The organism is Streptomyces parvulus, from assembly GCF_014648855.1.
Lineage (GTDB): Bacteria > Actinomycetota > Actinomycetes > Streptomycetales > Streptomycetaceae > Streptomyces > Streptomyces parvulus.
Genome location: NZ_BMRX01000016.1, coordinates 171,799 through 224,506 on the forward strand (window position 1 = coordinate 171,799; position 52,708 = coordinate 224,506).

Here is a 52,708-nt window from a genome sequence, read left to right on the forward strand (position 1 = left end):
GGCCCGCAACGCCCTTACCGCATCGGCCAGTTCCTCGGGGTCGGGCGCGGGGCGCCGTACCCGCCAGACGCGGTCGGCGAAGAACTCCTCCGGCCAGTCGAAGGCCTCCGCCTGCACGTCCTGCGGCAGCGCGAGCGTGACCGCGCCGGTCTCGGCCGGGTCCGCCAGCACCCGCATCGCCCGCGGCGCGGAGGCGAGCAGGGCCTCGGGGCGGCTGATCCGGTCGAAGTACCGGGATACGGGGCGCAGGGCGTCGTTGACCGACACGTCGGCCTCCGACGGGTGCTCCAGCTGCTGGAGCAGGGGATCGGCGGCGTGCGAGGCGAAGTAGTCGCCGGGCAGCAGCAGGACCGGCAGGCGGTTGACCGTCGCCAGGGCCGCGCCGGTGACCAGATTGGTGGCGCCGGGGCCGATGGACGTCGTCACGGCCTGCGCGGAGAGGCGGTTGAGGTGGCGGGCGTGGCCCACGGCCGCGTGCACCATGGCCTGTTCGCTGCGGCCCTGGTGGAAGGGCATGACGTCGCCGTACTCCACGAGGGCCTGGCCGACGCCGGCCACGTTGCCGTGGCCGAAGATGCCCCAGGTCCCGGCGACCAGCCGGTGGCGCACGCCGTCGCGCTCGGTGTACTGCGCGGCCAGGAAGCGCACCAGGGCCTGGGCGGTGGTCAGTCGGCGGGTGGCGGCGCTCATGCGGACCTCTCCGGTGCGGTGTAGAGGGGGAGTCGGGGGTCGACGGGCTGAGCCGGCCAGGTGTCGCGGATCCAGGCGTGCCCGGGGTGGTCGCTGATCAGCCAGGCGCGTTCGGCCTCCGGGCCCGCCATGACGTTCAGGTAGTACATGTCGTGGCCGGGGACGGCCATCGACGGTCCGTGCCAGCCGTCGGGGATGAGGACCACGTCGCCGTCGCGCACCTCGGCCAGCACGTCCGTGCCCTGCCCCCGCCCGGACGGCGAGACCCGCTGGTAGCCGAGGCCGGGGGTGCCGTCGTGGGCCGCGAACTCGAAGTAGTAGATCTCCTCCAGCACCGACTCCTCGCCGGGGCGGTGCTCGTCGTGCTTGTGGGGCGGGAAGGACGACCAGTTGCCGCCCGGGGTGAGCACCTCGACCGCGATGAGCCGGTCGCACTCGAACACCCCGGCCGCGCCGAAGTTGTTGACCTGCCGCGAGCAGTTCCCGCTGCCGCGCAGCTCCACCGGCACCGCGGACGCCGGGCCGTAGCGGGCGGGCAGGCGGCGGGTGCAGCGGGCGCCGGTGAGGGCGAAGCGGCCCCCGCCCGGGGAGGTCACGGTCGTCCGGGCGTCGCGCGGCACGTAGGCGAAGTCGCTCACGCCGCTGAACACGCTGTCGCGGCCGGTGAGTTCGAAGGTCTCCTGGCCGAAGTCGTCGGCGGTGGCCACGGTGCAGCCGCCGCTCAGGGGCAGGACGATCCACTCGCTGTCGCCGCTGTCGAAGGTGTGGCCGCCGCCGGGCGGCAGGGTCAGCACCCGCAGACCGGAGTAGCCCCAGCCGGCGCTCTCGGGGGTCACTTCCACGGCGTACGGGCCGTCCGCGGCCGCCTTGCCCGCGGGAAGGTGGTGGGTCATCGTCCGCTCCTCGGTCTCTGCGGTCTCTGCGGTCTCTGCGGTCTTTTCGCTCTCCTCGGTCACAGCAGTCCGACGGCCGTGTCCACCGCCTGTTCGACGCTGCCCTCGGCCGGGTAGAGCAGCGAGCGGCCGACGACCATGCCCTGCACGGTGGGCAGTCTGAGCGCCTTGCGCCAGCGTTCGTAGGCGGCGCTCTGGTCGGCGGGCGAGACGCCTATGTCGCCGCCGAGCAGGACGGCGGGCAGCGTGGAGGTCTCCAGGACCTCGCCCATGTCCTCCGGGTCGTCGGTGACGGGCAGCTTCAGCCAGGTGTAGGCGGACGTGCCGCCCAGGCCGGAGGCGATGGCGACGGACCGGGTGACGGCCTCGGCGGACAGGTCGTTGCGCACCCGGCCGTCCACCCGCCGGGAGATGAAGGGCTCCACGAACAGCGGCAGCCGGCGCTCCGCCATGGCGTCCACGGCGCGGGCGGCGGCCTCCATGGTGGTCAGCGAGCCGGGATCGCCGTAGTCGACGCGCAGCAGCAGCTTCCCCGCGTCGAACCGCAGCCGGGCGAGGTCCTCGGCGCGGTGCCCGGTGAAGCGGTCGTCCATCTCGAAGGCGGCGCCCGCGAGCCCGCCGCGGTTCATCGACCCCATGACGACCTTGTTCTCCAGCACCCCGAGGAGCAGCAGGTCGTCGAGTACGTCGGCGGTGGCGAGCACGCCGTCCACGCCCGGCCGGGACAGCGCGGTGCACAGGCGCTCCAGCAGGTCGGCCCGGTTGGCCATGGCGAGCCGGCGGTCGCCGACGCCGAGCGAGCCGCGGGCCGGGTGGTCGGCCGCCACGATCATCAGCCGGCCGGAGTCGCCGATCAGCGGCCGGCGGGTCCGGCGGGCCGCGGCCTCGGCGACCGCCTCCGGATGCCGGACTCTGACCGAGGTGAGGTCGGGGATGCTGAGGGACAAGACGGGGCTCCGTTTCAGGGAGTGGCTCGCGCGAGGAGGTCGTCGACCTCGGCCCCGGTGGGCATCGCGGAGGAGCAGGCGAGACGGGAGGCGACGAGGGCGCCGGCCGCGTTGGCGTACCGCATGATCCGCTCCAGCTCCCAGCCGGAGAGCAGACCGTGGCAGAGGGCGCCGCCGAACGCGTCGCCCGCGCCGAGGCCGTTGACCACCTCGACCGGCACCGGCTCCACCTCGGCGGCGCGGCCGTCGCGGTGCACGGCCAGGACGCCTTTCGGGCCCTGCTTGACCACGGCCAGCTCCACCCCGGCCGCGAGCAGCGCCTCGGCGCAGGCGCGCGGCTCGCGGACGCCGGTGGCGACCTCGCACTCCTCCAGGTTGCCGACCGCGACGGTCGCGTGCCGCAGCGCCTCGGCGTAGTGGGGGCGGGCCTGGTCGGGGTCGGACCAGAACATCGGCCGCCAGTCCAGGTCGAAGACGGTGGTGCCGGCCTTGGCGCGGTGGGCGAGCGCCGCCAGCGTCGCCGTGCGGCTCGGCTCCTCGCTCAGCCCCGTGCCGGTCATCCAGAAGATGCGGGCGGCGCGGACCGCGTCCAGGTCCAGCTCCTCCGGGTGGATCTCCAGGTCGGGAGCCTTGGGGCGGCGGTAGAAGTACAGGGGGAAGTCGTCCGGCGGGAAGATCTCGCAGAACGTCACCGGCGTCGGGTGGGCGGCCACCGGGGTCACCCAGCGGTCGTCGACGCCGAACTCCTGGAGCGCCCGGTGCAGATAGCCGCCGAAGGGGTCGTCGCCGGTCCGCGTGATGACGGCCGCGGCGCGGCCGAGCCGGGCGGCGGCGACCGCCACGTTCGAGGCCGAACCGCCGAGGAACTTGCCGAACGTCTCGACCTCCGCCAGGGGTACGCCCGTCTGCAGGGGATACAGATCGACCCCGATGCGGCCCATCGTGATCAGATCGAAACGCGGGACTGACTCGGCCATGTGCGACGCTCCTCGGGCTGGGCGGGGGCCTGCCGCCTCCCAGGTGTATGACTCCTGGACGACGCTGTCAATAGTTTGTACTTACATTCGGACCTGTGAGTGAAATGATGTCTTGACAAAGTATTGACAGCAGGCGTCCCAAGGACTTGTATCCGGTCCCAGCGCAACAGCCGTTCTTCTCGGTCAGGCACACGGCTTCCCGTCGCACAGTCGCACAGTGAGGTGCAGGAAAGATGGACCGCTCTTCGCACGCCCGCTCCCGCAGATTCGCCCCCGCCGTGGCTCTCGCCGCCGCCGCGGCCCTGACCCTGGCCGGCTGCTCCAGCGGCTCGGGAGGGAAGAAGGCCGACGAGGAGGGGGACTCGGGCGCCTCCGCGGGCAAGGCGAACACCCCTCGTATGACCGTCGCCCTGGTGACCCATCAGGCGCCGGGCGACACCTTCTGGGACATCGTCCGCAAGGGCGCCGAGGCCGCGGCCGCCAAGGACAACGTCAAGCTCGTCTACTCCGCCGACCCGAACGCCGGCAACCAGGCCAACCTGGTGCAGAACGCGATCGACCAGAAGGTCGACGGCATCGCCGTCACCCTCGCCAAGCCGGACGCGCTGAAGGGCGTCCTCGGCAAGGCGGAGAAGGCCGGCATACCCGTCGTCGGGCTCAACTCCGGTCTGGCGGACTGGAAGGAGCTCGGCCTGATGGAGTTCTTCGGCCAGGACGAGACCGTGGCCGGCGAGGCGCTCGGCAAGCGGCTCAACGAGGACGGCGCCAAGAAGGCCGTCTGCGTGATCCACGAGCAGGGCAACGTCGGCCTGACCCAGCGCTGCGAGGGCGTGAAGAAGACCTTCGAGGGGTCGATCGAGAACCTCTACGTCAACGGCACCGACATGCCCTCGGTGAAGTCGACCGTCACCGCCAAGCTCAAGCAGGACGGCGCCATCGACCACCTCGTCACCCTCGGCGCCCCCTTCGCCATGACGGCCGTGCAGTCCGTGGACGAGTCCGGCAGCGAGGCCAAGGTCGCCACCTTCGACCTCAACAAGGAGCTGACCGGCGCCATCGAGAAGGGCGACATCGAGTTCGCCGTCGACCAGCAGCCCTACCTCCAGGGCTACCTGGCCGTCGACGGACTCTGGCTCTACAAGAACAACGGCAACTACAGCGGCGGCGGCGAGCAGCCCGTGCTGACCGGCCCGGCCTTCGTCGACGAGTCCAACGTGAAGACGGTCGCCGACTTCGCCTCGAAGGGCACCCGGTGATGAGCGCGGCCCCACAGGCCGAGCCGGCGGTGGCCCCGCCGCCGGCCCCCGGCCCCCGGGAGAGCGACGGGCGGACCCGCGAGCGCTCGGTGGTGCTGCGGGTGCTGGCCCGGCCCGAGGTCGGGGTCCTCCTCGGCGCCGTCGCCGTGTACGTCTTCTTCCTGATCGCCGCCCCCTCGGTCCGCGAGGGCAGCTCCATGGCGACGGTGCTCTACCAGTCGTCCACCATCGGCATCATGGCGCTGCCGGTGGCCCTGCTGATGATCGGCGGCGAGTTCGACCTGTCGTCGGGCGTCGCCGTGGTCACCTCCGCGCTCACCGCGGGCATGCTCAGCTACCAGCTGACCCTGAACGTGTGGATGGGCGTGATCGTCGCCCTGGTGGCCTCCCTCGCCGTCGGCGCGTTCAACGGCTGGGTGCTGATGAAGACCGGCCTGCCCAGCTTCCTGGTCACGCTGGCCACCTTCCTGATCCTCCAGGGCGTCAACCTCGCCGTCACCAAGCTCGTCACCGGCAACGTCGCCACCGACGACATCAGCGACATGGACGGCTTCGACCAGGCCAAGGCCGTCTTCGCCTCCTCCTTCGACGTCGGCGGCGTCGAGGTGAAGATCACCGTGGTCTACTGGCTGGTCTTCGCGGCGCTGGCCACCTGGGTGCTGCTGCGCACCAAGTACGGCAACTGGATCTTCGCGGTCGGCGGCAGCCAGGAGTCGGCCCGAGCGGTCGGCGTGCCCGTCACCTTCACCAAGATCACGCTGTTCATGCTGGTCGGCTTCGGCGCCTGGTTCGTCGGCATGCACCAGCTGTTCTCCTTCAACACCGTGCAGTCCGGCGAGGGCGTCGGCCAGGAGCTGATCTACATCGCCGCGGCCGTGATCGGCGGCTGCCTGCTCACCGGCGGCTACGGTTCGGCCATCGGCCCGGTCTTCGGCGCCTTCATGTTCGGCATGGTGAACCAGGGCATCGTCTTCGCCGGCTGGAACCCCGACTGGTTCAAGGCGTTCCTCGGCGTGATGCTGCTGGGCGCCGTCCTGATCAACCTGTACGTGCGCCGCGCGGCGACCCGGAGGTGACGGAAATGACCACCAAGACCCCCGGCACCCAGGGTGCCGTCCGCACGGACCCCGCGCCCGGGCGGGAGGCGCCGATCGTGGAACTGCGCGGCGCGGGCAAGGCGTACGGCAACGTCCGCGCCCTGCACGGCGTCGACCTCGCCGTCCACCCCGGCCGGGTGACCTGCGTGCTCGGCGACAACGGCGCCGGCAAGTCCACCCTCATCAAGATCATCTCCGGGCTGCACCAGCACACCGAGGGCGAGTTCCTCGTCGACGGCGAGCCGGTGCGCTTCACCACCCCCCGCGACGCCCTCGCCCGCGGCATCGCCACCGTCTACCAGGACCTCGCCACCGTGCCGCTGATGCCGGTGTGGCGGAACTTCTTCCTCGGCTCCGAGATGACCAGGGGCCCCTGGCCCGTGCGCCGCCTCGACATCGCCCGCATGAAGCGGACCGCCGACGAGGAACTGCGCAACATGGGCATCGTCCTGGACGACCTGGAGCAGCCCATCGGCACGCTCTCCGGCGGCCAGCGCCAGTGCGTGGCCATCGCCCGCGCCGTCTACTTCGGTGCCCGCGTCCTCATCCTCGACGAGCCCACCGCCGCCCTCGGCGTCAAGCAGTCCGGCGTCGTCCTCAAGTACGTCGCCGCCGCCCGCGAACGCGGCCTCGGCGTCATCCTCATCACCCACAACCCCCACCACGCCTACATGGTCGGCGACCACTTCAGCGTGCTGCGCCTCGGCACCCTCGAACTCAGCGCCGCCCGCTCCGGCATCACCCTCGAACAGCTCACCAACCACATGGCGGGCGGCGCCGAACTGGCCACCCTCAAGCACGAGCTGGCCCAGGTCGGCGGCGTCGACGTGGAGGCGCTGCCGGGGCCCGAGGCCGGGGGAGCCGGGGACGCGGCGCCGAAGGACACCGCACCAGGCACTGACGTACCGCACACCGCCGAAGGGAAGGCCTGACATGACCGCTGCCCTGGACCGCATCCGAGTCGGCTCGGCACCCGACTCCTGGGGCGTCTGGTTCCCTGACGACCCGCTGCAGGTGCCCTGGCAGCGCTTCCTGGACGAGGTCGCCGAGGCCGGCTACGAGTGGATCGAGCTGGGCCCCTACGGCTACCTCCCCACCGACCCGGCCCGGCTCACCGACGAGGTGGCCCGGCGCGGCCTCAGGGTCTCCGCGGGCACCATCTTCTGCGGACTGCACCGGGGCCCCTCGGAGTGGGACGCCACCTGGGAGCAGGTCGGCCGCGTCGCCGCCCTGACCCGGGCCATGGGCGCGGAGCACCTCGTCGTCATCCCGTCCTTCTGGCGCGACGACAAGACCGCCGAGATCCTGGAGCCCCCGGAGCTGACCGCCGAGCAGTGGGCGAACCTCACCGGCGGCATGGAACGCCTCGGCCGCGAGGTGCGCGACGCCTACGGCCTGGACATCGTCGTCCACCCGCACGCCGACACGCACATCGACACCGAGGAGCACGTCGAGCGCTTCCTCGACGGCACCGACTCCGGCCTGGTCGGCCTCTGCCTGGACACCGGCCACTACGCCTACTGCGGCGGCGACAGCGTCAAACTCATCGAGACCTACGGTGAGCGCATCGGCTACCTGCACCTCAAGCAGGTCGACCCGGAGATCCTCGCCGAGGTCCGGGCGGGCGGCGTGCCCTTCGGGCCGGCCGTGCGGCGCGGCGTCATGTGCGAACCGCCGGCCGGCGTCCCGGACCTCGGCCCGGTGCTCACCGCCGCCCAGAAACTGGACGTCGACCTGTTCGCCATCGTCGAGCAGGACATGTACCCCTGCGAGCCGGACAAGCCGCTGCCCATCGCCGTGCGCACCCGGAAGTTCCTGCGCTCCTGCGGCGCCTGAGGACGCGGGGCCGGCGGGCGGGTCCCGCCGGTGCGCCGCTCGGCGGGCCGTCGCCGGTGGTGCGCGCTAGCGTGCGCAGCACCGGTACCTTCGTCCCGACCCCGGAGGCGTCATGACCTCGCGACTCAACCCCTACCTCAGCTTCGACGGCGACGCCCGGCAGGCGCTGGAGTTCTACGAGCAGGTGTTCGGCGGCGACCTTGCGCTGAACACCTTCGGCGCGTCCGGCATGCCCGACCCCGCCTACGCCGAGAAGATCATGCACGGCATGCTGGAGACCCCGAGCGGCTTCACCCTGATGGGCGCCGACACCCCGCCCGGCATGGACCACACGCCGGGGAGCAACTTCTCGGTGAGCCTCAGCGGCGACGACGCCGCCGAGCTGCGCGGCTACTGGGAGAAACTGTCCGCCGGCGGCACCGTCTCCGTGCCCCTGGAGAAGCAGATGTGGGGCGACGTCTTCGGCATGTGCACGGACCGGTTCGGCATCCCGTGGATGGTGAACATCAGCGAGCCGACGGGCTGACCCGCCGGCTCGCCGCCCGGCCGTGAACCGGGAGCGCCCCGCTCAGCCCCGCCGCACCTCCGCGACCGTCACGGGCCGGTGCTCGCGCAGCGACAGCGTGCACGCCTCGGCGATCCAGCCCGCCTCCAGCGCGTCCTCGATCGTGCACGGCGAGGTCCGCGTGCGCGCCACGACCTCGGTGAACGCGCCGAGTTCGGCGCGGTAGGCGGCGGCGAACCGGTCCATGAAGAAGTCGTGCGGCGTGCTCGCCGGGAAGGTCGCGCCGGGCTCCACCGAGCGCAGCGGCAGCCGGTCCTCCAGGCCGACCGCGACGGAGTCGTCGAAGCCGTGCAGCTCCATCCGGACGTCGTGGCCGCGCCCGTTGTGCCGGCTGTTGGAGACCACGGCGATCGTGCCGTCGTCCAGCGTGAGGACCGCGCCGGTGGTGTCGGCGTCACCCGCCTCCCGGATGTACGCGGCGCCCCGGTTGCCGCCGACGGCGTACACCTCGGTCACCTCGCGGCCGGTCACCCAGCGGATGATGTCGAAGTCGTGCACCGAGCAGTCCCGGAAGATGCCCCCGGAGGCGGCGACGTACGCCGGGGGCGGCGGGGCCGGGTCCAGCGTGGTCGACCGCACCGTGTGCAGCTTCCCCAGCTCGCCCGCCCGCACCGCCGCCCGCGCGGCTGCGTAGGCGGCGTCGAAGCGCCGGTTGAACCCGATCTGCACGGGCACGTCGTGGCCCGCGACCGCCTTCAGCACGTCGACGCCCTCGGTCATGGTCCGGGCGACGGGCTTCTCGCAGAACACGGGCACGCCGGCCTCCACGGCGGCCACGATCAGCTCGGGGTGGGCGTCGGTCGCCGCGGCGACCACCACACCGTCCACCCCGGCCGCCAGCAGCGCCTGAGGCGAGGCGGCCACCTCGGCGCCGAACAGGTCGGCGGCGGTCCGCGCGGCGTCCGCGGACGGGTCGGCGACGACCAGCGAGTCGACGGCGTCGAGTTCGGAGAGGGTCTCGGCGTGGAAGGCGCCGATGCGGCCGAGGCCGAGGATTCCGATGCGCATGTTCTTGGCTGCTCCTTGTGCGTGGTCGCCGCGGCCGTACCCGGTCGGGTCCGCCCCGGCATCTTCCGGTGACGTCCGTCAGTGCCCGCGCCGCGCCCCGGCGGCCCGCAGCTCCCCGCGCAGCACCTCGGGCGGCCGCCCTTCGCCGAGCGCCCGCCGTACGAGGTCGGCCTGGGAGGGCGGGGCCAGGCCGCCGACCGGCGGATCGCGGTCGAGGTCGGTGGGGAACGGGTAGCCCTCGGCGCTCGCGGCGACGACGTTCTCCAGCCACCGTTCGTCCGCGCCGCCCGCCCGGCGCTCCAGGAGCACGGGATAGACGGCGTTGACCACCGCCTCCCGGTCCACGCTCTCCATGGCGCGGCCGAACGCGGAGGAGATCTGGAGCAGGTTGGCCATGCGGCGCACGTCCGCCGAGCGGTTGGCGCCGGCCGCGTGGAACAGCGCGGGGCTGAAGAAGACGGCGTCGCCCTTGGCCAGCGGCAGTTGGACGTGCCGCGCCTCGAAGTACGCGCGGAACTCGGGGCGCCGCCAGGCCAGATAGCCGGGCGCGTACTTCTGGGAGTACGGCAGGTACATCGTGGGCCCCGACTCCACGGGCATGTCGCGGTGGGCGACCGCGCCCTGCAGCGTGAGCACGGGGGACAGGCGGTGCACGTGCGCCGGGTAGGCGGCGGCCGCCTCGTCGGAGAGGAAGCCGAGGTGGTAGTCGCGGTGCGGGGACTGGGCGGCGCCGCCCGGGTTGACCACGTTGATCTGCGACGTCACCTGGTAGCCGGGGCCCAGCCAGGCCCGGGAGACCAGGGCGAGCGCGTCGTTGGCGTAGTACTCGGCGAAGGTCTCGGGGTCGTGCAGGGCCGCCTTCTCCAGGGCGTTCCACACCCGGTCGTTGGCGCCGGGCGCGGCGAAGTGGTCGCCCGCGGCGGCGCCCGACGCGCGCTGGGCGTCGATCAGGGCGTCGAAGACGGCGGTGGCCCGGTCCACGACCGCCGGGTCCGGGAAGGCGCCCCGGAGGACGACGATGCCGGGGCCGTCGGCCAGGGCGTGGACCAGTTCGGCCGCCCACCCCGCGTCGTCCCGCAGCCGTCCGGCCTCGTAGACCGGGACACCCTGCTCCACGGCGTCCGCCCGGGGGTGGTCCGCCGGATCGGCGGGTCGCTCGACGAGGGCACGGAGGGCGTCGAGGTCGCAGTCCCGTGCGGAGAACCGGGCGCCGGGGGCGGGGACGGGCGTTGCGGACATCGTCGTCCTTTCGCTGACAGGGGCGGCACGGTGCTGCCATTCTTGTCCTGACATACGGCGCGAACAACCAGCAGCGAGCCATCAAAAACCCCTCAAGAGGTTCGCGCGGGAGCGAACGGGTCATGGAGGAGCCGGGCATGGGCCATCCCTTCCCGATCAGGGAGATCGCACGTCAGGCGGGTCTGAGCGAGGCCACCGTCGACCGGGTGCTCAACGCCCGGGGCGGGGTGCGCCGGTCCACGGCCGACGAGGTGCGCCGGGCCATCGCCGACCTCGACCGCCAGCGCACCCAGGTCCGGCTGGTCGGCCGCACCTTCATGATCGACATCGTGATGCAGTCGCCGGAGCGCTTCTCCACCGCCGTGCGCGCCGCGCTGGAGGCCGAACTGCCGTCCCTGCACCCCGCCGTCGTGCGCTCGCGCTTCCACTTCCGCGAGACCGGCCCGGCCGCCGGACTGACCGACGTCCTGGACCGGATCGCCCGGCGCGGCTCGCAGGGCGTGATCCTCAAGGCGCCGGACGTCCCCGAGGTGGCCGCCGCGGTGGGCCGGCTGAGCGCGGCCGGCGTACCCGTCGTGACCCTGGCGACGGACCTGCCCGCCGCCTCCCGGCTCGGTTACGTGGGCATCGACAACCGGGCGGCCGGCGCGACCGCCGCCCATCTGACCGGCCAGTGGCTCGGCGACCGCCCCGGCAACGTCCTCACCAGCCTCAGCAGCGGCTTCTTCCGCAACGAGGAGGAGCGCGAGATGGGATTCCGCGCCGTCCTGCGCGCGCGGCACCCGGAGCGCGTCCTCGTCGAGATCGCCGGCGGCCAGGGGCTGGACGCCACCCAGTACGACCTGGTCCGGGCCGCGCTGGAACGCGACCCGGAGATCCGCGCGGTCTACTCGATGGGCGGCGGCAACATCGCCACCCTGCGGGCCTTCGCCGACCTCGGCCGCACCTGCGCGGTGTTCGTCGCCCACGACCTCGACCAGGACAACACCCGCCTGCTGCGCGAGCACCGGCTGTCCGCCGTACTCCACCACGACCTGCGGCAGGACCTGCGCGAGGCCTGCCGCCTGGTGATGCGCGCCCACGGGGCGCTGCCGCCCGCTGCGCCGCCCCTGCCCTCGGCGATCCAGGTGGTCACGCCCTACAACATGCCGCCGGGAATCGCGGGGACGTGACGCGGCCGGCCGCGGGCGCCCCACCGTGGCTGTGCCGGGTGCCGGGTGCCGGGTGCCGGGTGCCGGGTGCCGGGTGGAGGGCGGCCGGGTGCCCCCGCGCGGCGGCGGACCGCGTCGCGGCCGTGTGACGTGCCGCGCCGGTCCGGGCGTGTGGCGCGGCGCCGCGCGGCCCGGCTCCTACCGTCGGGGGCATGTGGACATCGACTCCGGCCGGCGGGCCCGAGCGGGTGGTGGCGCTGGCCGACGGCGTCTTCGCGATCGCCATCACCCTGCTCGTCCTCGACTTCTCCGTGCCCCGCGGCCTCGACGCGGCGGCGTACCGCGACGAACTGCGCGAGCTGGTGCCGAACCTGGGGGCCTACGCGCTGAGCGTCCTCGTGCTCGGTCTCTTCTGGCGCGACCACCGCCGCATCTTCCGCTTCGTCGAGCGCGTCGACGGCCAGGTGATCACCCTGTCGCTGCTCGGCCTCGGCGTCGCGGCCCTCGTGCCGTTCCCTACCACGCTCATCTCGGAGTACGGCCGTGAACCGGCCTCCGTCGCCATCTACGCCGCCGCGGTGGCATCCCTGGGCGCCTCGCACCTCGCCCTGGTCGCGCTCCTGGCCGCACGGCCCTGGCTGCGCGGCGACGCCGTGCCCGAGGAGGGCTTCCTGATCTACGGCCTGGACCTCGCCGCGTCGGTCGTGGTCTTCTCGCTCAGCGTCCCGCTCGCCCTCGCGATCGGCCCGGCGGCCATGTGGGGCTGGCTCGTGCTGCTCCCGCTGAAGGTCCTGATCGGAAGGTGGGCGGTCCGCACCAGCCGGAACGCCGCGCTCAGGCGGGCACCTCGGGAGTGACCCAGGCGCCGCTGAGCGCCGACCGCGCCATCGCGTCCAGTACGGCGGCGCCGCGCACGGCGTCCGGCAGTGTGGCGCCGTGCGGCACGCCCTCCGCGACCGAGCGCAGGAAGCGGTACGCCTCCACCACCTTGAGGTCGTCGTAGCCCATGGCGTTCGCGGCGCCGGGCTGGAACGCGCCGAACTCGCCGTGCCCGGGGCCGACGTACACGGTGGACACCGGCTGGTCCTGGTACCCGGTGCCCCGGCTGACGCCCAGCTCGTTCATGCGGCGGAAGTCCCAGAACACCGCGCCCGTGGTGCCGTGCACCTCGAAGCCGTAGTTGTTCTGCTCCCCGACGGAGACCCGGCAGGCCTCCAGCACCCCCCGGGCACCGGACGCGAACCGCAGCAGGCAGCTGACGTAGTCCTCGTTCTCGACCGGGCCCGGCGTACCGCCCGCGGCCCGCGAGTGACCCGCCGTCGCGCCGGTGGGCCGGGCCCGCTCGGGCAGGAAGATCGCGGTGTCGGCGGTCAGGGACGCGATGTCGCCCAGCAGGAAGCGGGCCAGGTCGGCGCCGTGCGAGGCCAGGTCGCCGAGCACCCCGCTGCCGCCGCGCTCACGCTCGTATCGCCAGGTGAGCGCGGACTCGGGGTGGGCGGCGTAGTCGCTGAAGAGGCGGACGCGGACATGGGTGACGGTGCCGATCTCACCGGCGGCGATCAGGTCGCGGGCCGCCTCGACGGCGGGCGCGTTGCGGTAGTTGAAGCCGACCGTGCCCTGGACGCCGGCCTCGGCGACCGCCCGCGCGACCGCCCGGGCGTCGTCGAGGCTCAGGCCGACCGGCTTCTCGATCCAGATGTGCTTGCCGGCCCGCGCCATCGCCACGGCGATCTCGCGGTGCAGGAAGTTGGGCGCGGCGATGCTGACCGCCTGGACGCGCGGGTCGGCGGCCACCTCGCGCCAGTCCCGGGTGGCGGTGGCGAACCCGAACCGGTCGGCGGCCTCCTCGGCCCGCCCCGGCACCTCCTCGGCGACCGCCACCAGCTCCGGGCGCAGGGCGAGCCGCGGATAGTGGTGCCGGACACGGGCGTACGCCTGGGTGTGCACCCGGCCCATCCAGCCGAAACCGACGACCGCGACACCGAGTGCGTCGACCATGAGAGCCCCTCTTCGGACCTGTCCGTGATCTGTCCAGGCCACCCTGGGCGGGCGTCGGCATCATGTCAACCTTTTGACAGGACAAACCCGGTGGCGGGTCTCAGTCCTGCCCGAGGTTGATCGAGTACACCTTGCGCAGCGTCTCGTGCACCATCCACCTCGTGCGGTCGCCCTCCTTCAGGACGGCCAGGTCGCCGGGGCCGACCCGCAGCGTCGGACCGCCCGCGACCTCGATCGTCGCGGAACCGCTGACCACGACGAACAGCTCGTCCGCCTCCGTGTCGGTGACCACGCCCGGCGTGATCTGCCAGACGCCCCGCACCTGGCCGCCGTCCGGCGACTCCCAGAGCACCTTGCCGGTCACCTCGGGGGAACCGGACACGATCTGGTCGGGGGAGAGCGGCTCGGGTTCGAGTTCCGCGTCGGGCACGTGGACGACGAAGCTGTGGTTCATGCCGCCGACGCTAGCCGGGGCGGGCGGCGGCGCGGGGGAGACAGGGTGTGGGGAATCCCGCGGGTGGTGGCGACACTCCGTCGACGTACGAGGCGCGTCACCGCCCCCGGCGGGACAGCCACGCGGCGGTGACGGCACCGGAGACGTTGTGCCAGACGGAGAAGACCGCGGCCGGCAGCGCGGCGAGGGGGCTGAAGTGGGCGGTGGCGAGGGAGGCGGCGAGACCGGAGTTCTGCATGCCGACCTCGAAGGCCATCGCCCGGCTGCCGGGCTCGCCGAGGCGCCCGAGGCGTCCCGCGCCGTAACCGAGCGCCAGGCCGAGGCCGTTGTGCAGGACCACCGCGACGAACACCAGCCCGGCGGCGGACTTGATGGCGTCCGCGCTGCCCGCCACGACCACCGCGACGATCACGGCGATCGTCAGCGCCGACAGCCAGGGCAGCGCCGGCAGCGCCCGCTGGACGTACCGTCCCGCGAGCAGCCGTACGACGACACCGGCGAGGACCGGCAGCAGCACCGTCTTGAGGATGTCGGTGACCATCGACCCGGCGTCCACCGGCAGGTACTCACCGGCCAGCAGCAGCGTCAGCGGCGGGGTGACCAGCGGCGCGACCAGCGTCGACACGGTGGCGACCGACACCGACAGCGCCACGTCGCCGCGCGCGAGATACGTCACCACGTTGGAGGCGGTGCCGCTGGGCGCGCAGCCGACCAGGATGACGCCCGCCGCGAGCTGCGGCGGCAGGTCGAGCAGGTGGGCGATCGCCCAGCCGAGCCCCGGCATGATGACGTAGTGCGCGACCAGCCCCAGAGCCACCGCCCACGGCCGCTTCGCGACGCCCCGGAAGTCCTCCGGCGTCATGGTGATGCCCATGCAGAACATCACGACGCCCAGCAGATAGGGCACGGCCTCGCCCCACCCGGCGAAACCACCGGGGAGCAGCAGGCCGAGCGCGCCCGCGACGAGCACGAGGATCGGGAAGACGGTCACGGCCCGCCGCGCGGAGCGGTCGGCGGGGACGTCGGTACTGGCTTGTTCGGGTCGTTCTGTTCGCACCGTGCGAGGTAACGCCCGCCCGGCCGCCCGACGCAAAGCCGTCTCGCGATGTGATCATCGGCGCGGACGGCGGCGCCTCCGTCCCCTTCCCCGGATGAGGTAGGGTTGACCAGCGCGATCACGCAGTACGGGGATCGCGCACCGGGACGTGGCGCAGCTTGGTAGCGCACTTGACTGGGGGTCAAGGGGTCGCAGGTTCAAATCCTGTCGTCCCGACTCGGAAGAGTCATTGTGGAGGGGCCCGATCAGATTGATCTGATCGGGCCCCTCCACTCGTGTGCACGCATTTCCAGTGATCGACAACGTCCGCCGAGGACGTAGTGTGGCGTTTTTCGGCAAGAAGACAGCCGATCGGGAACGATGCGTTGCACACCTGAGGTCCTACCCGCCGTCACCGGGTATAACTGGCTGTAAGCGCGGTCGGTGAATATGCGACCACTCCGACCGCCGCAGGGGGAAGGCGGGTTGATCGCTGTGCCGGTGGGAGTAAAGATCCCGAAGGTCGTTCACGTGGTGTTCGTGCATGGACTGTTCACGACGACCGAGGTGTGGGACCAGTTCCGAAAGCTTCTGGCGGCCGACGACGACTTGCGTCGTGTGGCGGTGCATTGCTTTCCGTACGAGAGTCCGGGCCGGGTGCTGCGTGGCGACCGCGTGATCTCGGCCTACGACGACGTCGCGAAATTACTCGACGACTATCTGCGCGTGCAGATCCCACCGACAGGTCACGTCGTCCTCGTGAGCCACAGCCAGGGCGGGTTGATCGTGCAGCGCTTCCTGACCCGGACGTTCGGTGAGGGGCGCGGGTTCGCACTCAACCGCATAGCCCAGATCGTCATGTTCGGTTGCCCCAACAACGGCTCCCCGGCCGTGCATCCCGCGCGCAGGGTTCCGTTCCCCGTACGTCAGGTTCAAGAACGGGCGCTGCGGACCTACCGTCGTGAGGTCGTGGAGACACGGGAAGCCGTGATGCGGACGGTGGGGAGCAGGAAACGCAAAGCCGAGAACAACTGGTTCATTCCCATCCACGCCTACGGCGGAAGTGAGGACGAGGTCGTTTCCGCGCAGGAGGCGGTGGCGGAATTCCCGGTCGGTGCGACCGTGCCGGGCGGCCATCTGCAGATCGTCCAACCGCGCGATCACGGTTCGGCTTCCTACGAGGCCGTGAAACAGACCCTGACCAGGGTCCTGGAGGAAAGGGCGGTGCGGCCCACGACGGCCGGGGAACCGCTCCCGCAACCCCTCTCGCCCGAGGAGGACCGCTCGGGCCGGGAACCGCAGATGCTCCTGCCTCAGCAGCAGGGCGGAGTGTCGGTCAGCCCTCCCTACGGACGGCGGCGTATCAAACTGCATGGTCAGCGACCGCGAGGCATCATCGCCGACCTGATGGCCCCGCCGGCCGAGAAGGCGCCCAGGATCCATGTACTGACCGGTCTCGGAGGATCCGGCAAGAGCCGCATCGCCCTGGAAGCGGTCCGCCAGGCCGAGAGAACGCGCCGTGTGTGGTGGGTGACGGTGTCTCAGATCAACACGTGTATGCGGGAGGTGGCCCACCAACTCGGCGTGCCCACCGGCGAAGTGGAGCAGGCCTTCCGAGGCGAGGGGAGCTCCATCGACCTGGTGTGGCGCTACCTCGAGGCCTCTGCCGACCCCTGGCTGCTCGTGATCGACAACGCCGACACTCCCGAGCGGCTCGCTCCCGAGGCTCGACAGGTGGCCGAGGGGGTCGGCTGGGTGCGGCAACCCGAACGCGCCGACGGGCTCGTCATCCTCACGAGCCGGGACCGATCCGCCGCGTCCTGGCTGCCGCCCTGTCGTGTCCATCCGGTCCCGCTCCTGGGGGACGAGGACGGAGCGGAACTGCTCGTGACCACCGTCCCGCAGGGCGGCTCACGAGAAGCGGCACGTCGGCTCTCCGTGGCACTCGGCGGGCTTCCGCTGGCCTTGCACGGAGCCGCTTCGTATCTCAACTCCGTGCACAAGGCGTCCCCGTCGCTCGACGACCCGGTGATTCACGACTTCGACAGCTACCGCGAGAGTTTCGAGGCCCGGAGCTCGTCGCCGCCGGGGAAGGCCGGTGGGCTGGAAGAGATGCTGGGCATGTCCGCGATGGCACAGGTCTGCGGAATCGCCCTGGATCTCTTGGCCCACCAGGGACTTCCGCAGGCGGCGCCCCTGTTGCGGGCCTTCGCCTGCCTGGGGATCGCACCCATCCCGTACAGGCCGCTTCTGGAGAGCCGCGTCGTCCAGGAGTCGCCGCTGCTGCCCGATTTCACCCGCGGCCGGCGAAACGGTGTCCTCAAAGGACTTGACGACCTCGGACTCATCGAGCGCATCAGCCGTCCGGAGGCCGAGAGCAGCCACCTGACGCACAGTTTGACCCTGCACCCGGTCGTGCACGCCCTGCTACGAGTGGAGGCGGAGCTCGAGCATCGGAGATCCGAGTACTACGGGCTCGTCGTGGAACTGCTGTTGGACGTCACGCGCTGGTCGCCACCGGACGAACCGCAGAGCTGGGACATCTGGACCGCCGTCGCACCTCACGTGATGGAGGTCGTACGGGCATGTCTCGCCGGTGGTTCGGACGTCATCAACGACGAAGTACTGCGCCGGACCCTGGAACTGGCACGCCAGAACCTCCGCTACCTGATCGTCGTGGGTCTCCTCAGGCCGGCCCATGAACTGGCCGGCGTCGTTCTCGACAGCTGCGACGCCATCGGGTTCCAGCCGGAGAGCGAGGCAATTCTCGGGATACGCCATGAAAAGGCCCGCATCGCGCTGGAGAGCGGTGACTACGCGACGGCAGAGGGCGAGCTGCGCAACGTCGTGGCCGCCCGCCAGGACTTGCTGGGTTTGGACGACCCCCGCACCCTGGCCAGTCGCCACAAACTCGCACGCAGCATCCTGGAGCAGTTCCGCTTCGAAGAGGCGGAACCTCATCTGCGGTCCATCGCGGCAGCCGAGCTCGTCGTCCACGGGCCTGACCATTCCGACACGGTCGCCGTGCGGCACAGTCTCGCCCGGGCGATGTTCGCGCTGGGGCGTACCTCGGAAGCGGAGGCCGCGCTGCGAGAGATCCTGCAGATCAGCCTCGACAAGTGGTCACCGTCCACGATGGAGACGCTCCGTATCCGTCAGAATCTCGCACGCTGTCTGATGCAGACCCAGCGGCACGAGGAGGCGGAGGGAATGATCCGCCGTGCCCTGGAGGACACCATGCAGCGATCCGACTCCGTGCTGGTCATGACCCTCAGGCACACGCTGTGTCAGCTACTCCTCATTCAGGGGCAGCTGCGCCGTGCGCATGCCGAGACGGCGCGCCTCTTGGCCGACCGTAAGCAGGTACTCGGATCGAAACATCCGGAAACGATCCGGAATCAGAAACTCCTCGATGCGATCGAGGACGTGCTCGATCGACCTCGACCAAAACCACAAGAATGATCGACTTCTTCAAGTGGCCCACTCTCATGGGCTCTTGCGCCTAGCATCGCTGTCCATCACCCTGTGAGTGAGTTAATGGACACGCAGCGTAATCGATCCTCCCGTAAAGGAGCTTACTGTATGGAATCCTTCCACTCGGAACCCTGTTTTCCGGATTCCGCACCACCCGACGTCGACAGTGATGCCGACGCCGAGCAGTTGGAATCGGCGCGCCGCATCGCCCTTGAGTCCATCGAGGAGGATCACCGGGCACTCGAGCGCGACGCAAAGTTGGCTTACAGTCCCGCGTTACTCCTGGGATAGTGGCTCGGTGGCCGGCTTCATCAGCTGAGACGGGACATCGCCATGACCAGCGATTCGCTCATCACGTCCACGCAGGTGCGTGACCCATTCTTCCGTGTGGTCACCGCCACGGGGTTCACCCGTCACCACATCGCGGACCTGGTGGCCGGGCGTTGCGCCGCGGTGCAGGTGCCGGGCCTCTTCACCGAGGCAGTGTGTGGCGACCTCGTTCACGCCTTGTCGGGCGCGGATTTCGATCAGTACGGCGCGGAGCGCGTCCAGCCGGCCGTCATGCGTTTCGGGGTCGGCGTCAGCGACTACCGTTCCGACGGCCGGGTCGACGCCGAGTACTGGCCCGCCCTCGATCGGGCTCGCGCGGCATGGGACGGGCTGTCCCTGCCAATGGATCCGTGGGAAGAGGCGCGACGGTCCGTCGGCGCAGACTGGCCCGGCAGAGTCGGAGTGGGGCGGCACGAGGGGCGCGAGATGGGTGCGGGCGTGGCCCGCGAGGCGCCGCAGGGATTCCTCGTGCACTACGACGACTCGGCGCGGGAGTTCACCGATCAGCTGCTCGAGGCGCCGCTTCTGGCGCAACTGGCCTTCAACCTCTACCTGGCCGTTCCCGAGTCGGGCGGTGAGACCGTCATCTGGCGTCATCGCTGGCATCCGAGGGATGAGGAATTCCGACCGCAGGGCTCCTACGGGTTCACCGGAGACTGCGTGAGGGACGTCGAATCGATCGAGGTTCGAGCCGCCGTGGGGGACGGCCTGCTCTTCGACTCGCGAAACTATCATGCAGTGAAACCCAGTCGCGGTGGACGGCGCATAGCACTCGGATTCTCCGTCGGAGTGGCCGTCACCGGAGAGTTGTTGGCCTGGGGATGAGATCCCGCCACGTGTCCACGTGACACCTCTGGCAGGAATGACAGATGTGACATGGGGAAATGGAAGTACTTCGATATTCGGCGTTCACGAAGGAAGCGCGCGGCGGCAATCCGGCGGGCGTGGTATTGGACGCAAGAGGACTGAGTTCGGCCCACATGGCCGCTATCGCAAAGGAAGTCGGCTACTCGGAGACGGCCTTCGTTCTTCCGGCCGAAGGCCCGGAGCTCGACGTACGGTACTTCAGCCCCGCGGTCGAGGTCCCCTTCTGCGGGCACGCCACCATCGCCACAGCAGTCGCCTACGCCCAGCTCCACGGCACGGGCGACCTGACGCTGAGCACCAAGGCCGGGATCATCGGAGTGCGCACCCAGATGGATGCCGCGGGGTGGTGCGCGGCGACCCTGACCAGTGTGCCGCCGCGGACTGCCGAAGTGAGCGACGCCCAGGTGGAGGACCTGCTCGCAATCCTCGGCTGGGACGCGTCGGAGCTGGACCCGGATCTCGCGCCTCGCGCCGCGTACGCGGGCGCGTGGCACGTGATCCTGGCCGCGGCCACGCGCTCACGGCTGGCACACCTCGACTACGACATGCCGAAGCTGACCCGACTCATGGAACAGAACGGCTGGGTGACGGTCAGTCTCGTGTGGCGGGAAAGCGGCACGGTCTTCCATGCGCGCAACCCCTTCCCTACGGGGGGAGTCTTCGAGGATCCGGCCACGGGCGCCGCGGCGGCGGCGTTGGGCGGCTATCTGAGAGAGCGTCGGCTGATTCCGCTTCCCGCCGAGGTGACAGTGCTCCAAGGGCACGACATGGGACGCCCGAGCTCCATCACGGTCACCATCCCCGAAGAGCAGGGGACGGGAATCGGCATCACCGGCACGGCCGTGCCCATCTGAGGACCGCTCCGGTCACCCGGCGATCTCGACCAGCGTCTCGATCTTCACAGGTGCCCGGAGCGGCAGGTCCGCCACGCCTACGACGGAGCGCGCGTGTTCCCCTCGTGAGCCGAACACCGCTGCGAAGAGCTCGCTCGCCCCGTCCACGACTCCGTCCAGGTCGTGAAAGCCGGGTGTGGTCGCCACGTACCCGGTGACCTTGACGATGCGGGTGACCCTTTCCAAGCCCACTTCCGCGTGCACCGCGGCCAGGGACGAGAGGGCGCACCGGCGGCACAGTTCCCGCGCCTGGTCGACGGACACCCCGGCGCCCACATGGCCCTCCCGCACCAGGGCGCCGCCTGCCAACGGGATCTGCCCCGCCACGAATACGAACGGTCCACTCGCGACGGCGGGTGTATAGGCCCCTTTGGGAGCACTTACGGCCGGGAGCCGCAGCCCGAGTGAAGCCAGCCCGGACAAGGGGGAATTGGAAAGATTCTCCTCATGTGTGGACATGCCGGGAACTCTACCGCCGGACCCGTGGGTACGACCACGGATCGGACGCCCCCTTGACGCCCGTCGGACGCCGGTCGAGACTTTCCCGGTAATCCTAGTGAAGAGGTAGGGAAACATGGGGCGCCTCCCGCGGATCTCCGGTGGCCGGCACCGCACGCCCGCGCCGTCCCCCCTGCTCACCTCCCGCCGTCACATCGACCTCCTGCGCATCCGCAGCGCGATCCGCGCCACGGGCTGAGCCCGGCCGGCGGTCCCGTGAGCGGGCGCCGTCCGGAGCCGCGCACGTCCAGGTCCGCCGTCCGCCTCCGCGCGTCCTCCACGCGTTCCGCTTCCGGGGAGAACCATGTCCGTCACACCGCTCACCCCCGCCCCCGTCTTCCGGGGCCGGATCGGCCGCGACGCGCGCAGCGGTCACTACGCCGTGCCGCGGCGCTACCGGCTCCACCTGTCGCCCGGTCACGAGGACTGTCTCGGCATCGCCGTCGTGCACGGCCTGCTCGGCCTGGACGAGGTCTGTCCGGTCACGGTCCTGGACGCGGTCCCCGACCGTGCCGACGGCGGCCACTCCGCCCTGCGCCCCCTCTACGAGGCGAGCGCCCACCACTACCGGGGGCCGGCCGTCGCGCCCGTGCTCAGTGACGGGTGGTCCGGGCGGATCGTGAGTACGCACGCGCGCGACATCATGCGGGACCTCGCCGCCGCCTTCACCCCCGCCGCCGGACCGGTGCTGTACCCGGAGGGCGCGGAGGCGGAGCTGGCCGCCGTCGAGGACCTGTGCGACCGGGCCGCCGGACCCGCGGCCCCGCCCGGTGTCCTCGAAGTCCTGGAGCGGCGCCTGACCGCGCACTCCCACCTCGTCGGCGACCGGCTCACCGCGGCCGACGTCGAGGTGTGGGCGGCCTTCGTACGGCAGGACGGCCACCGACTCGCGGCGGACGGCCACCCGGCGCTCCGGGCGCACCTGCGGCGCCTGACCGCCCACCCCGCCTTCGCCCGGCACCTCGCGGGCCGCCCCGTGTGACGGAAGGGAGATCGCCGTGTCCGCCGCCCCCCAGCGGCGGACACGGCGTGTGCCGCCGTACGTCACCCTCCCCCGAAGGTGGCGTACGGCGGCCGGCCCCCGGTGCCGGACTGTGGCCGCGGCGCCCGGGTGTCCCTGCGGTCCGCGGTCACCAGCACATGACCGCGGTCTCGCCCGCACCCCACGAGGAGTACAGGCGCACCCGGACGACATAGCGGCGGCCCTTGACGAAACGGGCCCTGACGGCGGCGTTGCCGGAGGTGCCTCCGTCGTCCTGTCCGGCGAGGAAGCGGGGCACGCCGTCCCGCTCCTCGAAGACCACGACGACGGCGTCGCTGTCCCCGAAGGTGCCCACGGTGTACTCGCGGGTCTCCGGCGGGTCCAGGCGGAAGTCGGCCTGCTCGCCGGGACCGAGACCGAGCGGCACCGAGCGGAACGGCACCAGCGGCCCCGGCCGGCCGGTGGGCGGGTACCAGCGCAGGGCGAACTCCTTGTCGGCGGCGGACAGGGTGCCGGGCGGCTCCAGACCCGAGCGGTAGTGCTCGGGCTCCAGGATCAGCCCCGACGCGAACGGGTACTCCATGATCGACTGCGGGTCCCAGACCGGGCCGTTGGCCTCGTCGCCGTCGAGCTTGCGCAGGATGTTGTGGAAGGTCCGCTCCCGGCTCCAGTGATTGGGCGGACCCGCGAGTTCCGTGTAGACCGCCTCGTCGTCCCAGAGGATGCCGGCGAACGGACTCTGGTGCTCGTGCAGCATGCCGAGCGCGTGCCCGATCTGGTGCAGTGCCGTCGCGCGCTCGCCGGGCGCGGTGAGGTCCCAGCCGAAGTTCATCGTGCGGTCGTTGAGGCCGACGCGGAGCGCGTCCTTGCCGATCGCCGACCAGGAGCCGTCGCCGGGCTGGAAGCCGATGCGCAGCTCCGCCTCCGAACGGTCGCCCACCTCGGTGAGCACGAGCCCGATACCGAGGTCCCGCCACTCCCGGAAGCAGTCGCGGACCACGTCCCGCTGCTCCTCGGTCCCCGCCCACGCGCCCCGGCGCGGCCGGCCGGTCCCGGGCATGGGGACCACCGAGTCGTCGGTGTCGCCGCCGAGGAAGCAGTAGTGCAGCACGGTCCCGCCGGCCCACATCCGCTGCCCGCCCACGAGCGCGGCGACCCGCTCGGCGGCCAGCCCCGGCGCGAAGGCGGGGGGAGGCTGCCGCGCGAGTGAGCAGTAGCGTGCGGTCATGGCGCCCAGGATGCCGTCCGGCCAGGACCGGGCGCCTGAGTCGGGGGGTACTCAAGTCACCCTGTATCAGGGCTGAGTATGCCGGCTCATGTTCCCGTGACGACTTCTCAGCGGGACGCGACGACCCTCCTCACGCCCCGGCCGTTCACCGGCCGCGCCGACGAACTGGACCTGGTCCGCAGGTCGGTCGCGGCCGGACGGGGCGGACTGGTGGTGACCGGTCCGGCCGGCTCCGGCAAGACCAGGCTCGTCACCGAGGCGCTGCGCGGCCTGGACTGCGCCCGCGCGGCCGGCACGCCCGAGAGCCGGGACATCCCCTTCGCCGCCTTCGCCCACCTGCTGCCCGAGGGCGTCACCCTGCACCGGGCGGTGCACCTGCTGTCCGGCGTACGGCTGCTGCTGGTCGACGACGCGCACCTGCTGGACGGCGCGTCCGCCGCCCTCGTGCACCAGCTCGCCGTGCACGGCCGCGTCCGGCTCCTGGTGGTCGCCACCGACGGTGCCCCGGCACCGGGCGCGGTCTCCCGGCTGTGGTCCGGGGAGCTGCTGCCCCGCCTCACCCTGGAGCCGCTGCCGCGTGAGGAGACCGCCGAACTGCTCGGCGCGGGCGCGGCCACCGGCCCGGATCCGCTCACCGCGGACCGGCTGCACCGCCTGTGCCGGGGCGACCTGCGCCTGCTGCGCGAGCTGCTGGCGGCCGTGCGCGAGCGGGGCGCGCTCATGCCGGTGCCGGGGACGGACCGGTGGGCGTGGCGCGGGCCCGTGCCGGTCACCGCGGCGGTACGGGAGCGCACCGCCCACGTCCTGGACCGGGCCCGCCCGGAGGAGCGCGAGACGCTCGAACGACTGGCCTTCGCCGAGCCCCTCGCCCTCGACCCGGACACCCTCGACGTGCGGATCCTGGAGCGCCTGGAGGCCGAGGGCCTGGTCACCGTGGACGACCGGGGCGCCGCCCGGCTCACCCATCCCCTGCACGGCCCCGTCCTGCGCGCCGCCGCGGGCCGCCTGCGCGCCCGGCGGATGGCGCCCACCCCCGACCGGTGCGGTCCCGCCCTGGAGGCGGAGCGGGCCGCCCTCGCGCTGCGCATCGACCAGGCCGACGTACGGGAACTGGAGACGCCGGTGGGGGAGTGGCTGGCCGACGAGGGGGCACCGCTGCCCGCCGGGTACGCCGCGCTGCGCGCCCGGTTCGCCCGGTTGCGCGGCCGGCTGTCCGAGGCCGCCGCCTGGGCGCGCGAGGGACTGCGCACGAAGCCCGGCGAGCCCGCCTGCCTGAGCGAACTCGCCCTGGCCACCGCCCAGTCGGGCGACGCTCCGCCGGATGGCCACGGGGCGTCCGCCTGGGCCGCCGCCGCACGTGGCGACCTCGACGAGGCGGTCCGGGCGGCCGGCTCGGGCGACCCGTACGACGCCGTACGGCTCGGTGCCCCCGAACGGGCCGCCGGGCGGCTGACCGGCGTCTTCGCCGCGCACGCCGACGCCCTCGCCCGCGAGGACGGACCGGCGCTCGACCGGGTCGCCGAGGAGCTGGAGCGGCGCGGCTTCCTGCTGTTCGCGGCGGAGGCGCACGCCCAGGCGGTACCCGCGCACCGGGACCCGCGCGCCGCCCGTACCGCCCGCACCCGCGCCGCCGCGCTCGCCCGGCGCTGCCAGGGTGCCCGCACCCCCGCCCTGTCCGCCCTGGTGCTCGGCGAACTCACCGCCCGCCAGCGGCAGATCGTCACGCTGGCCGCGGCGGGTCTGAGCAACCGGCAGATCGCGGAGCGGCTCACCCTGTCCGTCCGCACGGTCGGCAACCACCTCTACGGCGCCTACACGCGGCTCGGGGCCGGTGACCGGGGCGCCCTGCCCTGGCTGATGGAACTGCCCGAGTCCCAGCCCGCCTGAATCCGCCGCCACGGCTGCCCGCCGGGGGTCAGGCCGCCCCGAAGGCGGAGAAGGCCCAGCCGGTCGCCCGGTGCACCGCGTCGTCCGGCAGCGCCGCCCGCGCGTCGCGCAGCGCCTCCGCCAGGGACAGACCGGCGTCCAGGCCCTTGTGCAGCGCGAGCATCAGCGGCACCACGGCCTCGTCGTTGACCGGCGCGCTGCACGCCACCACCCCGGCCGTGCCCAGCGGGAGCAGCGCGGTGACCAGCCCGAGCAGCTCGTCCGCGCCCACCGACGCGAACCGCGCCGTGTCGCAGCAGGACAGGATGATCCGGTACGGGCTGCGGTCGAGGCGCTCGAAGTCGTGCACGATGAGCGGTCCGTCCGCCATCCGCAACGACGAGAAGAGGGGGCTGTCCGCGCGGAAGGTGCCGTGCGCGGCGATGTGCGCCGACGCGGCCCCGTCCAACTCCCGCAACACCCGCGGCACCCGCGCCGCGTCCCCCTCCAGCACGGTGGTCCGCGACACGTCCCGGGCGTAGGAAGCCGCCGCGCGGGCCGGGTGGACGCCGGCGCCCGGCGCCCCCGGCACCGCACCAGCCGGGCCCGGCGCTCCTGGCGCCGCGCCAGCCGCGCCCGGCACCCCACCCGCCCCGCCCGCCCGCACCCCGTAGCGCTCCGCCAGTTCGGTCACCTCCGCGCCGCCGCTCGCCAGGCCCGGGCCGCGGACCAGGACCTGGCGGCCGCCGGGGGGCGGGGCCGTGTCCCGGGCGCGGAGCCAGCTGCTCGCCGACGGGGAGACGCTCAGCACCCGTTCGCGCAGCGCGGGCAGCAGCGCCCACGGCACCCGGTGCAGGCGGCCGGGTGGGACGACCACGACCGGACCGGACCCGAGGTGGGCCGCGGCGGGGCCGAGCAGCAGCTCCTGGAGGCGCGCGCCCGCCGCCTCCACCAGGGGCAGTCGCGCCTCCGCCCCCGGATGGGCCAGACGCCGCAGCCCGGCCTGCACGTGCTCCGCCTCCCGTTCCGCCTCGGCCAGCAGCCCGGCCTCGAACCGCCGCACCCGCCCCTGCCCGCACAGCAGCACGTGCACGCGCCCGTCGAGCACGGCCAGTTCCACCAGCCGTACGCCGTCCCCCAGCCGCCGCAGCAGCCGGCCCACGTCGAACCGGTCCCCGTCGCCGGGCGCACCGCCCCGCATGTGCAGGGTGCGGGAGCGGATCTCCCGCTCCAGACGCCGCTGTTCGCGCTCCAGGGCGGGCACCGGCCGCCCCCCGTCGGTGCGCGCCGCCTCCGCGCGGGCGGCGATCTCCCGGAACGCCGTCATGCCGCTGAGCAGCGCGGGATCCGCGGGCGGCCGGGTCGGCGGCGCCGTCAGCACGGTCGCCCGCCAGCGCTCGCTCCACACCAGCAGCCGCCGCGGCCCGCCCGAGACCAGACTGGCCTCCTGCGCGAGCGCCGCCAGTTCGGCCCCCTGCGCCGTGGCCCGGGCCCGCAGCTCCGAGGCGCCCAGCGTCATCCGGTGGTCGTCGAGCACGTCCAGGCCCCGCCGGCACGCCTCCAGCACCCCGCGCGCCGACCCCGCCGCCCGGGCCCGGAGCGCCTGCGCGGCCCAGCCGGTCATCCGGGCCAGTGGCGGCCCGCCGTGCCGGCTGCGCGCGGCGACGGCCAGATGCCGTTCCGCGTCCGCCGTCCAGCCGAGACCGAGCGCGATCCGGCCCGCGAGCAGCGACGCCTCCGGCGCGGCCGGTGCCCCGAAGGCGGCCAGCCGCTCGGCCACCGCCGCCGCGTCCGCGACCAGCCGACCCGACCCGCGCCCCGTGGCGGCCCGCGCCTCGATCAGCACCAGCCGCGCGTGCGTCTCGTACCAGGTGCGCCGCTGTCCGGCGAACAGCCGCACCGCCAGGGCCGCGCGGGCCAGCGAGGTCCGCGGCTCGCCCGCCAGCCGGGCCGCCCGCGCGGCCACCAGCAGCAGCTCGGCCCTGCGGGTGGACTGTCCGCCGATCCCGTCCAGCGCGGCGGTCGCCGCGTCCGCCTCGGCGAGCGCCTCCGGGGCCAGCCCCGCCGCCATCAGCACCTCGCAGCGCCGGATGGTGAGCATGAACGTCGGCGTGCCCAGTTTCGCGTACCGCTCCTCCGCCTCGTCGAGGAGCCGTAGCGCCGCCGGCACGTCCCCGGAGCGGAACGCCGCGAGCCCCCGGCTCTCCACCGCGTCGGCCTTGTCGTGCTCCTGGCCGGTTGTGTCCCACAGCCGCTCCGCCGCAGTGAAGTCCGCGTCCGCGCGCTCCACCGAGCCCAGCGCCAGGTGCACGGTCGCCCGCAGGGTCAGCGCCCGCGCCGTCCAGATCACGTCGTCCGCCTGCCGCAGCACCGGGATCGCCCGCCGCACGTCCTCCAGCGCCTCCTTGTGCCGCCCCAGCACCCACCAGACGTACGCCCGCCGGAACAGCACCCGCGCCCTGGTGTGCCCGGTGCCGCGCGCCACGCCCCGCTCGAACGCGGCCAGCCCTTCCCGGGTGCGCCCGGAATGCACCAACGCCACCCCGAGCGTGGCCAGTACGTCCGCCTCCCGCTCCGGCGAATCCGCGCGGGCGGCCAGATCGCGGGCGCGCCGCAGATGGGCGAGGGCCAGCCGGGTGTCGCCGAAGTCCCGCTGCCAGATGCCGATCACCTGATGGGCGACCGAGGCGTGCAGCGGCGGCGGATCTGCCGCGAGCACGCCCTCCGCCCGCGTCAGCGCTTCGTTGGGGGCGGCGAACACCATGGGCAGCAGTTCGAGAACAGAGTCGTTTCCCGCCGTCACCCCACGGATGGTAGTGCTCCGGAACCGCGCCCCACAGGTTCGAGTCTGTATCAATCGGCCGCCCCGCGACTCTGATTGACGATCGCGGCCACGCCCGCCGTCACCGCCGCCGACGTGGAGGACATGCCATGGCACCACAGCGATTCCACGAGCAGTTCGACCAGATCCAGCGCTCCATGCCCGGCATCCCGCTGGCGATGGGCCCGGACGACTCGGCCGAGTTCTTCTACGAGAAGGGCGTCGTCCTCGCCCGCGACGGCGACGAGGCCCGCCTCGTCGAGGACACCGTGCGCGAGCACTTCACCGCGATGTCCGGCCTCACCCCGGACCCCGTGCGCCGGGCCGGCCCCGAGACCAACCGCACCGGCATCACCCGCATCCGGGTCGGCGAACCCGACGAGGGCCATCGCGGCAACGACTCCACCGTCGCCCACGCCCTGCGCTCCCTGCGCACCGTCGAGGGCCGCGCCGGGCGCCGCCTCGTCAGCCGCAACCACGTCGTCTCCATCGCCGTCAACGCCTGCCCCGGCGACGAGCCCGTGCCGGTCCCGCTCAGCGAGCCGCCGAACCCGGCCGCCGCCCCGACGCCGTACGACGAGGAGACCGCCGTGGGCGTCCTCGTCATCGACACCGGCCTCATGAACGACTACCGCTCCTACCCGCTGCTCGCCCACACCGAGGGCGACGCCCAGCTCACGGAATGCGGCGACGACGGCGTCCTCAAGCAGTACGTCGGCCACGGCACCTTCATCGCCGGACTCGTCGCCGCCGTCGCCCCCAACACCGACGTGACCGTCCTCGGCACCCTCAACGACGCGGGCGCCATCCTGGAGTCCGAGCTGGGCGAGAAGCTCTTCGAGGCCGTCGACCGCGGCGGCTGGCCCGAGGTCCTCAGCCTCTCCGCCGGCACCTCCAACGGCCGCGTCGACGGGCTGCTCGGCGTGCACGCCTTCATGGAGGAACTGCGCGACCGGCGCACCCTGCTCGTCGCCGCCGCCGGCAACAACGCCAGCGCCACGCCCTTCTGGCCCGCCGCCTACGCCGACCTGCCCGGCTGGGAGGACTCGGTGCTGTCGGTCGGCGCGCTGCGCTCCGACGGCGAGTTCGGCGCCTGCTTCAGCAACCACGGCGGCTGGGTCAAGGCCTACGCCCCGGGCGAGCGCCTCACCAGCGCGCTCACCGGCTTCGGGACCCCGGTGCCGTACGTCTACCAGCACTCCACCTACGACGCCTGCCGGTTCGGCTTCGCCTACCCCTGCACCTGCCAGTACCCCCCGCACAACGGGGTGCTGAGTGAGCCCGGAGAGGCGCCCGCCAAGCCGGACCAGGTGATGTTCGAGGGGCACGCGCAGTGGAGCGGCACCTCCTTCGCCACCCCGGTCGTCGCCGGTCTCGTCGCCGCCCACATGACGGCCCACAAGGAGACCGACCCGCGCGCCGCCCGCACGCAACTCCTCGCCGTCAACACCGAGTACGCGGAGGTGCGGGGCGCGCACGTCCCCGCGCTGCTGCCGCCCACCTGGCACCCGGTGACCGTCGACCCGTCGGCCGGCGGCTCGTGAGCGTCCTCACCGCGGCCGGAACCACCCGCTCCACGGCGTACGATGACGTGTCGTACACGAGGGGTGGGACCGTGGACCGTGCACATGTCGGGGCGCTCGTCCAGTCGGCGGCCGACGGGGACGCGGCGGCCTGGAAGTCACTGGTGGACGGGCTCGGCCCGCTGGTCTGGTCCGTCGTACGGGCGCACGGACTGTCCGACGCCGACGCCCACGAGGCGTACCAGACCGCCTGGTTCCGCTTCGCCCAGCACCTGGGGCGGATCCGGGAACCGGAGAAGACCGGCTCCTGGCTGGCGAGCACGGCCCGCCACGAGTGCCTGAAGCTGCTGCGGGCCTCGAAGCGCTGGACGCCGACCGACGACCCGCAGCTGCTGGACCGGCCGAGCGAGGACCGTACGCCGGAGGAGTCGGTGCTGGACTCCGAGGAGGCCGCCGCGCAGACCGAGCGGGTGCGTCTTCTGTGGCAGGAGTTCGAGGAACTGGGCGAGCGGTGCCGCCAGTTGCTGCGAGTGCTGATCGCCTCGCCGCCGCCCAGCTATCAGGAGGTGTCCGCCGCGCTGGGGATCGCGGTGGGCAGCATCGGGCCCATGCGCCAGCGCTGCCTGCGCCGGCTGCGGGCGCGGCTGGAGACACGGGGGACGGCATGAGCGACCGGTACGACGACTTCGACGGGCTCGACGACCTCGAAGAGCCCCGCGACTTCCCTCCCGAGGGCGCGTCCGACGACGCCGACGACGGCCTCCTGGAGGAGGAGCTGCGGCAGGCCGCCGCGATCCTGGACCCGGTGCCCGCCGGGCTGCGCCAGGTCGCCGTGGACGCCTTCGCGCTGCACGACCTGGACGCGCGCGTCGCCGAGCTGACCTTCGACTCGCTGGTCGACGCGATCCCCGTCCGGGGGGAGACGGACCCGCCGCGGATGCTGACCTTCCGCAGCGACACGGTGACCGTCGACGTCGAGGTCACCGCGGACGGCCTGATCGGCCAGCTGCTGCCGCCCGGCCCCGCCGGGATCGAGGTGCTGAGCGGGCCGCAGGCGCACACCCGGCTGACCGCCGACGACATGGGCCGCTTCGCCGGCGCCGCCCCGCCCGCGGGCCCGTTCGCCCTGCGGCTGCGGACCGGCGACGAGGTGGTCGTTACGGAGTGGCTGCGCGCCTGAGAGGCGGCTGCTCCGGCCCGTGCCGGGCGGCCCGGGGGGTCAGTCCGACACGGCGTCCACCAGCGCGGTGAGCGCCGTCGCCAGCCGGGACAGACCGGGGCCGGCCGGACCGCCGGGCTCGCTCATGTAGGTGTCCCGGCGGATCTCCACCATCAGCGCGTGCACCTCGGGCCGCCGCCCGTGGAAGTCGAGGGGTACGTACACCCCGCCGAAGGGGCTGTCCAGGCCGGTGCCGCCGCACGGCTCGAACGCGGCGCGGGCCGCCGCCAGCAGCCCGGGCGGGGTGTGGAGGGCGTCGGTGCCCAGGCAGACCGCCGGGCGCGGGCCCCCGCCGTGCAGTTCGTAGGGAAGCGCCTCGGCGGGGTAGGAGTGCACGTCCACGATCACCGCCCGCCCGGTCGCCGCGAGCCGGTCGGCGACGGCCTCGGTCATCGCCCGCGCGTACGGCCGGAAGTACCGCTCGACCAGTGGCCGCGGGTCGGTGTCCGCCGGGCGCAGCACCTCGCGGTGCGAGGTGTGCGTGTAGACGGCGCCCATCCCGACGGCCGTCATCTCCTCCCGTTCGTCCGGGAACCGCTCCGGGTCGACGACCAGCCGCGACGTCCGGTTCACGAACCGCCACGGCGTGCGGACGGCCCGCGCCGAGGCCAGCTCCGCCAGCTCGGCGGTGTGCGCGTCGGTCATGTGGTCCAGCTCCCGCTCCAGCGCCGCGTCCCCGAGCACGATGCCGGACCGGACGCCGGCGGGGACCGTGCGGGAGGAGTGCGGCACGTGGAGGATGACGGGGGAGCGTGCCGCGCCGGGCAGCAGCTCGAAGGCGGGCGGGGCGTCGGTCACGGGGCGGCTCCGGAGGCACGGACGGCAAAGGCGGCACAGGCGGACACCCCGCCTCCGAGGGTGCGGAGACGGGGTGCCGGGGGAAGGGGCGAGGATCAGGCGAGGGACGCCAGCGCCTCGTTCCAGGTGGCCGAGGGGCGCATGACCGCGGCGGCCTTGGCCGGGTCGGGCTGGTAGTAGCCGCCGATCTCGGCGGGCTTGCCCTGGACGGCGTTCAGCTCGTCGACGATCTTCTGCTCGGCGGCGGTGAGCGTCTCGGCGAGCGGGGCGAAGGCCTTGGCCAGGTCCGCGTCGTCGGTCTGCTTGGCCAGCTCCTGCGCCCAGTACAGGGACAGGTAGAAGTGGCTGCCGCGGTTGTCGATGCCGCCGACGCGGCGGGTCGGCGACTTGTCCTCGTTGAGGAAGGTCGCCGTCGCGCGGTCGAGGGCGTCGGCGAGGACCCGGGCCTTGGTGTTGCCGGTCGTCTCCGCGTACTGCTCCAGGGACGGCACCAGGGCGAAGAACTCGCCGAGGGAGTCCCAGCGCAGGTAGTCCTCCTTGACCAGCTGCTGCACGTGCTTCGGGGCCGAGCCGCCGGCGCCGGTCTCGAAGAGGCCGCCGCCCGCCATCAGCGGGACGACCGACAGCATCTTGGCGCTGGTGCCCAGCTCCAGGATCGGGAAGAGGTCGGTCAGGTAGTCGCGCAGCACGTTGCCGGTGACCGAGATGGTGTTCTCGCCCCGGCGGATGCGCTCCACCGACAGCTTGGTCGCCTCGACCGGGGAGAGGATCTTGATGTCCAGGCCCTCGGTGTCGTGCTCCGGCAGGTACTGCTTCACCTTGGCGATCAGGTTGGCGTCGTGCGCGCGGCCCTCGTCCAGCCAGAAGACGGCCGGGTCGCCGGTGGCGCGGGCGCGGGTGACGGCCAGCTTGACCCAGTCCCGGATCGGGGCGTCCTTGGTCTGGCAGGCGCGGAAGATGTCGCCGGCGGAGACCGTCTGCTCCAGCACGGGCTCGCCGTCGGCGCCGACCAGGCGGACCGTGCCCGTGGTGGGGATCTCGAAGGTCTTGTCGTGGCTGCCGTACTCCTCGGCCTTCTGCGCCATGAGGCCGACGTTCGGGACCGAGCCCATGGTGGAGGGGTCGTAGGCGCCGTGGGCGCGGCAGTCGTCGATGACCGCCTGGTACACGCCGGCGTAGGAGGAGTCCGGGATGACGGCGAGGGCGTCGTGCTCCTGGCCGTCCGCGCCCCACATGTGGCCGGAGGTGCGGATCATGGCGGGCATGGAGGCGTCGATGATGACGTCCGAGGGCACGTGCAGGTTGGTGATGCCCTTGTCGGAGTCGACCATGGCCAGCTCGGGGCCCTCGGCCAGCTCGGCGTCGAAGGAGGCCTTGATCTCGGCGCCCTCGGGCAGGGACTCCAGGCCCTTGTAGATGCCGCCGAGGCCGTCGTTCGGGGTGAGGCCGGCCGCGGCGAGCTTGTCGCCGAACTGCGCGAAGGTCTTCGGGAAGAAGGCGCGGACCACGTGGCCGAAGATGATCGGGTCGGACACCTTCATCATCGTGGCCTTCAGGTGCACCGAGTACAGGATGCCCTCGGCCTTGGCGCGGGCGACCTGCGCGGTCAGGAACTCGCGCAGCGCGGCGACGCGCAGCACGGAGGCGTCGAGGACCTCGTCCTTCTTCACGGGTACCGACTCGCGCAGCACCGTGGTGGTGCCGTCGTCGCCGACCAGCTCGATGCGCAGCGCGCCGTCCTCGGCGACCACCACGGACTTCTCGGTGGAGCGGAAGTCGTTCTCGCCCATCGTGGCGACGTTCGTCTTCGACTCGCCGGTCCAGGCGCCCATGCGGTGCGGGTGGTTCTTGGCGTAGTTCTTCACCGAGGCCGGGGCGCGGCGGTCGGAGTTGCCCTCGCGCAGGACCGGGTTGACCGCGGAGCCCTTGACCTTGTCGTAGCGGGCGCGGACGTCGCGCTCCTCGTCGGTCTTCGGGTCGTCCGGGTAGGCCGGCAGCGCGTAGCCCTGGCCCTGCAGCTCGGCGATCGCGGCCTTGAGCTGCGGGATCGACGCCGAGATGTTCGGCAGCTTGATGATGTTCGCGGCGGGCGTCTTGGCCAGCTCACCGAGTTCCGCGAGGGCGTCCGGGATGCGCTGGTCCTCGGTGAGGTACTCCGGGAAGAGGGAGATGATGCGGCCGGCCAGCGAGATGTCGCGGGTCTCGACGGCGACACCCGCCTGCGAGGCGTACGCCCGGATCACCGGCAGGAACGAATACGTCGCCAGGGCCGGGGCCTCGTCAGTGTGTGTGTAGATGATGGTCGAGTCAGTCACCGGGTGCTCCGCTCCACGTCTGCAACATTGCTCGACATCAAGATATCTCGTGCTCGGCGTCGACTCGACTGGGGTTCGGCGGGAGATTCGGGACGAATCCGGCGTGCAGGGCCTCGTCGGCCGGTCCGGTGCGCTGCTGCGGGAACACCACGGCCCCCTGCTGGAGCGCGACCGTCCGGGCGGGCGACGGGATCCGGATGCCCTCCGTGCGGTAGCGCCGGTGCAGGCGCTTGATGAACTCGTGCTTGATCCGGTACTGGTCGCTGAACTCGCCCACCCCGAGGATCACGGTCATGCCGATCCGCGAGTCCCCGAACGTGTGGAACCGCACCGCCGGCTCGTGCTCGGGCACGGCGCCGGTGATCTCGGTCATCACCTCGGAGACCACGTCGATCGTCACCCGCTCCACGTGCTCCAGGTCACTGTCGTAGGAGACGCCGACCTGGACCAGGATGGTCAGCTGCTGCTCGGGCCGCATGAAGTTCGTCATGTTGGACTGCGCGAGCTTGCCGTTCGGGATCACGACCAGGTTGTTGGACAGGTCGCGGATGGTGGTCTGGCGCCAGTTGATGTCCTCGACGTAGCCCTCCTCGCCGCTGCTGAGCTGGATGTAGTCGCCCGGCTGCACGGTCTTCGAGGCGAGGATGTGGATGCCCGCGAAGAGGTTCGCCAGCGTGTCCTGCAGGGCCAGCGCGACCGCCAGACCACCCACGCCCAGGGCGGTGAGCAGCGGCGCGATGGAGATGCCCAGGGTCTGCAGCATCACCAGGAAGCCGATGGCCAGCACCAGGATCCGGGTGATGTTCACGAAGATCGTCGCCGACCCGGCGACCCCGGAGCGCGACGTCGTCACCGACCGCACCAGACCGGCGATCACCCGGGCCGCCGTCACCGTCGCCACGAAGATCAGCAGCACCGTCAGCACCTGGTTGACGTTGTGCTGCACCGTCCGCGTCAGCGGCAGCGCCGCCGCCGCACCGGCCGTGCCGGCCGACAGCGCCGCCCACGGTGCCATCGTGCGCAGCGCGGCCACGATGACGTCGTCGCCGCCCCACCGGGTGCGCCCCGCGTGGCCGGCCAGCCAGCGCAGCAGCATCCGCAGCAGGAAGGCCCCCAGCAGGCCCGCGCCCAGCGCGATGCCCGCGGGCACCACGTGGTCCATGGTCAGGTCGTCGGTCACCGGCCACCTCCGCGGGGGCGGGGCGTGGCGAAGTTCCCCGCCGACGGCCGTATCTGAACTCTCGTCACGTCGTCACCTGCTCGCTGCCTGCTGGATCACCGGATGTGCGCCCGCGCCGGTCCGCAAGGCAGTTCGACCGGCGCGAGGGCTCATCCTGCCGTATCCCGGGCGGTGCCCCGTACCGCGCACGGGAGCGCGGGGAGGGGTTTCAGACGATCCCCTCGGCGAGTTCCTCCTGCTCACGGTCGTCGCCGTACGCCGCGGCCGTCGGAGTGCCGTACGAACGCCGGGCCACGAACCACCACACCGTGGCCAGAACCAGTACGACGACCAGCGCGACGGCGGCGTAGTTCATCGTGTCGACCGTCACCGGCGACGACTGCGGGAGGCAGAACAGCACGGTGACGAACGCCACCCACACCACCGCGACCCAACCGACCGGCCTGCTCCACCGGCCCAGGTGCCACGGCCCCGGCGTGAACCGGTCGCCCGCCCGCAGCCGCAGCAGCACCGGGATGGCGTACGCCGGGGTGATGCCGATGACGTTGATCGCGGTCACCGCGCCGTACGCCGTCGCCGAGTACAGGGACGGCACCGCGAGCAGCCCGGCCACCACCACCGACAGCCACACCGCGGCCACCGGCGTCTGGGTGCGCGCGGAGACCTTGCGCCACAGGGCCGAGCCCGGCAGCGCGCCGTCCCGGCTGAAGGCGAACACCATGCGGCTGGCGGCGGCCACCTCCGCGTTGCCGCAGAACAGCTGCGCCACGATCACCACGAGCAGCAGCGCGCTCGCGCCGTCCGTGCCCAGGCCGTCCAGCAGGATCTGCGCCGGCGGCACCCCGGTCGCCGTGTCCCGCGTGGCCGCGTAGTCCTGGATGGCGAAGGTCAGCCCCGCCAGCAGCACGAAGCCCGCCAGCCACGACACCCAGATGGCCCGCACGATGCCGCGCGCCGCCGACACCGACGCGTTCGAGGTCTCCTCGGACAGGTGTGCCGAGGCGTCGTAGCCGGAGAAGGTGTACTGCGCGAGGAGCAGACCGATCGCCGCCACGTACAGCGGGTTCTCCCAGCCGGTGTCGTTGACGAACTCGGTGAAGACGAAGGACGGCGACTGGTGGTGGTCGGGCACGATCACCAGCGCGCCGACGATCAGCGCCACACCGGCCAGGTGCCACCACACGCTGACCGAGTTGAGGACGCTGACCAGCCGCACGCCGAAGAGGTTGAGGGTGGCGTGCAGCAGCAGGATCACGACGAAGATCAGCATCGTCTTCTCCGGCGTCGGCTCGAAGCCCCACTGGAGGTTCAGGAACGCGCCGGTGAACAGCGCCGCCCCGTAGTCGATCCCGGCGATCGCGCCCAGCAGCCCCAGCAGGTTCAGCCAGCCCGTGTACCAGCCCCAGCGGCGGCCGCCGAGCCGGTCGGCCATGTAGTACAGCGCGCCGGACGTCGGATAGGCGCTGGTGACCTCGGCCAGCGCCATGCCGACGCAGAGCACGAACAGGCCGACGCCCGCCCAGCCCCACAGCATCACGGCGGGGCCGCCGGTGCCCATGCCGAAGCCGTACAGGGTCATGCAGCCGGACAGGATCGAGATCACCGAGAAGCTGATCGCGAAGTTGCCGAAGCCGCCCATCCGGCGGGCCAGCACCGGCCGGTAGCCGAGTTCGCGCAGCCGCTGCTCCTCGTCGGTGGCGGCACCGGACCCGGCGCGCGGCCCCGGGACGGACGGATCAGTGGGGCGGGACATACGAGACCTCCGGAACGGAAGGGTGTGGGGGGTCAGGGGCGCCGGCCACCGCCCTGGGCGGCCGAGCGGCTGCGCGTCCGGGCCTGGAGGAAGACCTCCACCGCCCGCTGGGAGGACCCGGTCCCCGGGGTACGGCAGGCCCAGGGCTGCGGTGTCCAGTACGGGCCGAGCGCCTCGAACACCCGGTCCGCCTCGGAGAACCGCAGGGCGCCCCACAGGGCGTGCGCCAGGTGGTTCATGTCCAGCGGGGAACGCTCCTCGTGGGGGGTGAGGGCGAACCAGGAGTCGTACGCCTGGCGCGCCTCGCGGGTGGCGTCCTCCGCCACCCAGTGCAGGTCCAGCGCGGCCTCCCGGGAGGCCGAACGCCGGTAGCGCTCCACCCGCACGTACAGCGGAAGCACGTGCAGCGCCGAACCGGGCGGCGCCGAGCCCGCCGCCCACTGCGCGAACCCGGCGGCCTGCGCCAGCCGTTCGGAGCCGCCCCGCGGATACAGGAACTGGAGCATGCGGTGATGGGCCTCGCGGTTGTGCGGGTCCCGCTTGCCGGCCTGGGCGAGCAGTCCCCAGGGCCCCGGCGGCAGCATCGGTTCCGGCGGCGCCATCCGGTGCTCGTCCCAGCGCTGCCCCTCGTCCAGCCGGGCCAGCGCCAGCAGGCACACCCACGGCACCGGGTCGTACGGCGCCGAACGGGCCGCCGCGTCGCAGGCGTGCCAGGCCTGGAGCCAGAGTTCACCCGTGCGCGCGTGGCCCTCGCGGTGCGCCCGCAGCGCGCGCTCGACGACGACCCGGGCGTGCATCACCGCGGCCGGCACGCTGCCGGGTTCCTCCGCGAGCCAGGCCCGCACCACGTCGGTGCCCGCGGCCGAGGCGGCCAGCACCTGGGTCCGCTGCGTCCACCGCGGCCAGGACGTCGTCTGCTCCAGCAGCGCCCGCATCGACATCCAGCGCCCGGCCCGCAGCTCCTGGAGGGCGGACCGCAGCCCGGAGTCGTGGCCGGCCGGATCGTAGGCGGGCGGTGCCCCCTCCCTGGCCATCAGACGCCCGCCGCCTGCTGCGGTGCGGACGGAGCGGCGGCGTGGCGTGACAAACAGCCCTCCCCTGGGCGGCGGTGCGGTGGTGGTGCGGTCGGCGGACACTATAGAGGCGGAGGTTCCGCCTCTGTTCACTTTCGGTACAGCCGTGCAAATCCTCTCCCAGCAGGGCGAACCGGCCCTCGGCCAAGGGCTCTTGACGACGTCCGCGCCCGGCGGCAGGCTGGCCCGCAGTGATCGCCGGGACCGTCGGCGGCGGAGCCGGGAAGGGACGCGGATGAGCGGTGCGGTGCTCGCCGTCGACCAGGGCACGTCCGGCACCAAGGCCCTGGTGGTCTGCCCCGAACGCGGCGTCCTCGGCACCGGCTTCGCCGAGGTCGGACCCCGCCCGCTGCCGGGCGGCCGGGTCGAGGCCGACCCGGAGGAGCTGTACGGCTCGGTGCTCGACGCCGGACGGCAGGCACTCGCCGAGGCCGGCGAGCCCGTCACCGCGCTGGGCCTGGCCAACCAGGGCGAGACGGTCCTCGCCTGGGACCCCCGGACCGGCCGGCCGCTCACCCGCGCGCTGGTCTGGCAGGACCGCCGGGCCGAGCCGATCTGCACCGAACTCTCACCCAGGGCCGACGAGTTGCGCGAGCTGACCGGACTCCCGCTCGACCCGTACTTCGCCGCGCCGAAAATGGCCTGGATCCGACGCCACCTCACCCGCGACGGCCGGATCACCACCTCCGACAGCTGGCTGGTCCACCGGCTCACCGGAGCCCACGTCACCGACGCCGCCACCGCCTCCCGCACCCAGCTCCTCGACCTCGACCGCACCGACTGGTCGCCCCGCGCCCTGGAGCTGTACGGACTGTCCGGGGAGCCGTTTCCGGACGTCGTCGACAACGCCGCCCCGGTCGGCACGACGAGCGCCTTCGGACCCGAACTCCCGCTCACCGGACTGGCGGTGGACCAGCAGGCGGCCCTGCTCGCCCAGCGCGTCACCGAACCCGGCACCGCCAAGTGCACCTACGGCACCGGCGCGTTCCTCCTCGCCCACACCGGCACCACCCCGACGCGGGGCGCCTCGGGGCTGGCCGGCTGCGTCGCCTGGCGGCTCGGCGGGCGCACCGACTACTGCCTGGACGGGCAGGTCTACACGGCCGCCTCCGCCGTGCGCTGGCTCACCGGCCTCGGAGTCGTCACCGGCGCCGCCGACCTCGACCCCGTCGGCGCCACGGTGCCCGACGCCGGCGGCGTCACCTTCGTCCCCGCCCTGGCCGGCCTCGCCGCCCCCTGGTGGCGCGGCGACCTGCGCGGCTCGCTTACCGGACTCGGCCTGGACACCACCCCCGGCCACCTGGTGCGCGCCCTGTGCGAGGGGATCGCCGCCCAGGTCGCCGAACTCGCCGACGCGGCGGCCGCCGACCTCGGCACCCCGCTGACCGCGCTGCGCGTCGACGGGGGCCTGACCCGCTCCTCCCTCCTCATGCAGACCCAGGCCGACCTGCTGCAACTCCCCGTCGAGGTGTCCGCCCTGCCGGACGCCACCGCCCTCGGCGCGGCCGCGCTGGCCCGCCTCGGCGCGGACCCGTCCCTGACCGTCGCCGACGCCCTTCCCCGCACCGGCCCGACCACCGTCTACGAGCCCCGCGTCGGCACCGACGAGGCCCACTCCCGCCGCGCCCGCTTCCGCGGGGCGGTCGACGCCCTGCTGGCCGGGGGCCGGGCGTGAGGGGCGGAGGCCGCCGTCGGTGGCGGTCGAGCGACGGGGGCTTCGACCGCGGCGCTGCCGGCGGGGGGCGCGTCGCGGCGGCCCGTCCGCACCAGGGCGGTGGGCGCGCCGCTCACGCCGGGCGCACCCTCCCGGCGCCCGAGCACCCGGCCGGCCCGTGCCGCGGACGCCGGCCCCGCAAGGGCGCCGTCCGCCCCGGACGGAGCCCCGCATGACCACCGTCACCGCGTCCGGCCCCCTGCCCGAGGACACCTACGACGTGGTGATCGTCGGCGCCGGAGTGGTGGGGTGCGCGATCGCGCGGCGCCTCGCACACCACCCGGCCCTTCGCGTCGCCCTCGTGGAGGCGGGGGACGACGTGGGACAGGGCACCTCCAAGGCCAACACCGCCATCCTGCACACCGGCTTCGACGCCGTACCCGGCTCCCTGGAGGCCCGGCTGGTACGGGACGGCTCCCGCCTGCTCGCCGCGTACGCCGCGGAGTCCGGCATCCCCGTCGAGCCGGTGGGCGCGCTCCTCGTCGCCTGGGACGAGGAACAGCTCGCCGCCCTGCCCCGGCTCGCCGAGAAGGCCGCCCGCAACGACTGCCACGACACCCGCCTGCTCGGCCCCGCCGACCTCTACGCCCGCGAACCCCACCTCGGCCCCGGCGCGCTGGGCGCCCTGCACGTGCCCGGCGAGAGCGTCATCTGCCCGTGGACGACGACCCTGGCCTACGCCACCCAGGCGGTCCGGGCCGGTGTCCACCTGCACCTCGAAACGCCCGTCGAGCACGCCGGCCACCGCGACGGCGTCCACCACCTGACCACCCCGCGCGGCCCCCTGCGCGCCCGCCGGCTCGTCAACGCCGCGGGACTGCACGCCGACACCCTCGACCGGGCCCTCGGCCACCACGACTTCACCGTCACCCCGCGCCGGGGCCAGCTCATCGTCCACGACAGCTTCGCCCGCGCCCTCGTCCGGCACATCCTGCTGCCGGTCCCCACCGCGCTCGGCAAGGGCGTGCTGGTCGCCCCCACCGTGCACGGCAACGTCCTGCTCGGCCCCACCGCCGAGGACCTCGACGACAAGGGCGCCACCGAGTCCACCGCCGAGGGACTGCGCCGGCTGCGCGAACAGGGCCGCCGCATCCTCCCCGCGCTGCTGGACGAGGAGGTCACCGCCGTCTACGCCGGCCTGCGCGCCGCCACCGAGCACGACGACTACCGGATCACCGCCGACCCCGCCCTGGGCTCCGTCACCGCCGGGGGCATCCGCTCCACCGGCCTCACCGCCTCCCTCGCCATCGCCGACCACGTCACCGGTCTGCTCGCCGGCACCGGACTCGACCTCGGTCCCGAACGCCCGCCGGACCCCGTGCGCATGCCCTCGCTCGGCGAGGCCGACCCGCGCCCCCACGAGCGGCCCGAACTGGTCGCCGCCGACCCGGAGTACGGCGTCCTCGTCTGCCACTGCGAGCGCGTCTCCCGCGGCGAGATCCGCGACGCCCTCGCCGGCCCGATCCCGCCCCGCGGCCTCGACGGACTGCGCCGCCGCACCCGCGCCCGCGCGGGCCGCTGCCAGGGCTTCCACTGCGGGGCCGCGGTGCGGGAACTCTTCGAGGAGGGGCGCCCGTGACGCGCGAGGTCGACGTCCTGGTGGTGGGGGCCGGCCCCGCCGGACTCGTGGCCGCCGCCGGGCTCGCGACGACCGGTGCCCGCGTCGAGGTCCTGGAGCGCGATCCGTGGCCCGGGGGAGCGCCGCTCCACTGCGCGCACCGCGGCTACGGCAGTTGGCCGCGCGCACGGACCGGACCGGCCTACGCCCGCCTGCTCGCCGACGCGGCGCTCCGCGCGGGGGCGGACCTGCGCACCGGTGTCACCGCCCTCGACTGGGCCGGCCCCCGCGCCCTCGCCACCGTGGGGCCCGGGGGAGCCGAGACGATCACCGCGCGGGCCGTCCTGCTCGCCACCGGAGCCCGCGAACGCCCCCGCGCCGCCCGCCTGGTGCCCGGCACCCGTCCCGCGGGCGTCTACACCACCGGCGAACTCCAGCGTGCCGTCCACCGGCACGGGCAGCACGTCGGCGACCGCGCCGTCGTCGTCGGCGCGGAGGCCGTCGCGCACGCCGCCGCCGACACCCTCCGGGCCGCCGGAGCGGAGGTCGTGGCGCTGGTCACCGAGCTGCCCCGCCCCGCGCGCACGCTCGACACCCGGCTCCGGCACGGCACCCCGGTCCTCACCGGCACCACCGTCGCCGAACTCCTCGGCCACGGGCGCCTCTCCGGCGTGCGCGTCCGCCACCGCGACGGCCGCACCACCGTCCTGCGCTGCGACACCGTCGTGTTCACCGGCGACTTCGTCCCCGAGCACGAACTCGCCCGGCGCGGCGCGCTCGCCCTCGACCCCGGCACCCGGGGCCCCGCCGTGGACGGCGCCCTGCGGACCACCCGCCCCGGCGTCTTCGCGGCCGGCAGCCTCCTGCACGCCGTCGAGAGCGCGGCCGTCGCGGCCCGCGAGGGCGCCCACGCCGCGACCGTCGTACGCGACCGGCTGGAGTCCGGCGCGAGCGACGGACCGCCCGCCGCCGTCCCCCTCGTCGCCGGACCGCCGCTGCTCCGCGTCACCCCCAACCGCGTCACCCCCGCCGACCGCCTCCCGTACCTCCTGCGCACGGCGATCCCGCTCAACCGCCCCGTCCTGTACGTCACCCAGGACGGCCGACCGCTGCACCGAGCACGGCTCCCGCTCACCACCGCCGTCCCGCACCGCCCGCTGACGCTGACCGCGCGCTGGACGCACCGGGTCGACCCGGACGGCGGACCGGTACGGGTCACCGTCGCCTGACGACGCTCAACGGCCGCCCGGCAGCCCGGCGGCCCTCAGATCACCCGCATCCGCACCAGCGCGGCCAGCGTCAACGCGCCCGGCAGCAGCGGCAGCCACACCGTCAGGAGCCGGAACGCCAGCACCACCGCCGTGGCCACCGCCCCGGGACCGCCCGCCGCCACCAGCGCCACGACCAGCGCCGCCTCGACCGAACCGATGCCCCCCGGTGTCGGCACCAGGGCCACCGCCACGGTCGCCGCCAGGTACGCCACCGCCATGTGCCCCACCGGCACCGGCAGCCCCAGCGACAGGCCCACCAGGACCAGCGCGGACGCCTGCAGGGCCGGGAACGCGAGCGCGCCGCCCCACAGCGCCAGGGCCCGCGCCGGCAGGCGGTGCACGGACCGGGCCTCACCGAGCGCCGTCCGCAGGAACGACACCAGCGCCCCGCGCAGCCGCGGCGCCAGCACCAGCACCACCGCCGCCACGACCGGCACCGCGGCCGCGGCCACCAGCAGCGGCCCCACCGCCCCCTCGGGCAGCAGCGTGCCGAGCCGCAGCGCGTCGGGGAACGCGACGAACAGCGCGGCCAGCAGCGCCAGCCGGCCCACGCTCTCCGCCAGCAGGTACAGCGCGAGAGCCGCCGAGGACCGGGCCAGCGGCAGCCCGCACACCGCCATGAACCGCAGGTTCACCGCGCTCGCGCCGAGCCCCGTGGGCAGCAGGTGGTTGGCCGCGCCCGCCGCGAACTGCGCGGCGACCAGCCGCCGTCGGGGCAGCCGCTCCACCACCGCGCCCTGGCGGGTGCAGGCGGCGGCCACCCACGTCAGACAGGTCGCGCCGGCCGCCGCCAGCAGCCAGGGCCAGCGGGCCGTGGCGAGATGGCCGAAGCCCTCGGCGAGCACGGACCGGTGCCGCACCGCCACCACGGTGACCAGCAGCAGCGGAAGCACGCACAGGATCCGGCGGACCGGAAGCCGGCGCAGGAGCGGCCGCTGGGGAAGTCTCGGGAGTCGTACCGCTGTCGTCACATCACAAGAGATTCCCCCAGCCGCGCCAACTACGGATGGCCGACGCGCGGACGACGGCTTACGGACCGCGGGCGCCGCCGCCTTGACCTCAAGGTTGCTCGAGGTTCTACCGTCCTCCGCATGAGCATGGAGACCACAGCCTGGACCCAGCTGCACAGCGTCATGAACGCCGAGCAGGAGCGCCGCCCCCTCGCCCGCGCCACGCTGCGCCGCATCGGCGCCTTCGCCCGCCCGCACCGCCGGCGCATCGTGCGGTTCGTCCTGCTCGGGGTGGTAACCGCGCTCCTCGCCGTCGCCACCCCCGTCCTCGCCGGACGCGTCGTGGACGCGATCGTGTCCGGCGGCGACGAGAGCCGGGTCGTGCACCTCGCCCTGCTGATCGCGGCCATCGCGGTCGCCGAGGCGGTGCTCGGCATCCTCTCCCGCCGGCTCTCGGCGACACTGGGGGAGGGGCTCATCCTCGATCTGCGCACGGCCGTGTTCGATCATGTGCAGCGCATGCCGGTCGCGTTCTTCACACGTACCCGTACGGGCGCGCTGGTCTCCCGGCTCAACAACGACGTCATCGGCGCCCAACGTGCCTTCAGCAACACCCTGTCCGGCGTGGTCAGCAACCTCGTCACCCTGCTGCTCACCCTCGCCGTGATGCTCACCCTGTCCTGGCAGATCACCCTGCTCGCCCTGGCGCTGCTCCCGGTGTTCGTGCTCCCCGCCCGGCGGATGGGCCGCCGCATGGCCCGCATGCAGCGCGAGGCCGCCGCGCTCAACGCCGCGATGGGCACCCGGATGACCGAGCGGTTCTCCGCGCCCGGCGCCACGCTGATCAAGCTCTTCGGCCGCCCCGAGGACGAGTCCGCCGAATTCGCCGACCGGGCCCGCCGCGTCGCCGACATCGGCGTGCGCACCGCCACCGCCCAGGCCGCCTTCATCACCGCCCTCACCCTCGTCTCCGCGCTCGCCCTGGCCCTCGTCTACGGCCTCGGCGGCTTCCTCGCCCTGCGCGGCAGCCTCGACCCCGGCGCCGTCGTCGCCCTGGCCCTGCTCCTCACCCGCCTCTACGCCCCGCTCACCGCGCTCGCCGGAGCCCGCGTGGAGGTCATGAGCGCCCTCGTCAGCTTCGAGCGGGTCTTCGAGGTGCTCGACCTGACCCCGCTCATCGCCGAGCGGCCCGACGCCCGCCCGGTCCCCGACGGTCCGGTCGCCGTCGAGTTCGACGACGTCCGCTTCGGCTACCCGGCCGCCGACAAGGTCTCCCTCGCCTCCCTCGAAGAGGTCGCCTCGCTGGACACCCGCGGCGGCGACGAGGTCCTGCACGGCCTCTCCTTCCGCGCCGAACCCGGGCAGACGATCGCCCTCGTCGGCTCCTCCGGCGCCGGCAAGTCGACCATCGCCCAACTGCTGCCCCGGCTCTACGACACCGACGGCGGCACCGTGCGCGTCGGCGGCGTCGACGTCCGCGACCTGACCGCGCGGTCGCTGCGCGACACCGTCGGCATGGTCACCCAGGACGGCCACCTCTTCCACGACACGGTCCGCGCCAACCTGCTGCTGGCCCGCCCGGGGGCGAGCGAGGACGACCTGTGGGACGCGCTGCGCCGCGCCCGCCTGCACGACCTCGTACGGTCCCTGCCCGACGGTCTCGACACCGTGGTCGGCGAGCGCGGCTACCGGCTCTCCGGCGGCGAACGCCAGCGCATGACCATCGCGCGGCTGCTGCTGGCCCGCCAGCGCGTCGTGATCCTCGACGAGGCCACCGCCCACCTCGACAACACCTCGGAGGCGGCCGTCCAGGAGGCCCTCACCGAGGCCCTGGCGGACCGGACCGCCCTGGTGATCGCCCACCGCCTGTCCACCGTCCGCACCGCCGACCGGATCCTCGTGGTCGAGGCCGGCCGCATCGCGGAGAGCGGCACCCACGACGAACTCCTGGCCGCCGGGGGCCGCTACGCCCAGCTGCACCACGCCCGCTTCGGCCGCCGGACGGTGGACAAGGCGGCCTAGGGCCGCTGCGGGCCGGCCACCCCGGCCCGCGACGGCAGATCCTGTTCCGCCCAGACCACCTTGCCGTCCGGGGTGCGGCACGAACCCCAGCGCCGGCACAGCATGTTGATCAGCTGGAGACCCCGCCCGCTCTCGTCGCTCACGTCGGCGTGCTGGATCTGCGGCAGGTCCGGTCCCGAGTCGGAGACCTCCACCGACAGCCGCTCGTGCCGCAGCAGCCGCAGCTCGCCCGGGGCGTTCCCGTACCGCAGGGCGTTGCCGACCAGCTCGCTGACCACCAGCTCCGTCGTGTCGACCAGCTCCTCCAGCGCCCACCGGACCAACTGCTCCCGCACCGCCGTACGAGCCTGCCCGGCGGCCGTGCCGTCCGGCGGCAGCCGCCGTACGTACACGCCGCACGAGGGGCCGAGCGGGCGCGCGCGAGCGACCAGGACGATCGCGTCGTCGGACCGGTCGCCGCCGATCCGCTCGGCCACCGCCGCGCGGTCGGTGCCGTCCTCGGGCAGACCGTCGGCGACCGCCTCGCGCAGCCGCTCCAGCTGGTCGGCGAGGGCCGCCGTGCGCGATCTGATCAGCCCGTCCGTGTACAGCGTCAGCCGACCGCCCTCCGGCACCGGCCGCTCGACCGGGTCGTACGGGATCACCCCCGCCCCCAGCGGCGCCCCGGCCGGCACGTCCAGGTACACGGCGCCGCCGTCCGCCCCGGTCAGCAGCGGCGGGGGGTGCCCCGCACTGGCGACCCGGAAGGTGCCGCCGCACGGGTCGTAGACCGCGCACAGGCAGGTGGCGACCTGGTCCTCCTCCAGGTCCCGGGCGGCCAGGTCCAGCCGCGCCAGCAGCCGCTCGGGCGCGATGTCCAGCGCCATCAGGGTCCGGGCGACGGTGCGCAGCCGGCCCATGGTCGCGGCGGCGGCCAGGCCGCGGCCCATCACGTCCCCCACCATCAGCGCGGTGCGCCCGCTGGGCAGCGCGACCACGTCGAACCAGTCGCCGCCCACCGCGGCCGGATCCGTCGCCGGGTCGTAGCAGGAGGTCACGTCCAGGCCCGGGGTGCTCGGGCTGGACCGGGGGAGCAGGGCCCGCTGCAGGGTCACCACGTGCTCGCGCTCCCGGCCGTAGAGCCGGGCGTTGTCGATGTACACGGCCACCCGCGTCACCAGTTCCCGCACCAGGGCCACGTCGGCCCGGGTGAACGGCGACCGGCTGCCGGTCCGCACGAAGTCGGCCAGCCCCAGGAGCACCCCGCGGGCGATCAGCGGCACCGCCAGGTACGAGTGCACGCCCGCGGCCCGCATCCGGTCGGCGCCCGCGGGGGTGAGCGCCACGGCCGTGAAGTCGGACCCCCGCATCTCCGTGAGCAGCACGGGCGCGCGGTCGGTCAGGCACCTGCGCACGAGACCGTCGGGCGCGTGCAGGGACGGGTCGCCGACCGGGTCGGGGGCCAGATCGAGCCCCGGCACCTCGGCGACCGCCATGGCCCGCAGCCCTGGCGGGTCCGTGCCGGAGCCGTCGTGGCCGGCCTCCTGATGGCGGAGCACCGACTCCAGCAGGTCCACCGCGCACCCGTCGGCCAGCTCCGGCACCGTGAAACCGGCCAGCTCCTCGGCCGTGCGCCGCAGGTCGAGGGTGGTGCCGATGCGGGTGCCCGCCTCGTTCAGCCAGGCCAGCCTGCGCCGGGCACGCACCGCCTCGGTCACCGGCCGTACGGCGCCCTTCAACGCGCGGCGCCCACCGCCGAGTGCCCCGGGAGGCCGGTCCGCTCCGCGCAGCCACGGTCGTTCCCGCACGCGTCGCCTCCTCCCACGGGCTCCTCTCCCGATTCTCCCTCTCCCCGGGAGACTCGGCGACGGCGAGGCCCCGGCCGGCGGGGGAGCGCCGGACGGGGCACCGGTCGGGGACGGCTCAGCCGCGCAGCCACACCGCCGTGTCGGCCGGCAGCCGCCCGTCACCGTCCAGCGGCCCGCTGGCGAGCAGGAGCGAGCGGTGCGCGGGCAGCTCCGCCGGCCCGGCCCCCAGGTTCACCACGCACACGAGCCCGCCCGGCCGCCGGAAGGCGAGAACCACGTCGGGGGCGGGCAGCCAGTCCAGCGGACCGTCACCGAACCCCTCGGCGGTGCGCCGCAGCCGCAGCGCCTCGCGGTAGAGCGACAGCATCGAACCCGGGTCCGCCGCCTGCCGGTCCGCCGCGTACCGGGCCCAGCCCTCGGGCTGCGGCAGCCAGGGCTCGGTCTCGGAGCCGAAGCCGCAGTACGGGGCGTCCGCCGACCAGGGCAGCGGCACCCGGCAGCCGTCCCGGCCCGGGTCGGTGCCCCCGGAGCGGAAGTGCATCGGGTCCTGGATGCTCGCGCGCGGGACGTCCGCCTCGGGCAGGCCCAGCTCCTCGCCCTGGTACACGTAGACCGAGCCCGGCAGGGCCAGCGTGAGCAGGGCCGCGGCGCGGGCGCGCCGGAGGCCGAGGGCCGGGTCGGACGGCGTCCCGAACGCCTTCGTCGCGAAGTCGAAGCCGGTGTCCTCACGGCCGTACCGGGTCACCGTGCGGGTCACGTCGTGGTTGCACAGCACCCAGGTGGCGGGGGCGCCGACGGGAGCGTGCTCGGCCAGGGTGTCGTCGATGGTGCGGCGCAGCCGCCCCGCGTCCCAGGGGCAGGACAGGAAGTTGAAGTTGAAGGCCGTGTGCAGCTCGTCGGGCCGCAGGTAGCGGGCGAAGCGCTCGGCGTCCGGCAGCCACACCTCGCCCACGAAGACACCCCCGTACTCGTCGGCGACCGCGCGCCACGAGCGGTAGATGTCGTGCAGCTCGTCCTGGTCGATGTACGGGTGCGGGTCGACGCCCTCCACGAAGTCCGCCAGCGCGGGGTCCTTCGCGAGCAGCGCGGCCGAGTCGATGCGGACACCCGCCACCCCGCGCTCGAACCAGAACCGCAGGATCTCCTCGTGCTCCCGGCGCACCTCGGGGTGGGCCCAGTTGAGGTCGGGCTGCTCCGGTGTGAACAGGTGCAGGTACCACTCGCCGTCCGGCACCCGGGTCCAGGTGCGGCCGGAGAACTGGGACGGCCAGTCGTTGGGCGGGAGTTCGCCGTCCGCGCCGCGGCCGGGCCGGAAGTGGAAGCGCTCCCGCTCCGCGCTGCCGGGGCCGGCCTCCAGCGCCGCCCGGAACCAGGCGTGCTGGTCGGAGACGTGGTTGGGCACGATGTCCACGATGGTGCGGATGCCCATCTCCCGCGCCTCGGCGATGAGCTTCTCGGCCTCGCCGAGGGTGCCGAAGGCCGGGTCGATGGTGCGGTAGTCGGCGACGTCGTAGCCGCCGTCGACCAGCGGGGAGACGTACCAGGGCGTGAACCACACGGCGTCCACGCCGAGTTCGGCGAGGTAGGGCAGTCGCGCCCGGACGCCCGCGAGGTCACCGGTGCCGTCGCCGTCGCCGTCGGCGAAACTGCGGGGATACACCTGGTAGATGACGGCGTCGCGCCACCAGTCTTCGGTGCGCTGCGAGGTGGGGGCTGCCACGTGACGGTCCTTTCGGGCAGGGTGGGTCTTCGCCGCCGGCCCGGACAGTGCGGGGCGTCGGACGGGCCGGCGGCGAAGCTTGACGGGGACGGGCCCGGCGGTGGGCGTCAGCCCTTGAGTCCGCCGGCGGTGAGTCCGCTCATGATGTTGCGCTGGAAGATCAGGAAGATGATGAGCGTCGGCAGCGAGGCCATGGTCAGCGCGGCGATCAGCACGTTGACGGGCACGCCGTTGGACAGGGAGTAGATGCCGACGTTCAGGGTCTGCCTGGCCGGGTCGGGCAGGGTGAGCATGGGCCAGAGGAAGTCCTTCCAGACGCCCACGATCGCGAAGATGGACACCACGCCGAGGATCGGCCGCGAGATCGGCAGGACGATCGACCGCAGGGTGCGCATCGGGGACGCGCCGTCCATCGAGGCGGCGTCGAGCAGCTCCCGGGGGATCGAGTCGAAGAACCGCTTCAGCAGGAAGATGTTGAACGCGTTGGTCACCGAGGGCAGCCAGATCGCCCAGGGCGTGTTCAGCAGGTTGCGTTCGAAGATCGGCACGTCGAGCACCGTCAGGTACTGCGGCACGACGAGCACGGTCGCCGGGATCATCAGCGTCGCCAGCATCATGCCGAGGATCGCCTTGCCGAAGACCGGCCGGAGCTTGGACAGCGAGTACGCCGCCGCCACGTCGAGCACCAGCTGGAAGGCGAGCGCGCCGAACGCGTAGTAGAGGGTGTTGCCCAGCAGGCCGGCCAGGTCCATGACGTTCCAGGCCTGCGAGTAGTTGTCCGGCTCGAAGGACTCGGGGAGCAGCGTCGGCGGGGTCCGCACCACCTCCTGGGTGTCCTTGAACCCGCTGGAGACCATCCAGTACATGGGGCCGAGGAAGACCACGGTGAACAGCGTGATCACACCGCCGAACGTCACCCAGTACAGGACCTTGCCGCGGGGCCGGGCGAGCTGGGCCGGCGAGATGAGCGTGCGTGTGGACATCGGTGGATTCCCCCGGCCTACTCGTCCTCGGCGCGGTTGAGCTTCACGTACGCCGCCGAGAACCCGGCCAGCAGTACGAGGAGCAGCAGGCCGAGGGCCGCCGCGGCGCCGTAGTTGTTGAAGTTGAAGGCGTACTGGTAGATGAGGTAGACGACGGTGGTGGTCGAGCCCTCGGGCCCGGCGCCGCCGGTGAGCAGGAAGGGCTCCACGAAGACCTGCATGGTGGCGATGATCTGCATGAGCAGCATCAGCGAGAGGATGAGCCGCGTCTGCGGGATCGTCACGTGCCAGACCTTGCGCAGCAGTCCGGCCCCGTCCAGCTCCGCCGCCTCGTACAGCTCCCCCGGAATGCCCTGGAGCGCCGCGAGGTAGATGAGGGCCGCGCCGCCCATGTTCATCCACGTCGAGGCGATGACCACGGACAGCATGGAGAGGTCGGGGTCCTGGAGCCACTGCTGCTCGGGCAGTCCGACGGAGCCGAGCAGTTCGTTGAGCAGTCCGTACCCCGGGTCGTAGAGGTACTTGAAGAGCAGGACGGCGGCGACCGGCGGCAGCATCACCGGCAGGTAGACCAGCAGCCGCAGGTACCCCTTGCCGTGCCGCAGCTCGTTGATGACGAGGGCGACGACGAACGGGACCGCGAAACCGAGGACCAGGGCCAGCACGGTGAACAGCAGCGTGTTGCGCCAGGCCTGCCAGAAGGCCGGGTCCTCGAAGACCGTGCGCAGGTTGTCCAGGCCGACCCAGGAGACCTCGCCCTGGTCCGTCTTCTGGAAGGCGAGGAGGAACTCCCGGACCATCGGGTACCAGGAGAAGAACGCGAAGCAGAGGACCGCTCCGATCAGGAAGCCGTGCGCGGTGAGGTTGCGCCTGAGGCTCCTGCCGAAGGACCCGGCGCGCGGGGGCGGGCCGTCCGCCGGCGGCTGGGCGTGGCGGGCTCTCGCCACCTTGCTCGGGGTCAGGCTGGGGGCCGACATCGTCGCTCCTTGGGGCTGATCTCATGGGCCCCGGGGGGCGGTGCGGCCCGCCCCCCGAGGGAGCCGGTCACTGCGTGGCCAGGACCTGGTCGACCTGCTTCTCCGCGTTGGAGAGCAGCTTGTCGATGTCGGCGTCCTTGTTGGTCAGGAGGCCGGACATCACGTCGTCCAGGACCTTGTAGACCTCCTGCGCCTTCGGCGGCTCGGCCATGCCCGGCACCGGGTTGTCCATGAACGCCTTGAAGTTCTCGACCGGCATGGTGGCGTGCTCGACGCGCGCCGCGTCGTCCTTCTGCTTCGACGCGTTCAGCCAGAAGTTGGGCTGCGGGAGACCCACGGGAAGCTTGTCGGCCTTCTTGCGGGCCCAGTCGAACTGCCCCTTGCCGACGGTCAGGTTCTCGAAGTTCAGCCAGGCGACGGCCGCCTTGACCTTGTCCGCGGAGATCCCCTTCTTGATCATGTAGCTGTTGCCGCCGGCCAGCGTGTTCTTCTCGCCCGGGATCGGGCCCATGCCGAAGTTCTCGTAGTCCGCGCCGAGTTGCTGGACCATGTAGGTGATGTCGTCGGGCGCGGCGAGGAACATGCCGAGCTTGTCGGTGGCGATCTGCTTCTGCAGGTCACCCCACTTGAGCAGCTGGGTCTTGCCCATGCTGTCGTCCTCCCAGCGCATGGCGTGGAGGTTCTCGGCGACCTGCTTGCCCGTCTCGTTGTTGAACGCGGCCTTCTTGCCGCTCTCGTCGACGACCGCGGCGCCCCGGCTGTACATCTGCGCCGTGAAGTGCCAGCCGCCGGTGTTGCCCGCGCTGTACTCGCCGAAGCCGGCGATGCCGTCGCCGAGACCGGCGATCTTCTTCGCGGCCGTGCGGACCTCGTCCCAGGTGCGCGGCGGGGCGTCCGGGTCGAGGCCGGCCTGCTCGAAGAGCTTGCGGTTGATCAGCAGGCCCATGGTGTAGTTGCTGGTGGGCAGGCCGTACAGCTTCTCCTCGTGCTTCAGCGAGCCGAGGACGTTCGGGTCGATGTCCTTCAGGGCCGGGACCGTCTTGTCGTTGACGTACGCCGTGATGTCCTCGGCGCCGGCGTTGTCGAGCACCTGCGGCAGGTCCGTGAAGTACGTGTAGAAGATGTCGGGCTGCGACTTGGCCTTGAGCATCGCCGTGAAGCGCGGCGGCTCCAGGCACTGGCCCGGAGTGGAACGGCCCTCGATGGTGACGTTCGGGTAGATCTTGTTGAACGCCTTGACGTCCTCCTTCCACTCCTTCAGCTCGGCCGCCTTCGCCGCCGGGGGCATGCAGTCGATGGTGAGCGTGACCTTCGTCTTCGGGTCCAGCGGAGCAGCCGGGTCGGAGGACCCGCTGCCGCCTTCGGAACCGCCGCCGTCGTCGCTGCTGCTCGTGCCGCAGGCGGCCAGAGCGGTCAGGGTGAGAGCGGAGACGAGCGTGATGGCGCCGGCACGGCGAGTACGGCGGAACCGAGCACTTCTCATGGGTGGTCCCCTTCGGGCATGAACGTGGAAGGCGCCCCACCGCCGATGCGTTGTGGGGCGCCGCACACTCAACCACCGCGAACAAGTGAACGCAATATCTCGCGCTGATTTCGTAATTGTTTGACAGTCGACCGAAGAAGTTGAGGATCCGCTACCGGTCCGCCACCTGCGCGGTGGAGCCCCGAACGACCAGTTCCGGTTCGAAGAGCAGCTCCCTGTGCGGGACTTCGGTGCCTTGGATCTGGGCGCAGAGGAGGTCGACGGCGGCGCGTCCCA

43 protein-coding genes and 1 tRNA gene (1 of these 44 cut by a window edge) are annotated in these 52,708 nt (G+C 73.1%); 21 read left to right on the forward strand and 23 right to left on the reverse strand.

What is annotated here, in order from left to right:
* The 4 genes in view from iolD to iolC are tightly spaced (at most 59 nt apart) and all read right to left on the reverse strand, a layout consistent with a single transcriptional unit that may run on beyond the window.
* On the reverse strand, positions 1-690 hold the start of the coding sequence (gene iolD / locus IE108_RS29010; RefSeq protein ID WP_064730888.1) for a 3D-(3,5/4)-trihydroxycyclohexane-1,2-dione acylhydrolase (decyclizing). It extends 1,179 nt beyond the left edge of the window; 690 of the gene's 1,869 nt are visible here — the first part of the coding sequence; its start codon is at positions 688-690; its stop codon lies beyond the left edge, outside the window.
* The gene (gene iolB, locus IE108_RS29015; protein ID WP_064730889.1) at positions 687-1,583 is read right to left on the reverse strand and encodes a 5-deoxy-glucuronate isomerase; all 897 of its coding nucleotides are present in this window, start codon (positions 1,581-1,583) and stop codon (positions 687-689) included. The genes iolD and iolB overlap by 4 nt, the downstream gene beginning before the upstream one ends.
* A gap of 59 nt (positions 1,584-1,642) precedes the next feature.
* The gene (locus IE108_RS29020; protein WP_064730890.1) at positions 1,643-2,530 is read right to left on the reverse strand and encodes a Cgl0159 family (beta/alpha)8-fold protein; all 888 of its coding nucleotides are present in this window, start codon (positions 2,528-2,530) and stop codon (positions 1,643-1,645) included.
* A 14-nt stretch (positions 2,531-2,544) separates the two neighbouring features.
* Positions 2,545-3,507 (reverse strand): 5-dehydro-2-deoxygluconokinase, encoded by a 963-nt coding sequence (gene iolC / locus IE108_RS29025; protein WP_064730891.1) that lies wholly within the window; start codon positions 3,505-3,507, stop codon positions 2,545-2,547.
* 233 nt (positions 3,508-3,740) lie between these two features.
* Here iolC and IE108_RS29030 point away from each other — a divergent pair, with 233 nt between their 5' ends.
* The 5 genes from IE108_RS29030 (at position 3,741) to IE108_RS29050 (ending at position 8,222) form a co-directional block, all read left to right on the forward strand.
* Positions 3,741-4,763, forward strand: a complete 1,023-nt coding sequence (locus IE108_RS29030) for a sugar ABC transporter substrate-binding protein (RefSeq protein ID WP_064730892.1) — start codon at positions 3,741-3,743, stop codon at positions 4,761-4,763.
* A complete protein-coding gene (locus IE108_RS29035) occupies positions 4,763-5,839 on the forward strand; it encodes an ABC transporter permease (RefSeq protein ID WP_064730893.1) in 1,077 nt (358 codons plus the stop codon). Before IE108_RS29030 ends, IE108_RS29035 begins: the two co-directional genes overlap by 1 nt.
* Before the next feature lie 5 nt (positions 5,840-5,844).
* Positions 5,845-6,792 (forward strand): ATP-binding cassette domain-containing protein, encoded by a 948-nt coding sequence (locus IE108_RS29040; protein WP_064730894.1) that lies wholly within the window; start codon positions 5,845-5,847, stop codon positions 6,790-6,792.
* 1 nt (position 6,793) lies between these two features.
* Entirely contained in the window at positions 6,794-7,696 is a 903-nt protein-coding gene (locus IE108_RS29045) for a sugar phosphate isomerase/epimerase family protein (RefSeq protein WP_064730895.1), read from the forward strand.
* A gap of 112 nt (positions 7,697-7,808) precedes the next feature.
* Positions 7,809-8,222 (forward strand): VOC family protein, encoded by a 414-nt coding sequence (locus tag IE108_RS29050; protein ID WP_064730896.1) that lies wholly within the window; start codon positions 7,809-7,811, stop codon positions 8,220-8,222.
* 42 nt (positions 8,223-8,264) lie between these two features.
* On the opposite strand, the gene IE108_RS29055 is transcribed toward IE108_RS29050, so the two are convergent.
* Together IE108_RS29055 and IE108_RS29060 are read right to left on the reverse strand one after the other, a co-directional pair.
* The gene (locus tag IE108_RS29055) at positions 8,265-9,269 is read right to left on the reverse strand and encodes a Gfo/Idh/MocA family protein (protein ID WP_064730897.1); all 1,005 of its coding nucleotides are present in this window, start codon (positions 9,267-9,269) and stop codon (positions 8,265-8,267) included.
* 78 nt (positions 9,270-9,347) lie between these two features.
* Positions 9,348-10,508 (reverse strand): phytanoyl-CoA dioxygenase family protein, encoded by a 1,161-nt coding sequence (locus IE108_RS29060; protein ID WP_064730898.1) that lies wholly within the window; start codon positions 10,506-10,508, stop codon positions 9,348-9,350.
* A 137-nt stretch (positions 10,509-10,645) separates the two neighbouring features.
* Between IE108_RS29060 and IE108_RS29065 the strand changes: the two genes are divergently transcribed.
* Both IE108_RS29065 and IE108_RS29070 read left to right on the forward strand, forming a co-directional pair.
* The gene (locus IE108_RS29065; protein WP_064732059.1) at positions 10,646-11,680 is read left to right on the forward strand and encodes a LacI family DNA-binding transcriptional regulator; all 1,035 of its coding nucleotides are present in this window, start codon (positions 10,646-10,648) and stop codon (positions 11,678-11,680) included.
* Positions 11,681-11,871: 191 nt separating this feature from the next.
* A complete protein-coding gene (locus tag IE108_RS29070; protein WP_189397786.1) occupies positions 11,872-12,516 on the forward strand; it encodes a TMEM175 family protein in 645 nt (214 codons plus the stop codon).
* Here IE108_RS29070 and IE108_RS29075 read toward each other — a convergent pair.
* The 3 genes from IE108_RS29075 to IE108_RS29085 all read right to left on the reverse strand — a co-directional run bounded on the left by IE108_RS29075 (position 12,494) and on the right by IE108_RS29085 (position 15,168).
* Complete coding sequence (locus IE108_RS29075; RefSeq protein ID WP_064730900.1) at positions 12,494-13,657, reverse strand: Gfo/Idh/MocA family protein; 1,164 nt, start codon at positions 13,655-13,657, stop codon at positions 12,494-12,496. The two genes, IE108_RS29070 and IE108_RS29075, sit on opposite strands and share 23 nt — an antisense overlap.
* A gap of 100 nt (positions 13,658-13,757) precedes the next feature.
* Positions 13,758-14,111 carry a cupin domain-containing protein gene (locus IE108_RS29080; protein WP_064730901.1) on the reverse strand — a complete coding sequence of 118 codons (354 nt, stop codon included), beginning with the start codon at positions 14,109-14,111 and terminating at the stop codon, positions 13,758-13,760.
* 97 nt (positions 14,112-14,208) lie between these two features.
* Positions 14,209-15,168 carry a bile acid:sodium symporter family protein gene (locus tag IE108_RS29085; RefSeq protein ID WP_064730902.1) on the reverse strand — a complete coding sequence of 320 codons (960 nt, stop codon included), beginning with the start codon at positions 15,166-15,168 and terminating at the stop codon, positions 14,209-14,211.
* A 142-nt stretch (positions 15,169-15,310) separates the two neighbouring features.
* Between IE108_RS29085 and IE108_RS29090 the strand changes: the two genes are divergently transcribed.
* The 4 genes from IE108_RS29090 to IE108_RS29105 all read left to right on the forward strand — a co-directional run bounded on the left by IE108_RS29090 (position 15,311) and on the right by IE108_RS29105 (position 20,672).
* A tRNA-Pro gene (locus IE108_RS29090) sits at positions 15,311-15,384 on the forward strand.
* Between the two features lie 294 nt (positions 15,385-15,678).
* Positions 15,679-18,609, forward strand: a complete 2,931-nt coding sequence (locus IE108_RS29095) for an alpha/beta hydrolase (RefSeq protein WP_229852488.1) — start codon at positions 15,679-15,681, stop codon at positions 18,607-18,609.
* 345 nt (positions 18,610-18,954) lie between these two features.
* On the forward strand, positions 18,955-19,776 hold the full coding sequence (locus tag IE108_RS29100) for a 2OG-Fe(II) oxygenase family protein (RefSeq protein ID WP_064730904.1): 822 nt from the start codon (positions 18,955-18,957) through the stop codon (positions 19,774-19,776).
* Positions 19,777-19,835: 59 nt separating this feature from the next.
* Positions 19,836-20,672: a PhzF family phenazine biosynthesis protein gene (locus tag IE108_RS29105; protein ID WP_064730905.1), complete on the forward strand. Its 837-nt coding sequence runs from the start codon at positions 19,836-19,838 to the stop codon at positions 20,670-20,672.
* Between the two features lie 12 nt (positions 20,673-20,684).
* Here the strand turns inward: IE108_RS29105 and IE108_RS29110 are convergent, their stop codons facing one another.
* Positions 20,685-21,170, reverse strand: coding sequence for a RidA family protein (locus IE108_RS29110; RefSeq protein ID WP_064730906.1), 486 nt, complete (start codon positions 21,168-21,170; stop codon positions 20,685-20,687).
* A gap of 115 nt (positions 21,171-21,285) precedes the next feature.
* On the opposite strand from IE108_RS29110, the gene IE108_RS35165 reads away from it, so the two are divergent.
* Together IE108_RS35165 and IE108_RS29115 are read left to right on the forward strand one after the other, a co-directional pair.
* Positions 21,286-21,408 carry a hypothetical protein gene (locus IE108_RS35165; RefSeq protein ID WP_257784794.1) on the forward strand — a complete coding sequence of 41 codons (123 nt, stop codon included), beginning with the start codon at positions 21,286-21,288 and terminating at the stop codon, positions 21,406-21,408.
* Positions 21,409-21,513: 105 nt separating this feature from the next.
* Positions 21,514-22,191 (forward strand): glutathione S-transferase family protein, encoded by a 678-nt coding sequence (locus tag IE108_RS29115; RefSeq protein ID WP_064730907.1) that lies wholly within the window; start codon positions 21,514-21,516, stop codon positions 22,189-22,191.
* A 148-nt stretch (positions 22,192-22,339) separates the two neighbouring features.
* On the opposite strand, the gene absR1 is transcribed toward IE108_RS29115, so the two are convergent.
* Entirely contained in the window at positions 22,340-23,419 is a 1,080-nt protein-coding gene (gene absR1 / locus IE108_RS29120) for a beta-glucuronidase AbsR1 (RefSeq protein WP_064730908.1), read from the reverse strand.
* Between the two features lie 78 nt (positions 23,420-23,497).
* Here absR1 and IE108_RS29125 point away from each other — a divergent pair, with 78 nt between their 5' ends.
* On the forward strand, positions 23,498-25,306 hold the full coding sequence (locus IE108_RS29125; protein ID WP_064730909.1) for a LuxR family transcriptional regulator AbsR2: 1,809 nt from the start codon (positions 23,498-23,500) through the stop codon (positions 25,304-25,306).
* Between the two features lie 28 nt (positions 25,307-25,334).
* On the opposite strand, the gene IE108_RS29130 is transcribed toward IE108_RS29125, so the two are convergent.
* Positions 25,335-28,049 (reverse strand): CHAT domain-containing protein, encoded by a 2,715-nt coding sequence (locus IE108_RS29130; RefSeq protein WP_064730910.1) that lies wholly within the window; start codon positions 28,047-28,049, stop codon positions 25,335-25,337.
* Positions 28,050-28,216: 167 nt separating this feature from the next.
* Here IE108_RS29130 and IE108_RS29135 point away from each other — a divergent pair, with 167 nt between their 5' ends.
* From IE108_RS29135 to IE108_RS29145, 3 genes are all read left to right on the forward strand, one after another.
* Positions 28,217-29,650 carry a S8/S53 family peptidase gene (locus IE108_RS29135; RefSeq protein WP_064730911.1) on the forward strand — a complete coding sequence of 478 codons (1,434 nt, stop codon included), beginning with the start codon at positions 28,217-28,219 and terminating at the stop codon, positions 29,648-29,650.
* A gap of 71 nt (positions 29,651-29,721) precedes the next feature.
* Complete coding sequence (locus tag IE108_RS29140; protein WP_064732061.1) at positions 29,722-30,297, forward strand: RNA polymerase sigma factor; 576 nt, start codon at positions 29,722-29,724, stop codon at positions 30,295-30,297.
* Entirely contained in the window at positions 30,294-30,809 is a 516-nt protein-coding gene (locus IE108_RS29145; RefSeq protein ID WP_064730912.1) for a hypothetical protein, read from the forward strand. Before IE108_RS29140 ends, IE108_RS29145 begins: the two co-directional genes overlap by 4 nt.
* 39 nt (positions 30,810-30,848) lie before the next feature.
* Here IE108_RS29145 and IE108_RS29150 read toward each other — a convergent pair whose 3' ends face one another.
* From IE108_RS29150 to IE108_RS29170, 5 genes are all read right to left on the reverse strand, one after another.
* Positions 30,849-31,646 carry an N-formylglutamate amidohydrolase gene (locus tag IE108_RS29150; RefSeq protein WP_064730913.1) on the reverse strand — a complete coding sequence of 266 codons (798 nt, stop codon included), beginning with the start codon at positions 31,644-31,646 and terminating at the stop codon, positions 30,849-30,851.
* 95 nt (positions 31,647-31,741) lie between these two features.
* Entirely contained in the window at positions 31,742-33,961 is a 2,220-nt protein-coding gene (locus tag IE108_RS29155) for an NADP-dependent isocitrate dehydrogenase (protein ID WP_064730914.1), read from the reverse strand.
* Positions 33,962-33,998: 37 nt separating this feature from the next.
* Positions 33,999-35,141: a mechanosensitive ion channel family protein gene (locus IE108_RS29160; protein ID WP_079163745.1), complete on the reverse strand. Its 1,143-nt coding sequence runs from the start codon at positions 35,139-35,141 to the stop codon at positions 33,999-34,001.
* Between the two features lie 208 nt (positions 35,142-35,349).
* Positions 35,350-36,894: an amino acid permease gene (locus IE108_RS29165; protein ID WP_064730915.1), complete on the reverse strand. Its 1,545-nt coding sequence runs from the start codon at positions 36,892-36,894 to the stop codon at positions 35,350-35,352.
* Positions 36,895-36,926: 32 nt separating this feature from the next.
* Positions 36,927-37,928, reverse strand: coding sequence for a hypothetical protein (locus IE108_RS29170; RefSeq protein ID WP_064730916.1), 1,002 nt, complete (start codon positions 37,926-37,928; stop codon positions 36,927-36,929).
* Positions 37,929-38,202: 274 nt separating this feature from the next.
* Between IE108_RS29170 and IE108_RS29175 the strand changes: the two genes are divergently transcribed.
* The 3 genes from IE108_RS29175 to IE108_RS29185 all read left to right on the forward strand — a co-directional run bounded on the left by IE108_RS29175 (position 38,203) and on the right by IE108_RS29185 (position 42,468).
* Entirely contained in the window at positions 38,203-39,642 is a 1,440-nt protein-coding gene (locus IE108_RS29175) for an FGGY family carbohydrate kinase (RefSeq protein WP_064730917.1), read from the forward strand.
* A 211-nt stretch (positions 39,643-39,853) separates the two neighbouring features.
* Positions 39,854-41,260, forward strand: coding sequence for an FAD-dependent oxidoreductase (locus tag IE108_RS29180; RefSeq protein WP_064730918.1), 1,407 nt, complete (start codon positions 39,854-39,856; stop codon positions 41,258-41,260).
* Positions 41,257-42,468, forward strand: a complete 1,212-nt coding sequence (locus IE108_RS29185) for an NAD(P)/FAD-dependent oxidoreductase (protein WP_064730919.1) — start codon at positions 41,257-41,259, stop codon at positions 42,466-42,468. The genes IE108_RS29180 and IE108_RS29185 overlap by 4 nt, the downstream gene beginning before the upstream one ends.
* 35 nt (positions 42,469-42,503) lie before the next feature.
* Here IE108_RS29185 and IE108_RS29190 read toward each other — a convergent pair whose 3' ends face one another.
* On the reverse strand, positions 42,504-43,403 hold the full coding sequence (locus tag IE108_RS29190) for a lysylphosphatidylglycerol synthase transmembrane domain-containing protein (protein WP_079163746.1): 900 nt from the start codon (positions 43,401-43,403) through the stop codon (positions 42,504-42,506).
* 204 nt (positions 43,404-43,607) lie between these two features.
* Between IE108_RS29190 and IE108_RS29195 the strand changes: the two genes are divergently transcribed.
* Positions 43,608-45,482: an ABC transporter ATP-binding protein gene (locus tag IE108_RS29195; RefSeq protein ID WP_107420515.1), complete on the forward strand. Its 1,875-nt coding sequence runs from the start codon at positions 43,608-43,610 to the stop codon at positions 45,480-45,482.
* Here the strand turns inward: IE108_RS29195 and IE108_RS29200 are convergent.
* The 5 genes from IE108_RS29200 to IE108_RS29220 form a co-directional block, all read right to left on the reverse strand.
* On the reverse strand, positions 45,479-47,269 hold the full coding sequence (locus IE108_RS29200) for an ATP-binding SpoIIE family protein phosphatase (RefSeq protein WP_079163747.1): 1,791 nt from the start codon (positions 47,267-47,269) through the stop codon (positions 45,479-45,481). The genes IE108_RS29195 and IE108_RS29200 overlap by 4 nt on opposite strands.
* A gap of 115 nt (positions 47,270-47,384) precedes the next feature.
* On the reverse strand, positions 47,385-48,989 hold the full coding sequence (locus IE108_RS29205) for a glycoside hydrolase family 13 protein (RefSeq protein ID WP_064730921.1): 1,605 nt from the start codon (positions 48,987-48,989) through the stop codon (positions 47,385-47,387).
* Positions 48,990-49,096: 107 nt separating this feature from the next.
* Positions 49,097-49,972 (reverse strand): carbohydrate ABC transporter permease, encoded by an 876-nt coding sequence (locus IE108_RS29210; protein ID WP_064730922.1) that lies wholly within the window; start codon positions 49,970-49,972, stop codon positions 49,097-49,099.
* 17 nt (positions 49,973-49,989) lie between these two features.
* Positions 49,990-50,949: a carbohydrate ABC transporter permease gene (locus IE108_RS29215; RefSeq protein ID WP_064730923.1), complete on the reverse strand. Its 960-nt coding sequence runs from the start codon at positions 50,947-50,949 to the stop codon at positions 49,990-49,992.
* Positions 50,950-51,016: 67 nt separating this feature from the next.
* Positions 51,017-52,432 carry an extracellular solute-binding protein gene (locus IE108_RS29220; protein ID WP_064730924.1) on the reverse strand — a complete coding sequence of 472 codons (1,416 nt, stop codon included), beginning with the start codon at positions 52,430-52,432 and terminating at the stop codon, positions 51,017-51,019.
* Positions 52,433-52,708 lie beyond the last annotated feature (276 nt).

What these genes read in the sequence shown, in the direction of transcription:
- IE108_RS29145 (WP_064730912.1), top strand. Translation starts at nt 30,294, where the DNA reads ATGAGCGACCGGTACGACGACTTCGACGGGCTCGACGACCTCGAAGAG.
- IE108_RS29220 (WP_064730924.1), bottom strand. Translation starts at nt 52,432, where the DNA reads ATGAGAAGTGCTCGGTTCCGCCGTACTCGCCGTGCCGGCGCCATCACG.
- IE108_RS29040 (WP_064730894.1), top strand. Translation starts at nt 5,845, where the DNA reads ATGACCACCAAGACCCCCGGCACCCAGGGTGCCGTCCGCACGGACCCC.
- IE108_RS29065 (WP_064732059.1), top strand. Translation starts at nt 10,646, where the DNA reads ATGGGCCATCCCTTCCCGATCAGGGAGATCGCACGTCAGGCGGGTCTG.
- IE108_RS29170 (WP_064730916.1), bottom strand. Translation starts at nt 37,928, where the DNA reads ATGGCCAGGGAGGGGGCACCGCCCGCCTACGATCCGGCCGGCCACGAC.
- IE108_RS29210 (WP_064730922.1), bottom strand. Translation starts at nt 49,972, where the DNA reads ATGTCCACACGCACGCTCATCTCGCCGGCCCAGCTCGCCCGGCCCCGC.
- IE108_RS29100 (WP_064730904.1), top strand. Translation starts at nt 18,955, where the DNA reads ATGACCAGCGATTCGCTCATCACGTCCACGCAGGTGCGTGACCCATTC.
- IE108_RS29165 (WP_064730915.1), bottom strand. Translation starts at nt 36,894, where the DNA reads ATGTCCCGCCCCACTGATCCGTCCGTCCCGGGGCCGCGCGCCGGGTCC.
- IE108_RS29080 (WP_064730901.1), bottom strand. Translation starts at nt 14,111, where the DNA reads ATGAACCACAGCTTCGTCGTCCACGTGCCCGACGCGGAACTCGAACCC.
- IE108_RS29030 (WP_064730892.1), top strand. Translation starts at nt 3,741, where the DNA reads ATGGACCGCTCTTCGCACGCCCGCTCCCGCAGATTCGCCCCCGCCGTG.
- IE108_RS29110 (WP_064730906.1), bottom strand. Translation starts at nt 21,170, where the DNA reads ATGTCCACACATGAGGAGAATCTTTCCAATTCCCCCTTGTCCGGGCTG.
- iolC (WP_064730891.1), bottom strand. Translation starts at nt 3,507, where the DNA reads ATGGCCGAGTCAGTCCCGCGTTTCGATCTGATCACGATGGGCCGCATC.
- absR1 (WP_064730908.1), bottom strand. Translation starts at nt 23,419, where the DNA reads ATGACCGCACGCTACTGCTCACTCGCGCGGCAGCCTCCCCCCGCCTTC.
- IE108_RS29105 (WP_064730905.1), top strand. Translation starts at nt 19,836, where the DNA reads ATGGAAGTACTTCGATATTCGGCGTTCACGAAGGAAGCGCGCGGCGGC.
- IE108_RS29050 (WP_064730896.1), top strand. Translation starts at nt 7,809, where the DNA reads ATGACCTCGCGACTCAACCCCTACCTCAGCTTCGACGGCGACGCCCGG.
- IE108_RS29180 (WP_064730918.1), top strand. Translation starts at nt 39,854, where the DNA reads ATGACCACCGTCACCGCGTCCGGCCCCCTGCCCGAGGACACCTACGAC.
- IE108_RS29135 (WP_064730911.1), top strand. Translation starts at nt 28,217, where the DNA reads ATGGCACCACAGCGATTCCACGAGCAGTTCGACCAGATCCAGCGCTCC.
- IE108_RS29035 (WP_064730893.1), top strand. Translation starts at nt 4,763, where the DNA reads ATGAGCGCGGCCCCACAGGCCGAGCCGGCGGTGGCCCCGCCGCCGGCC.
- IE108_RS29060 (WP_064730898.1), bottom strand. Translation starts at nt 10,508, where the DNA reads ATGTCCGCAACGCCCGTCCCCGCCCCCGGCGCCCGGTTCTCCGCACGG.
- IE108_RS29195 (WP_107420515.1), top strand. Translation starts at nt 43,608, where the DNA reads ATGGAGACCACAGCCTGGACCCAGCTGCACAGCGTCATGAACGCCGAG.
- IE108_RS29125 (WP_064730909.1), top strand. Translation starts at nt 23,498, where the DNA reads ATGCCGGCTCATGTTCCCGTGACGACTTCTCAGCGGGACGCGACGACC.
- IE108_RS29175 (WP_064730917.1), top strand. Translation starts at nt 38,203, where the DNA reads ATGAGCGGTGCGGTGCTCGCCGTCGACCAGGGCACGTCCGGCACCAAG.
- IE108_RS29045 (WP_064730895.1), top strand. Translation starts at nt 6,794, where the DNA reads ATGACCGCTGCCCTGGACCGCATCCGAGTCGGCTCGGCACCCGACTCC.
- IE108_RS29115 (WP_064730907.1), top strand. Translation starts at nt 21,514, where the DNA reads ATGTCCGTCACACCGCTCACCCCCGCCCCCGTCTTCCGGGGCCGGATC.
- iolB (WP_064730889.1), bottom strand. Translation starts at nt 1,583, where the DNA reads ATGACCCACCACCTTCCCGCGGGCAAGGCGGCCGCGGACGGCCCGTAC.
- IE108_RS35165 (WP_257784794.1), top strand. Translation starts at nt 21,286, where the DNA reads ATGGGGCGCCTCCCGCGGATCTCCGGTGGCCGGCACCGCACGCCCGCG.
- IE108_RS29055 (WP_064730897.1), bottom strand. Translation starts at nt 9,269, where the DNA reads ATGCGCATCGGAATCCTCGGCCTCGGCCGCATCGGCGCCTTCCACGCC.
- IE108_RS29215 (WP_064730923.1), bottom strand. Translation starts at nt 50,949, where the DNA reads ATGTCGGCCCCCAGCCTGACCCCGAGCAAGGTGGCGAGAGCCCGCCAC.
- IE108_RS29070 (WP_189397786.1), top strand. Translation starts at nt 11,872, where the DNA reads ATGTGGACATCGACTCCGGCCGGCGGGCCCGAGCGGGTGGTGGCGCTG.
- IE108_RS29130 (WP_064730910.1), bottom strand. Translation starts at nt 28,049, where the DNA reads ATGGTGTTCGCCGCCCCCAACGAAGCGCTGACGCGGGCGGAGGGCGTG.
- IE108_RS29075 (WP_064730900.1), bottom strand. Translation starts at nt 13,657, where the DNA reads ATGGTCGACGCACTCGGTGTCGCGGTCGTCGGTTTCGGCTGGATGGGC.